The 56,820-nt window shown below is 60.8% G+C and carries 52 protein-coding genes, 2 tRNA genes and 2 riboswitches (2 of these 56 cut by a window edge); of the genes, 31 read left to right on the top strand and 23 right to left on the bottom strand.

Annotation, left to right across the window (positions count from 1 at the left end):
* From ASE26_RS22425 to ASE26_RS22395, 7 genes are all read right to left on the bottom strand, one after another.
* Positions 1-1,685: the 5' portion of a pilus assembly protein gene (locus ASE26_RS22425; RefSeq protein ID WP_057246977.1), read on the bottom strand. Its footprint begins 1,669 nt before the window's first position; the window shows 1,685 of its 3,354 coding nt (coding positions 1-1,685); its start codon is at positions 1,683-1,685; the stop codon falls past the left edge of the window.
* A gap of 27 nt (positions 1,686-1,712) precedes the next feature.
* Positions 1,713-2,279: a hypothetical protein gene (locus ASE26_RS22420; protein ID WP_055924436.1), complete on the bottom strand. Its 567-nt coding sequence runs from the start codon at positions 2,277-2,279 to the stop codon at positions 1,713-1,715.
* The gene (locus tag ASE26_RS22415; protein WP_057246976.1) at positions 2,279-3,301 is read right to left on the bottom strand and encodes a PilW family protein; all 1,023 of its coding nucleotides are present in this window, start codon (positions 3,299-3,301) and stop codon (positions 2,279-2,281) included. The genes ASE26_RS22420 and ASE26_RS22415 overlap by 1 nt, the downstream gene beginning before the upstream one ends.
* Before the next feature lie 11 nt (positions 3,302-3,312).
* Entirely contained in the window at positions 3,313-3,876 is a 564-nt protein-coding gene (locus ASE26_RS22410; protein WP_082507059.1) for a prepilin-type N-terminal cleavage/methylation domain-containing protein, read from the bottom strand.
* Complete coding sequence (locus ASE26_RS22405) at positions 3,870-4,319, bottom strand: GspH/FimT family pseudopilin (RefSeq protein WP_057246975.1); 450 nt, start codon at positions 4,317-4,319, stop codon at positions 3,870-3,872. The genes ASE26_RS22410 and ASE26_RS22405 overlap by 7 nt, the downstream gene beginning before the upstream one ends.
* Positions 4,320-4,323: 4 nt before the next feature.
* Positions 4,324-4,716 carry a type IV pilin protein gene (locus tag ASE26_RS31720; protein WP_200953741.1) on the bottom strand — a complete coding sequence of 131 codons (393 nt, stop codon included), beginning with the start codon at positions 4,714-4,716 and terminating at the stop codon, positions 4,324-4,326.
* A 163-nt stretch (positions 4,717-4,879) separates the two neighbouring features.
* Positions 4,880-6,196 carry a dicarboxylate/amino acid:cation symporter gene (locus ASE26_RS22395; protein ID WP_057246974.1) on the bottom strand — a complete coding sequence of 439 codons (1,317 nt, stop codon included), beginning with the start codon at positions 6,194-6,196 and terminating at the stop codon, positions 4,880-4,882.
* 135 nt (positions 6,197-6,331) lie between these two features.
* On the opposite strand from ASE26_RS22395, the gene ASE26_RS22390 reads away from it, so the two are divergent.
* Positions 6,332-6,868: a gamma carbonic anhydrase family protein gene (locus ASE26_RS22390; RefSeq protein ID WP_057247045.1), complete on the top strand. Its 537-nt coding sequence runs from the start codon at positions 6,332-6,334 to the stop codon at positions 6,866-6,868.
* Here the strand turns inward: ASE26_RS22390 and ASE26_RS22385 are convergent, their stop codons facing one another.
* Complete coding sequence (locus tag ASE26_RS22385; protein WP_057246973.1) at positions 6,869-7,663, bottom strand: 3-hydroxybutyrate dehydrogenase; 795 nt, start codon at positions 7,661-7,663, stop codon at positions 6,869-6,871. It lies immediately after the preceding gene.
* A gap of 73 nt (positions 7,664-7,736) precedes the next feature.
* On the opposite strand from ASE26_RS22385, the gene ASE26_RS22380 reads away from it, so the two are divergent.
* Genes ASE26_RS22380 through ASE26_RS22370 form a run of 3 tightly spaced genes read left to right on the top strand, consistent with a single transcriptional unit; the run spans position 7,737 to position 11,251 of the window.
* On the top strand, positions 7,737-8,618 hold the full coding sequence (locus ASE26_RS22380) for an alpha/beta fold hydrolase (RefSeq protein WP_057246972.1): 882 nt from the start codon (positions 7,737-7,739) through the stop codon (positions 8,616-8,618).
* A gap of 9 nt (positions 8,619-8,627) precedes the next feature.
* Positions 8,628-8,975 (top strand): RidA family protein, encoded by a 348-nt coding sequence (locus ASE26_RS22375; protein WP_055924404.1) that lies wholly within the window; start codon positions 8,628-8,630, stop codon positions 8,973-8,975.
* Between the two features lie 26 nt (positions 8,976-9,001).
* Positions 9,002-11,251: a bifunctional (p)ppGpp synthetase/guanosine-3',5'-bis(diphosphate) 3'-pyrophosphohydrolase gene (locus ASE26_RS22370; RefSeq protein WP_057246971.1), complete on the top strand. Its 2,250-nt coding sequence runs from the start codon at positions 9,002-9,004 to the stop codon at positions 11,249-11,251.
* Positions 11,252-11,322: 71 nt separating this feature from the next.
* Here ASE26_RS22370 and ASE26_RS22365 read toward each other — a convergent pair whose 3' ends face one another.
* The gene (locus tag ASE26_RS22365; protein ID WP_057246970.1) at positions 11,323-12,171 is read right to left on the bottom strand and encodes a LysR family transcriptional regulator; all 849 of its coding nucleotides are present in this window, start codon (positions 12,169-12,171) and stop codon (positions 11,323-11,325) included.
* Between the two features lie 99 nt (positions 12,172-12,270).
* On the opposite strand from ASE26_RS22365, the gene ASE26_RS22360 reads away from it, so the two are divergent.
* Positions 12,271-12,750 carry a lipocalin-like domain-containing protein gene (locus tag ASE26_RS22360; protein WP_082507058.1) on the top strand — a complete coding sequence of 160 codons (480 nt, stop codon included), beginning with the start codon at positions 12,271-12,273 and terminating at the stop codon, positions 12,748-12,750.
* On the opposite strand, the gene pepA is transcribed toward ASE26_RS22360, so the two are convergent.
* Positions 12,727-13,581, bottom strand: coding sequence for a flocculation-associated PEP-CTERM protein PepA (gene pepA / locus ASE26_RS22355; RefSeq protein ID WP_156409994.1), 855 nt, complete (start codon positions 13,579-13,581; stop codon positions 12,727-12,729). The two genes, ASE26_RS22360 and pepA, sit on opposite strands and share 24 nt — an antisense overlap.
* A gap of 120 nt (positions 13,582-13,701) precedes the next feature.
* On the bottom strand, positions 13,702-14,607 hold the full coding sequence (locus ASE26_RS22350; RefSeq protein WP_055924390.1) for a cation diffusion facilitator family transporter: 906 nt from the start codon (positions 14,605-14,607) through the stop codon (positions 13,702-13,704).
* Positions 14,608-14,686: 79 nt separating this feature from the next.
* Between ASE26_RS22350 and ASE26_RS22345 the strand changes: the two genes are divergently transcribed.
* From ASE26_RS22345 to ASE26_RS22290, 12 genes are all read left to right on the top strand, one after another.
* A tRNA-Val gene (locus ASE26_RS22345) sits at positions 14,687-14,763 on the top strand.
* A 34-nt stretch (positions 14,764-14,797) separates the two neighbouring features.
* Positions 14,798-14,874: transfer RNA gene (locus ASE26_RS22340), tRNA-Val, on the top strand.
* A gap of 182 nt (positions 14,875-15,056) precedes the next feature.
* The gene (gene thrS, locus ASE26_RS22335; protein WP_057246968.1) at positions 15,057-16,964 is read left to right on the top strand and encodes a threonine--tRNA ligase; all 1,908 of its coding nucleotides are present in this window, start codon (positions 15,057-15,059) and stop codon (positions 16,962-16,964) included.
* A gap of 49 nt (positions 16,965-17,013) precedes the next feature.
* Positions 17,014-17,538, top strand: coding sequence for a translation initiation factor IF-3 (infC, locus tag ASE26_RS22330; protein WP_082507057.1), 525 nt, complete (start codon positions 17,014-17,016; stop codon positions 17,536-17,538).
* Between the two features lie 149 nt (positions 17,539-17,687).
* On the top strand, positions 17,688-17,885 hold the full coding sequence (gene rpmI, locus ASE26_RS22325) for a 50S ribosomal protein L35 (protein ID WP_028101212.1): 198 nt from the start codon (positions 17,688-17,690) through the stop codon (positions 17,883-17,885).
* A 24-nt stretch (positions 17,886-17,909) separates the two neighbouring features.
* Positions 17,910-18,269: a 50S ribosomal protein L20 gene (gene rplT, locus ASE26_RS22320; RefSeq protein WP_028101213.1), complete on the top strand. Its 360-nt coding sequence runs from the start codon at positions 17,910-17,912 to the stop codon at positions 18,267-18,269.
* A 98-nt stretch (positions 18,270-18,367) separates the two neighbouring features.
* Complete coding sequence (gene pheS / locus ASE26_RS22315; RefSeq protein WP_055924381.1) at positions 18,368-19,384, top strand: phenylalanine--tRNA ligase subunit alpha; 1,017 nt, start codon at positions 18,368-18,370, stop codon at positions 19,382-19,384.
* 22 nt (positions 19,385-19,406) lie between these two features.
* Positions 19,407-21,833 carry a phenylalanine--tRNA ligase subunit beta gene (pheT, locus tag ASE26_RS22310; RefSeq protein ID WP_055924378.1) on the top strand — a complete coding sequence of 809 codons (2,427 nt, stop codon included), beginning with the start codon at positions 19,407-19,409 and terminating at the stop codon, positions 21,831-21,833.
* A gap of 137 nt (positions 21,834-21,970) precedes the next feature.
* The gene (locus tag ASE26_RS22305) at positions 21,971-22,318 is read left to right on the top strand and encodes an integration host factor subunit alpha (RefSeq protein ID WP_055925271.1); all 348 of its coding nucleotides are present in this window, start codon (positions 21,971-21,973) and stop codon (positions 22,316-22,318) included.
* 17 nt (positions 22,319-22,335) lie between these two features.
* Positions 22,336-22,734 (top strand): MerR family transcriptional regulator, encoded by a 399-nt coding sequence (locus tag ASE26_RS22300; RefSeq protein WP_055924375.1) that lies wholly within the window; start codon positions 22,336-22,338, stop codon positions 22,732-22,734.
* A 154-nt stretch (positions 22,735-22,888) separates the two neighbouring features.
* The gene (locus ASE26_RS22295) at positions 22,889-23,521 is read left to right on the top strand and encodes a response regulator transcription factor (protein WP_055924372.1); all 633 of its coding nucleotides are present in this window, start codon (positions 22,889-22,891) and stop codon (positions 23,519-23,521) included.
* A gap of 81 nt (positions 23,522-23,602) precedes the next feature.
* Entirely contained in the window at positions 23,603-25,135 is a 1,533-nt protein-coding gene (locus tag ASE26_RS22290; protein ID WP_057246967.1) for a CHASE3 domain-containing protein, read from the top strand.
* Here the strand turns inward: ASE26_RS22290 and ASE26_RS22285 are convergent.
* Positions 25,038-25,847 carry a Crp/Fnr family transcriptional regulator gene (locus ASE26_RS22285; protein WP_055924366.1) on the bottom strand — a complete coding sequence of 270 codons (810 nt, stop codon included), beginning with the start codon at positions 25,845-25,847 and terminating at the stop codon, positions 25,038-25,040. The genes ASE26_RS22290 and ASE26_RS22285 overlap by 98 nt on opposite strands.
* Positions 25,848-26,155: 308 nt before the next feature.
* Here ASE26_RS22285 and ASE26_RS22280 point away from each other — a divergent pair, with 308 nt between their 5' ends.
* From ASE26_RS22280 to ASE26_RS22235, 10 genes are all read left to right on the top strand, one after another.
* The gene (locus ASE26_RS22280) at positions 26,156-26,827 is read left to right on the top strand and encodes a response regulator transcription factor (RefSeq protein ID WP_055924363.1); all 672 of its coding nucleotides are present in this window, start codon (positions 26,156-26,158) and stop codon (positions 26,825-26,827) included.
* Positions 26,828-26,832: 5 nt separating this feature from the next.
* The gene (locus tag ASE26_RS22275) at positions 26,833-28,173 is read left to right on the top strand and encodes a sensor histidine kinase (RefSeq protein ID WP_055924360.1); all 1,341 of its coding nucleotides are present in this window, start codon (positions 26,833-26,835) and stop codon (positions 28,171-28,173) included.
* A 97-nt stretch (positions 28,174-28,270) separates the two neighbouring features.
* Positions 28,271-28,729 carry a type IV pilin protein gene (locus ASE26_RS22270; protein ID WP_055924357.1) on the top strand — a complete coding sequence of 153 codons (459 nt, stop codon included), beginning with the start codon at positions 28,271-28,273 and terminating at the stop codon, positions 28,727-28,729.
* Positions 28,723-29,319 (top strand): GspH/FimT family pseudopilin, encoded by a 597-nt coding sequence (locus ASE26_RS22265; protein WP_082507056.1) that lies wholly within the window; start codon positions 28,723-28,725, stop codon positions 29,317-29,319. Before ASE26_RS22270 ends, ASE26_RS22265 begins: the two co-directional genes overlap by 7 nt.
* Before the next feature lie 10 nt (positions 29,320-29,329).
* Entirely contained in the window at positions 29,330-29,719 is a 390-nt protein-coding gene (locus ASE26_RS22260) for a prepilin-type N-terminal cleavage/methylation domain-containing protein (protein WP_055924352.1), read from the top strand.
* 15 nt (positions 29,720-29,734) lie between these two features.
* Positions 29,735-30,841, top strand: coding sequence for a PilW family protein (locus ASE26_RS22255; protein WP_057246966.1), 1,107 nt, complete (start codon positions 29,735-29,737; stop codon positions 30,839-30,841).
* Between the two features lie 4 nt (positions 30,842-30,845).
* Entirely contained in the window at positions 30,846-31,481 is a 636-nt protein-coding gene (locus ASE26_RS22250; RefSeq protein ID WP_055924346.1) for a hypothetical protein, read from the top strand.
* Positions 31,482-31,496: 15 nt separating this feature from the next.
* Positions 31,497-35,129 (top strand): pilus assembly protein, encoded by a 3,633-nt coding sequence (locus ASE26_RS22245; protein ID WP_055924343.1) that lies wholly within the window; start codon positions 31,497-31,499, stop codon positions 35,127-35,129.
* A 10-nt stretch (positions 35,130-35,139) separates the two neighbouring features.
* On the top strand, positions 35,140-35,739 hold the full coding sequence (locus tag ASE26_RS22240; protein ID WP_055924340.1) for a hypothetical protein: 600 nt from the start codon (positions 35,140-35,142) through the stop codon (positions 35,737-35,739).
* A gap of 56 nt (positions 35,740-35,795) precedes the next feature.
* Positions 35,796-37,427 carry a peptide chain release factor 3 gene (locus tag ASE26_RS22235; RefSeq protein ID WP_055924337.1) on the top strand — a complete coding sequence of 544 codons (1,632 nt, stop codon included), beginning with the start codon at positions 35,796-35,798 and terminating at the stop codon, positions 37,425-37,427.
* Positions 37,428-37,572: 145 nt separating this feature from the next.
* On the opposite strand, the gene ASE26_RS22230 is transcribed toward ASE26_RS22235, so the two are convergent.
* The 4 genes from ASE26_RS22230 to ASE26_RS30890 form a co-directional block, all read right to left on the bottom strand.
* Complete coding sequence (locus ASE26_RS22230; protein WP_057246965.1) at positions 37,573-39,462, bottom strand: bifunctional diguanylate cyclase/phosphodiesterase; 1,890 nt, start codon at positions 39,460-39,462, stop codon at positions 37,573-37,575.
* Entirely contained in the window at positions 39,459-39,998 is a 540-nt protein-coding gene (locus ASE26_RS22225) for a YfiR family protein (RefSeq protein ID WP_055924332.1), read from the bottom strand. Before ASE26_RS22225 ends, ASE26_RS22230 begins: the two co-directional genes overlap by 4 nt.
* Entirely contained in the window at positions 39,998-41,962 is a 1,965-nt protein-coding gene (locus ASE26_RS22220; RefSeq protein ID WP_082507054.1) for a TonB-dependent siderophore receptor, read from the bottom strand. Before ASE26_RS22220 ends, ASE26_RS22225 begins: the two co-directional genes overlap by 1 nt.
* Positions 41,963-42,059: 97 nt before the next feature.
* Positions 42,060-42,890, bottom strand: a complete 831-nt coding sequence (locus ASE26_RS30890) for a GlxA family transcriptional regulator (protein WP_055924329.1) — start codon at positions 42,888-42,890, stop codon at positions 42,060-42,062.
* A 189-nt stretch (positions 42,891-43,079) separates the two neighbouring features.
* Here ASE26_RS30890 and ASE26_RS22210 point away from each other — a divergent pair, with 189 nt between their 5' ends.
* Positions 43,080-44,018 carry a fatty acid desaturase family protein gene (locus tag ASE26_RS22210; protein WP_055924326.1) on the top strand — a complete coding sequence of 313 codons (939 nt, stop codon included), beginning with the start codon at positions 43,080-43,082 and terminating at the stop codon, positions 44,016-44,018.
* 124 nt (positions 44,019-44,142) lie between these two features.
* On the opposite strand, the gene ASE26_RS30885 is transcribed toward ASE26_RS22210, so the two are convergent.
* Together ASE26_RS30885 and ASE26_RS22200 are read right to left on the bottom strand one after the other, a co-directional pair.
* Positions 44,143-44,598, bottom strand: coding sequence for a hypothetical protein (locus tag ASE26_RS30885; protein ID WP_156397815.1), 456 nt, complete (start codon positions 44,596-44,598; stop codon positions 44,143-44,145).
* Between the two features lie 19 nt (positions 44,599-44,617).
* Positions 44,618-47,851: a winged helix-turn-helix domain-containing protein gene (locus tag ASE26_RS22200; RefSeq protein WP_055924320.1), complete on the bottom strand. Its 3,234-nt coding sequence runs from the start codon at positions 47,849-47,851 to the stop codon at positions 44,618-44,620.
* Positions 47,852-48,039: 188 nt separating this feature from the next.
* Between ASE26_RS22200 and ASE26_RS22195 the strand changes: the two genes are divergently transcribed.
* Entirely contained in the window at positions 48,040-49,380 is a 1,341-nt protein-coding gene (locus ASE26_RS22195; protein WP_156397814.1) for a hypothetical protein, read from the top strand.
* A gap of 3 nt (positions 49,381-49,383) precedes the next feature.
* A complete protein-coding gene (locus tag ASE26_RS22190) occupies positions 49,384-50,907 on the top strand; it encodes a hypothetical protein (RefSeq protein ID WP_055924315.1) in 1,524 nt (507 codons plus the stop codon).
* Here the strand turns inward: ASE26_RS22190 and ASE26_RS22185 are convergent.
* From ASE26_RS22185 to gcvT, 4 genes are all read right to left on the bottom strand, one after another.
* Positions 50,904-51,233, bottom strand: coding sequence for a hypothetical protein (locus ASE26_RS22185; protein ID WP_055924312.1), 330 nt, complete (start codon positions 51,231-51,233; stop codon positions 50,904-50,906). The genes ASE26_RS22190 and ASE26_RS22185 overlap by 4 nt on opposite strands.
* Positions 51,234-51,301: 68 nt before the next feature.
* Positions 51,302-54,181 (bottom strand): aminomethyl-transferring glycine dehydrogenase, encoded by a 2,880-nt coding sequence (gene gcvP, locus ASE26_RS22180; protein ID WP_057246964.1) that lies wholly within the window; start codon positions 54,179-54,181, stop codon positions 51,302-51,304.
* 65 nt (positions 54,182-54,246) lie between these two features.
* Complete coding sequence (gene gcvH, locus ASE26_RS22175; RefSeq protein ID WP_055924307.1) at positions 54,247-54,627, bottom strand: glycine cleavage system protein GcvH; 381 nt, start codon at positions 54,625-54,627, stop codon at positions 54,247-54,249.
* A 47-nt stretch (positions 54,628-54,674) separates the two neighbouring features.
* Entirely contained in the window at positions 54,675-55,793 is a 1,119-nt protein-coding gene (gcvT, locus tag ASE26_RS22170) for a glycine cleavage system aminomethyltransferase GcvT (RefSeq protein ID WP_055924304.1), read from the bottom strand.
* A 49-nt stretch (positions 55,794-55,842) separates the two neighbouring features.
* A riboswitch (glycine riboswitch) is annotated at positions 55,843-55,947 on the bottom strand.
* 27 nt (positions 55,948-55,974) lie between these two features.
* Positions 55,975-56,060: riboswitch (glycine riboswitch) on the bottom strand.
* Between the two features lie 99 nt (positions 56,061-56,159).
* On the opposite strand from gcvT, the gene ASE26_RS22165 reads away from it, so the two are divergent.
* Positions 56,160-56,720 carry an ATP-dependent Clp protease proteolytic subunit gene (locus tag ASE26_RS22165; protein WP_055924301.1) on the top strand — a complete coding sequence of 187 codons (561 nt, stop codon included), beginning with the start codon at positions 56,160-56,162 and terminating at the stop codon, positions 56,718-56,720.
* A gap of 53 nt (positions 56,721-56,773) precedes the next feature.
* On the opposite strand, the gene ASE26_RS30880 is transcribed toward ASE26_RS22165, so the two are convergent.
* Positions 56,774-56,820, bottom strand: partial view of a hypothetical protein gene (locus ASE26_RS30880; protein ID WP_156409992.1) — the end only. Its footprint extends 121 nt past the window's final position; 47 of the gene's 168 nt are visible here — the last part of the coding sequence; its start codon lies off the right edge, out of view — the gene reads right to left on this strand; the stop codon is at positions 56,774-56,776.

Below are 56,820 nucleotides of genomic sequence, written 5' to 3'. Positions count from 1 at the left end.
CCGCCGGCTGTGCGGGTGTACAGGGTGCGGTTGACCGCGTAGCTCGGGGTGCCGGTGGTGCCAGGGTCATTACCATTGCGCAGCATCTGCGCCATTGCGCCTTTCTCAACCGATGGTCCGTCCGGCGCATCGGAGTAGGGCGAAACACCGCTCGGCAAGGCCTTGCAGCCGCTGGAAGGGTCAGGGTTGAGCCCGAGCTTTTCCCAGTACGCACCCTTTTCGACCGTCCAGTAGCTTTGCGCGCAGTCGGTGATGAAGCCGGTGTTGTCATTCACTGCCAGGTTGCCGTTGACGTCGCCCAGCTTGACCTCGGAACCGTCCAGCACCAACTGGTAGCGCTTCAGGTTGCCGAACCAGCGCGGCTTGGCGTCCGGGTCGGGACGGAACATGCCGATGAAGACCTGGTTCTGGTTCTGCGAACGGTTGGTGGCGTTCACCGGCAGCGAAGTCGACGCAAAGGTCGAGTTCACGGCCAGGACCTCGCCAATAATCTGGTTCAGTGCGTCAAGGATGGCCTGTTGGCTCTTGGCGGCAAAATACTTGCCGCCGCCGGCCCGGGCCATGCTCAGCATCAGCTTGGTGTGCTCGATGTTCTGCTGCGCGTTGTACACGTCGATGGTGTAGAACGTTACTTTGGACTTCAAGGTGCTGGCCGGGATCGGCACGCCCTTGTCGTGCATGAAGCGCGCCCATTCGTCGGCATTCCACGGATTGGCATCGGTGGTTTCGCCGCCGGTTGGCACGTTGGTCACGCTGCTGTTGACGCCATTGATTGCATATGATGCGGTGCCGACCGGGCAGATCTTGCTGCCGTCGTTCAGGGGCGAGCCGATCTTGCAGCCGTCGGTGTAGTTGCCGCAGGTGGTTGGCCAAGGCGCCATGTTCAGTTCGTTACCGGCAGCGCTCTGGCTCGAATAGCAGACCGAGGTCTGGCCGATATTGGTAACGCTCTGGACGGTCTCGGTCGAGAAGTTCGGCAGGCCGAGTTGCCTGGTATTGCCGCCCAGGCTCTGCAGCTGGGTGGTGTTGGCGGAATCGTCCTTGGTCGGACCGCTCTGGTCCGGATTGGTGACGAAGATGACGATGGTCTTGGCGCAGCTGGCGTCGTCACTCAGGGGAGACTTGAACGGCACCCAGCGGCTGACATAGCCGTCCGGGTCGGCAATCGAGCCTGGCGTGACGCCTTGCGCGGCGGAATAGCCGGGGCGGCCGCCGAGGTAATTGTAGACGTCATACAGCAGGTTGCCGTACATCGTGCCGGAGTTGCGCTTCTCGATCGGGCTGGTGATGCCGTTGTCGATGGCGTCGAGCCGGTTGTTGAAAGCGTTCTTGGCCGAAGGACTCATCGGCTGCACCTGGAAACGCACGAAGCCGCCATTGTCGTTGGCGTTGCCGTCGGTGACGAACTCGAACAGGCCGACATTGACTTTGGAGTCCAGGGTGGCGATCGCGTTCTTGATGGCGCGTACCTCGGACTGGCCCTGGGTCAGTCCGCCCGGCCATTTCTGCGCCTGGCGCGACCAGTTGGACGTATTGTCCAGCACGATCAGGATGCGTGGATTGATCGAGGTGCCGGCGGAGGCGCCGGTGAAAATATCGATGTCGTCAGCGCCAGCTGGGAGCGACAGGAGGGTGGCGCATGCGCCGAGGCTGGCGGCCGCGGCGATCATAAGCTTTTTTGGCATGGCTGGCTCTCAAAAATAAGCGGGCTACTATTTGCAGGAGGTTTCGACGTTGTCGGTGGAGACGCGCATGGCGACGCCCTGCACCATCTGCACTTCCGATTGAACCTGCTGGTCCTGGCTGGTGGCCGTCATCTCCCAGGTCGAGTCGGCGCACATCGAATCACCTTTGTTGGCTCCGACGATTCCGCTGTCGGCGCTGGAACCGACGCTGCAGCCGCGGTCTTCTTCGACGCCGAAATCGAGTTCGTTGGTCTTGATGGTGCGCACCTTGACGCATTTCGCTGCGCTCAAGGCAGTGACAATATCGACCACGCCGTCGCCATTGAGGTCGAAGCAGCGATGGTTACTGTTCAGGCAAGGCTGGTTCAATGCATCGTTTGGCGTGTCAAAGAAGCGGGTGCTGGACATCGCCTCGTCGAGCACGCTGCGGCTGGCGGCAATGCCTTCATCGCGGTTTTGCATATTGTTGACCACCTGGATGCTGGACTTGCTCAGGTTGAAAGTCGTCATGGCCAGCAAGGTGATCAGCACGAGCATGACCAATGCCACGACCATGGTCATGCCGCTTTGCTGACGGATTGCAGGGTGTTTCATCAGGATTTCCTTCCGGCCACGTTAGGCAGGCCGATCAGTGAGGTGAAGACGTGGCGCTTGTATTTGTCGTTGCTGGCACTGACGACATTCTGCTGGCCGTTCTCGTCCGAGCCGAGTACATAGGATTTGCTGTCAGTGTGTCCCACGGAAGGGCTCAAGGTGCGTGCTAGCAGGTGCAGTTTGACCGACACCACGTTGCCCCACTGCGCATCGTTGACTTTGGTGGTGAAACTGTCGGCCACGCCATCGTCGTTACTGTCAAGACCGTATTCCAGCTGCATATTTTCGATGCCTTCGGCCAGCGGCACGATCTGGACCGACATGACACCGCTCTTGCTGACCACTTCGGCACGCTTGAGGGTCGGGATGCCATCGCCGGCGACACTATTGTTGGCAACAAAGTAGATATGGGTCAGCAGGCGGCGTACCTCGGCCACGCTGCCGCTGTTATAGGCTGTGGTGCAGTTGAACTTGTGCAGGCTGAAGCCGCTGTTTGCCGCCGAGATCTGGTAGTGCTTGGTCTTGTCGTTGGAGCCAAGTTCATAGTCGTTGGCGCATTGCGAGGCCTGGAAGAAGGGGCCGCCGGCAGTGTCGTCTTCGCAATCGGCAGCGCCGACCACACAGGTGTGGGTGTGGCGCACCACCACTGCATCGGTATTGGCCTTGACGTCAGACAGGCAGCCGAGTGAATTGCTGTTGTCATAGCCTTGTACCGCGTAGGCGATCGCGCCGCGCATACTGGTCAGGTCGAGATCGCACGGGTCGGGAAGGGCGGCCGGCGCCGTCAGTTCGATCGGGTCGTATTCAGAGTAATAGCCGGCGTTGCGCAAGTCGCCAGTCATCAGCTGCATGGCATAGCGGCCATTCTCCACCTGGCGGTTGGCGCGTTCGATTTCCATTTGCGCGGCACTGTTGCTCGTGAACAGGGTCGACAAGCCGGCGAGCAGCAGGAGACCGACGGCGACGGCCACCATCAGCTCGACTATGGTAAAGCCTTGCTCGCGACGGCGATAATTCTGCATGGATGGGCTCCTCATTTGCAGTTCAGTTGAGGAATCAGGACCTGGGCGGCAATCAGGCGGCGATAGCTCTCGTCGCCGAATTGATTGAGCCCGCAGCCCAGCGATGGAGCCTGGGTGGCGTGCAAGCCTTGCCAGGTAACGGCTACCTGGACAATGGCGGGCCGGCAAACGCCGGCGCTGGGGTCGGCGACCTGCAGCACGGTGATGCAGCCGCGGGCGCCAATCATGGCGCCGACCTTGGTGCTGCTATCAATTTCCGCAGCACCTTTCAGCAGATTGCTCCACTCGCAAACATCGCGCAGTGCGCCGGCGCCAAGGGCGCTGCAGTCGGCCGGCTGCGTGTCGCCGGTGCCGATGTTGCTGGATTCGTAAGATGCGACATTCACCGGGTTGCCTTGCACGCGGGCGGTCATGTCGTCCAGCAGGATGACGGCCTGCGCCCGCTGGTAAGACTCGATCGAGCCGACGCTGGCTTTGGCCTGGAAGACGGCAATGCCCAGCAGGCCGAATGCCAGGATCACGATCGTGACCAGCACTTCAATCAATGAGATGCCGTGTTGGCGGGGTCTTAGCATGATGTGGGTTTCACGTTCGGGCGGCCGCCGAGGTCAATGTTGATGCAGCTGGCCTTGCCCGTGGAAGAAGTAATCGAAAATTGCGGACTGCTGGTGCCCTTGACGCGGCCGGCGGCGGTGAAGGTCACGCCGCTTGCGGGACCGGTGACGGTGATCGCCTGGCGCGTGGCAAAACTGGCCAGTACCGGCTCGCCGGCATTCGGGCTTGGGATGGTCCAGCCCGTGTTCCAGTTGGCGGCAGGGGAGATCGTCACGTCCTTGTTGCGCTTGATGGCTTCGCTGCGCGCGCGCAGGATGCTGGTGAACAAGTCGCTCGAGGTACTCTTTAAACGCTGGTTGGAGATAAAGTCCTGCATCGCCGGCATGCCGACGGACGCCAGGATGCCGACAATGACGACCACCAGCATCATCTCTGTCAGGCCGAAGCCGGATTGGCGCTTCATGGCATCACCACTTATCGGCTGGCAGCTTGGCGCCAGCCTGGTCGATGCTCAGGTTGCCGTCGCTGGCCTGGCCGCTGCCGGCGACAGGCGTGGCGGTGATGGTGAACTTTGGCGGCGGACCACTGTCGGTCTGGATGGTGATGGTGTACCACTTGGACACGGCTGGCGGCGTCTGCATGTTCAGGCCGGCGACCGAATCTTTGTAGACGCGCGCATCGGCCAGGAATTGCTGTTCGCGCTGCGCCAGGTCGATCAGGTGCTGCTGCGCAGCGGCGCGATTGCCGCGAATGACGTAGCGGGTGTAGTTGGGGATCGCGATTGCAGCGAGGATACCGACGATTACAACGGTGACCATCACTTCAATCAAGGTAAATCCACGGTGGCTGGGGAGTCTCATCCTGGCTTCCGTTATATGCATTATTAGTGAGTTTATTCTAGGGCTCGTGTTTCCGTATGTCAACATTCACGCCGTGACTATTCGTTACATTCTCGCCACAAAGAAAGACAGGCCCCATGCGGTATTGCATGGGGCCTGTTTTGATGATACGGGAGTTGCGGGCTTATTCGGCAGTGGCGGCCAGGGCTTCCGCGGCAACCGGCTGGGCTGGCGCATTCAGCGGGGTTGGATTGGCCAGTTCGCGCTTCAGGGTGTCCATGTCCAGCTCGCCTTCCCATTTGGCGACCACCAGGGTTGCCACGCCGTTGCCGACGAAGTTGGTCAGGGCGCGGCATTCGCTCATGAAGCGGTCGATGCCGAGGATCAGCGCCATGCCTGCCACCGGGATGCTAGGCACCACGGCCAGGGTGGCAGCCAGGGTGATGAAGCCGGCGCCGGTGATGCCGGAGGCGCCTTTCGAGGTCAGCATGGCAACGCCGAGGATGGTCAGTTGCTGCCACAGCGTCAGGTCGGTATTGGTGGCCTGGGCGACGAACAGGGCGGCCATGGTCATGTAGATATTGGTGCCGTCCAGGTTGAAGGAGTAGCCGGTCGGTACCACCAGGCCAACCACTGGCTTGGAGGCGCCCAGTTTTTCCAGCTTGCGCATCAGCGAAGGCAGGGCGCTTTCCGAGGAGGAGGTGCCCAGCACGATCAGCAGTTCTTCCTTGATGTAGGAGATGAAGCGCGCGATCGAGAAGCCGGTGTACTTGGCGATCAGGCCCAGCACGATGAACACGAACAGCAGGCAGGTCAGGTAGAACGAACCCATCAGCTTGGCCAGCGGCAGCAGGGAAGCGATGCCGTATTTGCCGATGGTGAAGGCCATGGCGCCGAAGGCGCCGATCGGGGCGGCCTTCATGATGATGTTGACCATGCCGAAGAAGGCGTGCGATACCTCGTCGATCAGCTTGTGTACCGGGCGGCCGCGCTCGCCGAGCAGGGACAGGGCGAAGCCGAACAGCACGGCAACCAGCAGCACCTGCAGGATGTCGCCCTTGGCGAAGGCATCGAACACGGTGTTAGGGATGATATTCAGCAGGAAGTCGGTGGTGGTCAGCGCCTTGGTCTTTTCCGTGTACTGGGCGATCGACTTGGTGTCCAGCGTGTGCGGGTCGGCATTGAAGCCGGCGCCAGGCTGCATGAAGTTGGCAACGGCCAGGCCGATGACCAGTGCGAAGGTGGAAACGATTTCGAAGTAGAGCAGGGCTTTGCCGCCGACGCGGCCAATCTTCTTCACGTCCTGCATGCCGGCGATGCCGCTCACCACGGTACAGAAGATGACCGGGGCAATGATCATTTTGATCAGTTTGATGAAGCCGTCGCCAAGCGGTTTCATGGCTACAGCGTCGGCCGGCAGGTAGATGCCGAGCATGACGCCGCAGAAGATGGCGAACAGTACCTGGACGTACAGTACTTTATAGAAGGGTTTCTTTTCCATGATGAGGGGGCCTCGTTTGTCTCCGAATATCCTCATCATGGCAAACGGCTTGTCTTGCCGCTATTGTGTCTATCCCCATTGTGGAAAACCACAATGGGGTGGATGCTGCAGCGCCGCACGCCATATAATCCTGGCATGACCCTGCAACCCTACCTCGATACCTTCCCCCAGCTGGCAGACGGCGTGTTCGTCCACCAGTCCGCGCAAATCATCGGCGACGTCAGCATCGGCCGCGATGCTTCGATCTGGTGCAATGCGGTTGTGCGCGGCGACGTCAATCGCATCACGATCGGCGAAGGCAGCAACGTACAGGACTTTGCCATGTGCCACGTATCGCACCGTTCTGCAGCCAAACCGGAAGGGGCGGCCCTGACGATCGGCAAGCACGTCACGATTGCGCATTCGGTGCTGCTGCATGGCTGCACCATCGGCGACGAATGCCTGGTCGGCATGGGTTCGATCATCATGGATGACGTGGTCATCGAAAAGCACGTGATGGTCGGGGCGGGCAGCCTGGTGGCTCCCGGCAAGGTGCTGAAGAGTGGTGGACTGTATGTCGGCCGGCCCGCGATGCGCATCCGCGAGCTGACCGAGCAGGAGATTGCGCATTTCAAGTACTCGGCCGAGCACTATATGCGCCTGAAGAATAACTACCTGGCGCAGCAGGACTGATTACTGAGCGACCCAGCCGCCATCCATATTCCAGGCCACGCCGCGCATCTGCCGGGCGGCATCGGAGCACAGGAAGACCGCCATGGCACCCAGCTCCTCCGGCGTGACGAATTCGCCAGACGGCTGTTTTTCCGCCAGCAGGGCAGCTTTGGCCGCTTCGTTGGACAGGCCGTCCTTTTCGGCGCGGGCATCGACCTGTTTCTGCACCAGCGGCGTCAAGACCCAGCCAGGGCAGATGGCGTTGCAGGTGATGCCGGTCTTGGCGGTTTCCAGCGCCGTGGCCTTGGTAAAGCCGACCAGGCCGTGCTTGGCAGCGACGTAGGCGGACTTGCCGGCCGATGCCACCAGCCCGTGTACGGAAGCGAGGTTGATGATGCGGCCCCAGTTGCGCGCCTTCATGTGCGGCAGTGCCAGGCGGGTGGTGTGGAAGGCCGAAGTCAGGTTGATGGCGATGATGGCATCCCAGCGTTCGGCCGGGAAGTCTTCGATGTTGGCCACGTGCTGGATGCCGGCGTTATTTACCAGCACGTCGACGCCGCCGAATTTGCCGGCAGCATAGGCCATCATGGCCTCGATGTCGGCCGGCTTGCTCATGTCGGCGCCGTGGTAGCCTGCCTGCACGCCGAATTCGGCGGCCAGCGATTCCTGCAGACGGGCGATTTCGCCCGCGTCGCCAAAGCCGTTCAATACGATGTTGGCGCCTTCCGCTGCCAGGCTGCGCGCGATGCCCAGGCCGATGCCGGAAGTAGAGCCGGTTACGAGCGCAGTTTTGCCGCGCAGAGTCGTGCTGACCATTTGGTCCCCTATAATTAGTTAGCCAATGTAGAATGTAGCGCAAAAACCAATAGTACGGGGAGCGAGGAACCGAATGCCAGAAGCTAAAATCAAGTCCGTTCAGTGTTTCTCCATGTCTGGTTTGCACCAGATGGCATACAAGGAATGGGGCGAAGAAGACAACCCGGACGTACTGGTCTGCGTGCACGGCGTTACCCGTGTTTCGGATGATTTTGACAATCTTGCACAGTCGCTGTGCAAGGATTACCGGGTGGTCTGTCCCGATGTGGTGGGCCGCGGCCGTTCCGGCAGCCTGGTCAATCCCCAGCTCTACCGATTGCCGCAATATGTCAGCGATATGGTGACGCTGCTGGCGCGCGTGCTGGCCAATGGCGAGCGCCAGACGGTCGACTGGTTCGGCACATCCATGGGCGGCTTGATCGGCATGGGCCTGGCCTCGCTGCCGGATAATCCGGTCAGCAAGCTGATATTGAACGATATCGGCCCCACATTGGATTCGCTGGCGATCCAGCGCATCGGCGATTACATCGCGCAGGAAGTGCGCTTCCCGACCTTCAAGGCTGGCGCCGAATTCGTGAAGATGGTTTCGACTACGTTCGGCGAACACACGGATGCGGAATGGCATAAGCTGGCCGCCGACGTGCTGCGCCAGGACAGGGACGGCTCGTGGGTGCGCCACTACGACATGGGCCTGGCCTTGCCGTTCCAGTCTGTGACGCCGGAATCGGCCAAGGCCGACGAAGCCATGCTGTGGGCGGCCTACGATGCGATCCGCTGCCCGACCTTGCTGGTGCGCGGCGCCAATTCCGACCTGCTGTCGCGCGAAACTGCGGAAGCCATGACGCAGCGCGGTCCGAAAGCCAGGCTGGTGGAAATCCCGGACGTCGGTCACGCGCCGACCTTCCTGCACGACGACCAGATCGCGATTGCGAAAGATTTTTTGTTGAACCACTAAGAGAGAAGCATGGAAATCAAACGTTTTCACGTAGGTAAGCGCATGTCGGAAATCGCCGTCCATAACGGCACCGTGTACCTGGCCGGCCAGATCGCCGAAAAGGCTGGCGACATCAAGGCGCAGACTGCGGAAGTGCTGGGCCACATCGACCGCCTGCTGGCCGAAGCCGGCAGCGACAAGGCGCACATCCTGCGCGCCCAGATCTACATCACCGACCTGGCCAATTTCGCCGCCATGAATGAAGTGTGGGAAGCCTGGGTTGTGGAAGGCAATACCCCGCCGCGCGCGACTGTCCAGGCGCAACTGGCGAATCCTGAATGGCTCATCGAAATCGTGGTGACTGCCGCCCAGAAGTAAGTTAGAAGTACGTAAAGGTTTCAGCAATGGTTTCAATCGCGGCTCTCAATAGCGCAACGACGGACGCGCTGGTACAAGGCTTGTCCGCCGACGATGGGGCGCGCGTGCTGGCTGCGCTCGACCACGCCAGCCAGGCGTACAGCGGACGTATCACCGGCCACGGGCAGGATGCCCTGGAGTTTGCCGTCGGGGTGGCCAGCACACTGGCCATCCTGCGCACCGATGCGGAAACCCGCATCGCGGCACTGATGTTCGAGCTGACCCTGCTCGACGCCGATACCGCCCCTTTCATCGAGCCGCGCTACGGCCAGGAAGTCAACGACCTGGTGGCTGGCGTGCGCCAATTGATCCGGCTGCGCGAACTGACGCTGGCGTCTTCCGGCAGCGCTGCGCGCACCAAGAATGCGGCGCAGCAGGCTATGGCCCAGGTCGAGTCGCTGCGCAAGATGCTGCTGGCAATGGCCACCGACATGCGCGTGGTGCTGGTGCGCCTGGCATCCTGCTGCACCACCTTGCGTTACTTCTCCGATATCAAGCGCTTTGATGAAGTGACCCGCGCCTACGGCCGCGAAACCCTGGACCTTTACGCTCCGCTGGCCAACCGCCTCGGCATTTGGCAGATCAAGTGGGAGCTGGAAGACCTGTCGTTCCGCTTCATCGAGCCGGATACCTACAAGCGCATTGCGAAGATGCTGGAAGAGAAGCGCATGGCGCGCGAGAGCTTCGTCACGTCTTCCATTGCGCGCCTGCAGTCCGAATTGGCTGCAGCGGGCATCAAGGCCGAAGTCTTCGGCCGGCCCAAGCACATCTATTCCATCTGGAACAAGATGAAGGGCAAGGACCTGGACTTCTCTGAACTGTACGATGTGCGCGCCTTCCGCGTGATCGTCGACGACGTGAAGACCTGCTATACGGTGCTCGGCGTGGTCCACAATATCTGGACCCCGATCCCCAAAGAATTCGACGATTACATTTCCCGTCCCAAGGCAAACGGCTACCAGTCGCTGCACACCGTGGTGACGGCGGACGATGGCCGACCGCTCGAAGTGCAGATCCGCACGCAGGAGATGCACGGCTTCGCGGAATACGGCGTGGCTGCGCACTGGCGCTACAAGGAGGAGGGCGGTTCCAACTTCAAAGGCCAGCAATATGACGAGAAGATCGCCTGGCTGCGCCAGCTGCTGGCCTGGAAAACCGAAGTTGCCGATGCTGTAGTCAATAACGAGGACCAGCAGCGCGAATGGGTCGAGAAACTCAAGTCCGCCACGCTGGACGACCGCATTTTCGTGCTGACGCCGCAGGCGCGCGTGATCGAACTGCCGGTCGGCGCTACGCCGATCGATTTCGCCTACCACCTGCACAGCGACGTGGGCCACCGCTGCCGCGGTGCGCGCGTCGACGGCCAGATGGTGCCGCTGAATACCGCCTTGAAAAGCGGGCAAACTTGCGAAGTTATTACCGCCAAGGGCGCGCCCGGCACGGCTGGCCCGTCGCGCGACTGGCTGAGCCCTGGCTACACGGTTTCGAACCGGACGCGTACCAAGGTACGTGCGTGGTTCCACGCCATCGACGTGCAGGAAACTGTCGCCAACGGCCGTTCCCTGGTCGAGAAATCGCTGCAGCGTGAAGGCAAGACTGCCGTCAACCTGGAAAGCCTGGCGCAAAAGCTGGGCTTTGGCAAAGTGGATGACCTGTTCCTGGCTGTTGGCAAGGATGAGTTCTCGCTTCGCCACGTCGAAGCCGCCTTGCGCGACCCGGCTGAATCGGAAGAGGATTCCACCGACCAGGTGGCGGTGAATAAGAGCCGCATTTCGAGCGTGGAATCGGGCGCCAAATCGGGCGTCTTGGTGGTCGGCACCGATGGCTTGATGACGCAACTGGCCAAATGCTGCAAACCGGCGCCACCCGATCCAATTGTCGGTTTTGTCACGCGCGGCAAAGGTGTGTCGATTCACCGCGCCTCGTGCAAAAACTTTGCCGAAATGCGTTCCAAGGCGCCCGAACGGGTAATCGTGACGGCATGGGGCGCAGCCCGCTCCGATACGGTATTCCCGGTCGATCTGTTTGTATTGGCTGCCGACCGCCAGGGATTATTGCGAGATATATCCGAGATTTTCTCGCGCGAGAAAATCAACGTTACCGGTGTAAATACCCAGTCTGCCAAAGGCCAGGCCCGCATGACATTTACGGTCGAGATCGGAGCTACCAGCCAATTGCAAAAAGCCCTCGCTGCGATCTGCGAAGTCAGCGGCATCCTCGAAGCCCGCCGTGCTTGAGTCGAGGCGACTTGCCTCCCTCTGCGGGCTTGCCTGCAACGTGCCAAGGCTTGGCGCGTTGCAGCCAGAAGCTAGTTCGCTGGGCTGCTGAACAGTTGTGCGATCAGGTCGGCAGTGCGCCGCACGCGAGGCGATTTGCGCACATCATCGTGAATCACCATCCATAGTTCGCGCTGCACCGGGCAGATAATGTCGGGGATTATCAAGCCCGCGGCGAGGTAATCAGGCAGGATTGCAATGCCAGCCGCAAAACGCACTGCCGCCGCAATTGAATTAAGGTCGTTGCTGTAAAAAACATAGGGCCGGCCCGCCGCAAATGCTTCCAGCCACTCCTGCTGCGGTGTTTCTGCGAGGTTTTCGTCGTAGCCGATAAATTCCCATTGGTCCGGGTTATGCGAGGCGAGATATTCAGGCGTGGCGCACAGATAATATTTGACGGTTGCGACGACCCGTACCGCCAGATCGGGCGCTAATGGCCGACGAAAACGGATCGCGATATCTGCCTCGCGCCGCGATAAATCCACGTGGGCCGGTTCGGCACCCAACTCGATTTGAATTCCCGACAGTTGCGCATGCAACCCTGCCAAGCGCGGCGCGATCCAATGGGCTGCAATGGCTGGTGGTGCGGAAATGCGCACCGTGCCAAATCCGTCGGCAGCGCCAGTCGCCAGCCGCAGCAATCCCTGGATTTCCTCCTCCACGCGGCGCGCCTGGGGTAGTAGCTCTGCGCCAGCAGTGGTTAATGACCACCCGCGTGCGAAGCGGTCAAATAGCCGCACGCCCAGTACTTTTTCGAGCGCCTCGATGCGGCGCGAGACGGTTGTGTGCTCAACACCAAGCGAGCGCGCGGCTGCAGACAGCGAGCCAGACTCGATGACGGCAAGGAAGTAGCGAAGATCGTTCCAGTCAGGGGTATCCATCGGTGCAATTATGCACGGGTGGCGCGAGGTTTTTGCAATATTACTGCGCGATCAAGCCAGCTATCCTCTATCGAGTGTCCAACAGAATGGAGGTTTGCAATGAGGAAATTTGTTTTGGCTACGTTGGTGCTTTGTGGCGCGGCGGCGGCCACCGATATGCCCGCTGCCACGGCGGGCCTGGCAGGCTCGTGGGAGCTGATCGGTGCCTATCGGGAGCATCGCGACGGCAGTCGAAGTAACGATTACGGTGCAAAACCGCGCGGCATGCTGAATGTGGCAAGCGACGGGCGATATGCGCTGCAGATCTACCATGCCGAAAGGCCGCCTTTCGAAGGCGACTTTCGCGCGGCCGGGGCGCAAGAGTACAAGCGGCTATTGCTCGCCATGAGCGCCCATTTCGGCAGCATCTCCGTGGAGCAGGACAAGCTGGTGTTCCGCATCACCGCTGCCTCGAATCCACAATGGGATGGATCGGTGCAGCGGCGCGGATACCAGTTGCGGGGTGACGTCCTCGAATGGCGGGTGCCGCCGCGACCTGATGGCGATGTGCCGATCTCAGTTTGGCGACGCTTGCCGTGACAAGCCTTTGCGCAATGTAAGGCGCGGCGACGCCCGCAAGGCCATCAGCCCGAGCCCGAACAAACATAAGGCGCCAGGTTCGGGAATTCCATTGAAATCCTGGATTCCGCTGATGGACGAAATAGCGACAATGCGTGCGTCGGCACAGTTGGCGGTATCGCACAAGATGCCAAGGCTGGTGTTATTGGATGCACTGAAGGCGGCAGAGTAGAACGGAACCGGGTCGATAAAGTATGCCTTACCCTCGTCGGTGAGTGTCCAGCCGAAATTCAGGTTGACGAAGGCGCCACCTAACTCGTTCAGGCCGCCAAGGCCGTGCCGTACCGCATGGCTGGAGTGCGCCAGTTTGTATTGCTGGCCGAACGTATCGACCCAACCATCCGCTGCCAGGGTGGCGGCGTGATAGATGTTGTCGGCGCCCGGATCGGCATACATATCGAAATCGAAATTGGTGATCTGGCAGCCGACGCCATGGCCAAGCAGGGAATTGCAATGGAATGTAGTCTGGAATGTGCCATACAGTCCATAGTCAAGATTGGCTCGGCTTCTTCCTGCAGAGACTGGCATGCCGTTGTCGGAAAAGCTGTCAAAGGTCACATAGCCTTTCGAGACGTAAGTGGCGCCTGCGCCGGCAGCGAGCAAGGGATTGCCGGAATAGCTGATGCGGTGTGATGAAATGCCGTTGATTGCCGTGGCGCGGAACGTCTGGCCGCCGTTGGTCAGGGCGCCGCCATTCGAATTCGGATCGATCAGAAAGGCAGGTGAGGCATTGGCGTTGGCGAGCGCCAGTGCCAGGGTCATGGCTGCCCCAAGTTTTGGAAGATTATGCATTGTGACCTCCGGGAATGATGAGGAATTAGCCGTTCGGCTAATATCCTGATGAGCATCATTTGTGCCCGGAGTGTCCCGCCTGTTACGTCGGCGCGTGCGTCAATTGCGCCGACGTTTTCATTAGAGCTGCGGTTCGGCTTGAAGCGTGATGTGATCGATTCCATGCTTTGCCAGCAGCATGGCTTTGACGTTGTGCAGGATTTGCGGCCATTCCTGCAAGTCGTCGATTTCAAGGTGGCCGATCAAGGCCGGCTGGCCGGGCGACATTTCCCATACGTGCAGATCGTGCACGGAAAGGACGCCCGGGACTTCGGCCAGGTCGGCGCCGATCTGGGCGTAGTCGGCGCTATCGGGCACGCCTTCCATCAAATGGTGGAAGGATTCGCGCAGCACGCCGATGGTCGATTTGAGAATCAGCAGCGACACCAGCAGAGAGAGAATCGGGTCAATCTGCATCCAGCCGGTTGCCATGATCACGCCTCCGGCGATCAGAGCGGCGACGGAGCCAAGCAGGTCGCCCAGCACGTGGACCAGTGCGGCGCGGGTATTCATGCTTTCCTTGTCGCGCGACAGGCTCCACGCGACGAGCACGTTGACCGCAAGGCCGATGGCGGCGACGACCAGCACCGTGCCGCCTTGCACCGGCACTGGCGAAGCGAAGCGTTGGACTGCTTCAAACACAATCCATCCGACGACAACCAGCATTGCCAGCCCATTGACGAAAGCGGCTAGCGCTTCGGCGCGGCCGAAACCGAAAGAGTAGCGCGCGGAAGGGCGGCGCTTGGCAATCAGTTGCGCCAGCAGGGCCAGGCCGAGCGCTGCGGCATCGGTCACCATATGGCCGGCATCGGAAATCAGGGCCAATGAATTGGCCATGAAGCCAGCCACCACTTCGACCACGGCAAAGCCCAAAGTCAGTGCCAATGCGGCTGCCAGCGCTGCCTGGCTGCGGTGTTCGTTGAAGTGGGCGTGCTGCGCGTCGCCATCCAAATGGGCGTGCAGGTGGGTGGAATCGTGGTTTTGCATAGGCTCTGAATATAGCAGCAATGTTTTCTTCGGAAAACACTTGTCACAGAGGGAAGTGCTCTCTATAATGCTGGCTCTCGGGCGGTTAGTTCAGCTGGTTAGAATACTTGGTCGACATCCAAGGGGTCGGGGATTCGAATTCCTCACCGCCCACCAGAATATTTTTATGTAGTACCATTGCAAAAGACACGGGCGGTTAGTTCAGCTGGTTAGAATACTTGGTCGACATCCAAGGGGTCGGGGATTCGAATTCCTCACCGCCCACCAGACATTTTGTAAGAGCGAGAAAGGCACACCGGTTATGACACCGCGAACTACCATCAAGGTTGGTGAGTGACGCTAGTCGATCGGCTTTCTTTTGCTTGTTCAATTGAAGAAAAACGCGGCTAGCCCGCGTTTTTTTTTCGTCCATTTTTTCCAGCATTACCTTTTTCTTCCGGAGATCCATAATGGTTTCAGTCCGACTGCCCGACGGTTCCGTCCGTCAATTCGATGCCCCGCTGACCGTGGCACAAGTTGCGTCCAACATCAGCACCAGCCTGGGCAAGGCGGCCCTGGCCGGCAAGGTTGATGGCAAGGTCGTCGATACTTCCTTCCTGATCGAGAGGGACTCCGACGTCGCCATCGTGACCGAAAAGGATGCGGAAGGCCTGGACGTGATTCGCCACTCGACCGCCCACTTGCTGGCCTACGCCGTCAAGGAGCTGTTCCCTGATGCGCAAGTGACCATCGGCCCGGTCATCGAGAATGGCTTCTACTACGACTTCTCCTACAAGCGTCCGTTCACCCCGGACGACCTGGTGGCGATCGAGAAGAAGATGGCCGAGCTGGCGAAGAAAGACGAGCAGGTGACCCGCAAGGTCCTGCCGCGCGACGAGGCCGTGGCTTACTTCAAGTCCATCAACGAACATTACAAGGCCGAGATCATTGCTTCGATCCCGTCCAATGAAGACGTGTCGCTGTACACCGAGGGGAGCTTCACCGACTTGTGCCGTGGTCCGCACGTGCCGTCGACCGGCAAGCTGAAGGTCTTCAAGCTGATGAAGCTGGCCGGCGCCTACTGGCGCGGCGACAGCAAGAACGAAATGCTGCAGCGCGTGTACGGCACCGCCTGGACCAAGAAGGAAGACCAGGAGCAGTATCTGTTCCAGCTGGAAGAGGCGGAGAAGCGCGACCACCGCAAGCTGGGTAAGCAGCTCGACTTCTTCCACTTCCAGGACGAGGCTCCAGGCCTGGTGTTCTGGCATCCCAAAGGCTGGACCATCTGGCAGCAAGTGGAGCAATACATGCGCCGCAAGTACCAGGAAAACGGCTACCAGGAAGTGAAGGCGCCGCAGATCCTGGACGCTTCGCTGTGGGGCAAGACCGGACACTGGGAAAACTACCGCGAGAACATGTTCGTGACCGAGTCCGAAAACCGTTCCTACGCGCTGAAGCCGATGAATTGCCCGGGCCACGTGCAGATCTTCAACAGCGACCTGCGTTCTTATCGCGACCTGCCGCTGCGTTACGGTGAATTCGGCCAGTGCCACCGCAACGAGCCTTCCGGCGCCCTGCACGGCATCATGCGCGTGCGCGGTTTCACCCAGGATGATGGACACATCTTCTGCACCAACGAGCAGATCGAGCCGGAAGTGGTGTCCTTCCACCAGCAGGCGATGGAGGTTTATAAAGATTTCCATTTCGAGAACATTGACGTCAAGCTGGCGCTGCGTCCGGACAACCGCATCGGCGACGACGAGGTATGGGATAAGGCTGAAGAGGCGCTGCGCTCCGGCCTGCGCGCCTGCGGCGTGACCTGGACCGAGCTGCCAGGCGAGGGTGCTTTCTACGGGCCGAAGATCGAGTACCACCTGAAGGATTCGCTGGGCCGTCCATGGCAGGTTGGCACCATGCAGGTCGACTTCTTCATGCCGGGCCGCCTCGGTGCGGAATATGTTGCGGATGACAACACCCGCAAGACCCCGGTCATGCTGCACCGTGCCATCGTGGGTTCGCTCGAGCGCTTCATCGGCATCCTGATTGAGAACTATGCCGGTGCGCTGCCGATGTGGCTTGCCCCCCAGCAAGTATCGATTCTGAACATCAGCGATGCCCAGGCGGATTACTGCAAAGCGCTTGAAACCAGGCTGCGCAAGCTGGGCTTCCGCGTTGCTGCTGATTTGCGCAACGAGAAGATTACGTATAAAATCCGCGAACATTCCGTCCAAAAAGTGCCTTTCATCCTCGTGGTGGGCGACAAAGAACGGGATGCCAACACCGTGGCCGTGCGTGCCCGGGGCAATATCGATCTGGGCGTCATGTCGATCGAAGCCCTGGTGGAGCGACTGCAGCAAGACGTCGCTACCAAAGCCTGATGCGTGAAACACCGCAACCGGCCGACTAACCAAAATTGAAGGAAACACCATAGCTACTGACAAGTCTTCCCATCGCATCAATGGCGAGATCACCCACCCTGAAATGCGTCTGTCGGGTGTGGAAAATGAACCGCTGGGCATCGTAAGCCTGGCCGAAGCCTTCCGCCTGGCGGAAGAGGCCGATGTCGACCTGGTCGAGATCGCGCCGAACGCGAGTCCCCCAGTCTGCCGGCTGATGGATTACGGTAAGTTCAAGTATTCGGAACAGAAAAAGGCGCACGAAGCCAAGTTGAAGCAGAAGGTGATCTCGGTGAAGGAAGTCAAATTCCGTCCGGGCACCGATGATGGCGACTACAACATCAAGCTGCGTAACCTGACCAAGTTCCTGGAAGAGGGCGACAAGACCAAGATCACCCTGCGTTTCCGCGGCCGTGAAATGGCCCACCAGGACATCGGCATGCGTATGCTGGAGCGTCTGAAGGCTGACCTGGAGGCGGTAGGCCAGGTTGAGCAGTTCCCGAAAATGGAAGGCCGCCAGATGATCATGATCCTGGCGCCGAAGAAAAAGAAGTAATCGGCCTCCGAGGCTAAGAAGGGCAGACTGCGGTCTGCCCTTTGTTTTTCCAGGAGTTATGTTATACTCCTGGGTTCCCGTGAGAGTAGGCACTAAAAGTGCAGCAGAGTTGTTGCCACCTACAATCCGGTCATTATTGGAGCATTCACATGCCAAAAATGAAAACTAAGAGCTCCGCGAAAAAGCGTTTTCGCGTGCGCCCAGGTGGCACCGTTAAGTCGGGCATGGCCTTCAAACGCCACATCCTGACCAAGAAGACCACCAAAAACAAGCGTCAGCTGCGTGGTACCCGTAACATCAATGCGTCGGACGTGACTAGCGTTCTGCGTATGATGCCAACCGCTTAATCTCACATTATTTAAGGAGCTACTATGCCTCGAGTAAAACGTGGGGTTACCGCGCGTGCCCGTCATAAAAAAGTACTGAACCTGGCCAAGGGTTACCGCGGTCGTCGCAGTAAAGTATTCCGTATTGCCAAGCAAGCAGTGATGCGCGCTGGCCAGTACGCATACCGCGACCGTCGTAACAAGAAGCGCGTCTTCCGCGCCCTGTGGATCACCCGTATCAACGCGGCTGCCCGCGAACACGGCGTGACCTACAGCGTGTTCATGAACGGTCTGAAGAAGGCCGCTATTGAACTGGACCGTAAGGTCCTGGCTGATATGGCTGTGATGGACAAGCCTGCATTTGCAGCGATTGTCAACGTCGTCAAAGCCAAGATCGCTGCTTAATTGCCAGTGATGTGTGCCGCCTTCGGGCGGTGCTCATAAGAAGCGGGACATGGCTTAGCTATGTCCCGTTTTTAATTTCCAAAACAGGAAAAAGTCGGATGAACTCGCTTGAACAACTCGTCGTCTCCGCGCAGGCTGACTTCCTCGCCGCCGCAGACGCTGCCGCACTTGAAAACGCCAAAGCCAAATACCTTGGCAAGACTGGCCAGATCACCGAAATGATGAAGGGCCTGGGCAAACTGGACCCTGAAGAGAAGAAGGCGCAGGGCGCCCTGATCAATGCCGCCAAAGTGCAGATCGAGGCCGCGCTGACGGCGCGCCGTGATGCGCTGGCCGAAGCCCAACTGCAGCTGCGCCTGAATGCTGAAGCGATCGACGTATCGCTGCCGGGCCGCGGCCGTTCCCAAGGCGGCATCCATCCCGTGATGCGCACCTGGGAGCGTGTGGAAGAGATCTTCCGCTCGATCGGCTTCGACGTCGCTGCCGGACCTGAGATTGAAACCGACTGGACCAACTTCACCGCACTGAATTCGCCTGAGAACCATCCGGCGCGCTCGATGCAGGACACCTTCTACGTTGAAGGCAACGACAGCACCGGCAAGCCGCTGCTGCTGCGTACCCACACCTCGCCGATGCAGGTGCGCTATGCGCGCAACAACAAGCCGCCGATCAAGGTGATTGCACCTGGCCGCACCTACCGCGTCGACTCCGATGCGACCCATTCGCCGATGTTCCACCAGGTCGAAGGCCTGTGGATCGCGGAAGACATTTCCTTCGCCGACCTGAAGGGCGTGTACCTGAATTTCGTCAAAGCTTTCTTTGAGACGGACGACCTGCAAGTGCGTTTCCGTCCTTCGTATTTCCCGTTCACCGAACCGTCGGCGGAGATCGACATCGCCTTCGGCAGCGGCCCTCTGAAAGGGCGCTGGCTGGAAGTGTCCGGCTCGGGCCAGGTGCATCCGAACGTGGTGCGCAACTTCGGCCTCGATCCAGAGAAGTACATCGGCTTCGCATTCGGCTCCGGCCTTGAGCGCCTGACCATGCTGCGCTATGGCGTGAATGACCTGCGCCTGTTCTACGAAGGCGATTTGCGCTTCCTGAAACAGTTCAACTAAAAGAATACGAAGGCACCCAAACATGCAATTCTCTGAAAACTGGCTGCGCACAATGGTCGATCCGAAGATGACTTCGGATGAACTGGCACACATGCTGACCATGTCCGGCCTCGAAGTGGAAGACATCGATCCTGTCGCGCCGCCATTCACCAACGTGGTGGTGGGCCATGTGCGCGAAACCGCCAAGCACCCGAATGCCGACCGCCTGAATGTCTGCCAGGTGGATGTGGGCACCGGCACGCTGCTGAACATCGTCTGCGGCGCGCCGAACGTGCGTCCGGGCCTGAAAGTGGCATGCGCCATGGCCGGCGCCGTACTGCCGCCGGGCGCCGACGGCAAGCCGTTCGAAATCAAGGTTGGCGAGCTGCGCGGCGTCGAGTCGCAGGGCATGCTGTGCTCCGCGCGCGAACTGAAGCTGTCGGAAGACCACGGCGGCCTGATCGAGCTGCCGGACGACGCGCCGATCGGCCAGAACATCCGCGACTACTTCGCGCTGAACGACCTGAAATTCACCATCAAGCTGACCCCGAACAAGGCGGACTGCCTGTCGGTGCTGGGCGTGGCGCGCGAAGTGGCGGCATTGACCGGCTCGCAACTGAGCCTGCCGCAGAACCGCATCGTGCCGGTCACGCTGGACGAGAAGCTGGCAGTGAAGGTGAGTGCACCCGACCTGTGCGGCCGGTTCGCCGGCCGCGTAATCCGCGGCCTGAACGCCAAAGCCGAAACCCCGGCCTGGATGAAGCAGCGCCTGGAGCGCAGCGGCCAGCGCCCTGTGTCGGCACTGGTGGACATTTCCAACTACGTGATGCTGGAAATGGGCCGTCCTTCGCACGTGTTCGATCTCGACAAGATCCACGGTTCGCTGGACGTCCGCTGGGGCAGGAAGGGCGAGCAGATCAAGCTCCTGAACGGCAACACGATTGAAGTCGATGAGTGGGTTGGCGTAATCGCCGACGACAAGGAACTGGAATCGCTGGCCGGCATCATGGGCGGCGACGCCACCGCCGTGTCGGACGACACTGCCAACATCTACCTGGAAGCAGCATTCTGGTGGCCGAACGCCATCCAGGGCCGTGCCCGCAAGTACAACTTCTCGACCGACGCGGCGCACCGCTTCGAGCGCGGCGTGGACTTCGCCTCGATCCCTGAGCACCTGGAGCGCATCACTGCGCTGCTGCTGGAAGTCTGCGGTACGCCTGACACCATGGTCGGCGCCATCGACGACCAGGTCGTCAACCTGCCGCAGCGCGCGCCAGTGCAAATGCGCACTGCACGTGCGGCGAAGGTGATCGGCGTTGCGCTCAACGACGACATGATCGCCGACATCTTCAAGCGCCTGGGCCTCGAGTTCAAGCTGGCCGACGGGGTATTCAGCGTCACCGCGCCGTCCTACCGCTTCGACATCGAAATCGAGGAAGACCTGATCGAAGAAGTGGCCCGTGTGTACGGATTCGAGAACATCCCGACCCTGCCGCCGGTGGCCGCGGCCGAGATGCTGATCGCCCCCGAAAATACCCGCTCGATCTTCGCCGTGCGCCACCAGCTGGCCGACCTGGGCTTCCAGGAAGTGGTCAACATGAGCTTTGTGGAAGCGCAGTGGGAGCTCGATTTCAACGGCAACGACAGCCCGATCAAGCTGCAGAACCCGATCGCTTCCCAGATGTCCGTCATGCGCTCGTCGCTGATCGGCAGCCTGGTGGCTAATGTGCGCTACAACCTGAACCGCAAACAGCCGCGCGTGCGCCTGTTCGAAGTCGGCGCCATCTTCAAGCGCGACGCCTCGGTGCAGGACGGTCCGCTGACCGTGGCCGGCTACGACCAGCCGCAGCGCGTTGCGGCCATGGCCTACGGCCCGGTCGCCGACGAGCAGTGGGGCCAGAAAGCCCGCGACGTCGACTTCTTCGACGTCAAGGCCGACCTGGAAGCCCTGTTCGCGCCGCGCCAGCTGCGCTTTGCCAAGCTGGCGCACCCAGCCCTCCACCCGGGCCGCGCTGCTTCGGTGGAGCTGGACGGCAAAGTCATCGGCTTCATCGGCGAATTGCATCCGCGCTGGCTGCAAAAGTACGACCTGCCGAAGGCACCGGTCCTGTTTGAAGTCGATGCCGTTGCGCTACAGCAACGCGACGTGCCAGAATATGAAGAGATTTCCAAGTTCCCCGGCACCGCGCGCGACGTGGCCTTGGTGGTGAAGCAAGCCGTTCCAGTGCAGGACCTGCTCGACGCCTTCCATGGCGCCGTAACGGCCCATGCTCAAGGGCGCATTGTGCAAGCCATTGTTTTGTTTGATGAATATCGCGGCCAAGGCCTGGAAAGCGACGAAAAATCGCTTGCTTTCCGCTTTAGCTTGCAAGATACTCAAAACACCCTGCAGGACGATGTCGTGGACGAGTTGATGAAGACGCTGACCGCTCACGTTGTCCTGGCACACGGTGCGAAACTGCGGGCTTGATTTAACAATCCAGTATCACCAGCGAGTCCGGCACTGCCGGACTCATGTACTTTAAAAGGCAGGGCAGCAAAATTAATAACAACGACGTCGATTCCGCCGTACTTGAATCCGCATTGGACGCCGAACTGCACAGCGCCATGCAGAATGCCAAGGTACGCCAGGAAGCTGAAAAAGATTTGCCTACGCTGACCAAGGCGGAACTGGCCGAACTTTTGTTCGAACAGGTGGGCCTGAACAAGCGCGAGGCCAAGGACATGGTCGAGACCTTCTTTGACGAAATCCGCAATGCGCTCGAACGTGGCGAGGCGGTGAAGCTGTCCGGTTTCGGCAACTTCCAGCTGCGCGACAAGCCGCAGCGTCCGGGCCGCAATCCGAAAACCGGCGAGGAAATCCCGATCACGGCACGCCGTGTGGTGACGTTCCACGCCAGCCAAAAGCTGAAAGGCATGGTCGAAGACAGCGCCGGCACGGCGCGCGCATCCTGAACTGCATAGGTGCGTGAATGACCGACCGACCTGGCAAGGCAGACCTGGTAGTGTTGCCGCCGATTCCGGCGAAGCGCTATTTCACCATTGGCGAGGTCAGCGAACTGTGCGGCGTCAAGCCGCATGTGCTGCGCTATTGGGAGCAGGAATTCACCCAGCTGAAACCGGTCAAACGGCGCGGCAACCGCCGCTATTACCAGCATCATGAAGTGCTGCTGATCCGCCGCATCCGCGAGTTGCTGTACGAGCAGGGCTTTACGATCAGCGGTGCCCGCAACAAGCTTGATAGCCGCGCTGCCGATTCGGCGCAAGGCGAGTATGATGAAGCTCCTGGCATGGCACACGAAGCGCCGCCGCTGGACCGGGAAATGCTGCGCAGCGAGCTGCACAGCATCCTCAAGCTACTAAAGTTGTAAGCAGCTGTAGCAAGGGCGCTTAGGCGTCCTTTTTTTCGGTTAGACTCGGCTAAACTGTTAAACCATTGGTGCTACAATATTAACGTTATGATTTTGCTAGTGATACTGCAGACGCTGGCTCCGTTCCCAAGCTAGGAATTCAAGAGGGAAGACAATGATTCGCGTAGCCATCTGTGATGACCACCAGATTGTACGGGCAGGTTTCAAGCAAATCTTTTCGTCGTCGGACGAATTCAGCGTAGTCGCCGAAGGGAGTACCGGGCGCGAGGCGCTCGACATCGCACGCAAGGAAGTGTGCGATGTGCTTTTGCTTGACATCGCCATGCCGGACCAGAGCGGTATCGATACTCTGCGTACCATCCGCCAGGGCCAGCCGGACTTGCCGGTGCTGATCCTGTCCGGCTATCCAGCCCAGCAATATGCGCTCAACCTGTTCAAGATGGGCGCCAACGGGTACCTGAACAAGGAATGCGACCCGGAAGAGCTGATCAATGCCGTGCGCACGGTGCACCAGGGGCGGCGCTATGTCAGTTCGCAAGTGGGTGAACTGCTGGCGCAAAGCTTCGACCGCGATCCGAATACGGCCCTGCATACGGAGCTGTCGGACCGCGAATTCCAGGTGTTCCTGCGCCTGGCACGCGGCGCCACCGTGTCCGACATCGGCACGGCGCTTTCGCTGAGCATCAAGACCGTCAGTACCTACCGCACGCGCATTATGGAGAAGATGGGCTTGCAGTCGAATAGTGACTTGACGTACTACGCAATGAAAAACAACCTGCTGGACTGATACGTCTGGTTACATTTTTGCGGTGCTGCACAATTAGCTTTCCGTGCGGCAGCATCTTGCTGCGGGTCTATAATGGGGAAAATGTACTTCACCATCGAACCAGCGCCGCGGCACCGGCTGCCGCTTTATAAAACGCTCTTGTGCGTCACCTGCGCGCTGATCCTGATTGTCAACGGTTTCAGCCTGTTCCATAACCTGCAATCGCTGAAAGGTGCCAATGAACAGTTGGCCCTGAGCTCGCGCGTGGCCGAGCGCTTGCAGTATCTGAATGTGCTGGTCCTGGATGCCGACAGCAGTGCGCGCGGCTACTTCATTTCCGGCAAGGAGACCTACCTCGGGCCGACGCGCTCGGTGGTGACGGAATCCGAGCATCAATTCCGCGAGCTGGAAAAGCTGCTCGCCAATAACCCTATCCAGTTGAAAAACCTGCAGCAATTGCAGGTGCTGGTGCGCAAGCGCGTGGCCATCCTGACCCAGGCGATCGAAGTCTACAGGCACGGCGGGCTGGACGACATCGTCAATATCGCCAGGGTCAGCGACGAGCGCAGCGGCATGGATGAAATCCGCCTGCAAGTGGTGATCATGGTGCGCGAGCAGGGCGAGGCGATGTCGGCGCGCGCCGCCAGCTTCTACCAGGAATACCAGAAGGCTGTGGTGATGGGGGCCGGCATCAACGCCATCGCGATCGTGGTGCTGGTGATGTTCTACCAGCTGGTAAGGCGCAGCTTCGTGCACCGGGCAGCGGTGGAGCATGCGCTGCAGCTGTCCAATGAAAGCCTGGAATCGATGGTGCAGCAGCGTACCGAACAACTATCGGTGCTGTCGCGCCACCTGATTTCAATCAGCGAAGAAGAAAAGATGCGCCTGTCGCGCGAGCTGCACGACGAGATGGGTGCCAACCTGACTTCGATCAGCATGGATATCGCCGCTGTCGCGCACCAGCTGCAAAAGACCAATCCGGAACTGGCCGCGCAATTGCGCCGGGCGCGCGGTACGCTGGTCGATACGGTGGAGCTGAAGCGCCGCATCATCGAAGATTTGCGCCCAAGCCTGCTGGACAACCTGGGGCTGTGCGCGGCGATCGACAGCTACTGCGAAGACTTCACGCGCATGGCCAATATCCCGTGCGAGACCGAGATTGGCCCCGACATCGATGCAGTGGCCAAGGCGGGCGACAGCAGCCTGTCGATTGCCTTGTTCCGTATCGTGCAGGAATCGCTGACCAATATCCGCAAATATGCCAAGGCCGGCCATGTCAGCGTCTCGCTCAAGCTGCAGCGCGACGACATGCTGGTGCTGCGCATTATCGACGATGGTATCGGGATTGCCGCTCCTACGCTGGCCAAGCCGATGTCGCATGGCTTGCTGGGGATGCGGGAGCGGGCTTTGTTGCTGGGCGGGATTCTGAACATCCGCCGGGGGCGGGGAGACCGGGGAACCTGTATCGAGGTTTATATTCCCCTGAAAGGCCGGGGCAAGCGCACAGTCGGCGCCGTGCCCCCGGCAATGCTGCATCCTAGCAGCACGCTACATCAGCGAGCAGGCGATCATACTCAACCTTCGCCACCTTATAGCATTCGCCCGCATATCGTTCCAGACCTTCACGATCAATGACCGTGATGTTGCCGCGGCGGTAGGTGATCATGCCGTCTTCCTGCAGCTTGCCGGCGGCGGCGGTGATGGATTCGCGGCGTACGCCCAGCATGATCGAAATCATTTCCTGGGTCACCTTCAGTTCGTTGCTGGCGGAACGGTCCAGGCGATCGAGCAGCCAGCGGCAGAGTTTCTGCTCGATCGAGCTGTGGCGGCCGCCGACGGCGTTTTGCGCCATCTGCGCAAACAATGCCGCGTTATAGCGCATCAGCAGCTGGGGCAGGGCGCCGCCCTGGTTGAAAGCGTCGCGCAGGGCTTGCGCTTTCAGGCGGTAGCCGTAGCCGGCGCTTTGCACCACGGCGGTGCTCATGGCGCGTTCACCGGCAAACATCGACACGCCTACCACGCCTTCGTGGCCGACGACGGCGATCTCGGTGGTGGCCCCGTCTTCCATCACGTACAACAGGGACAGGATGGCGGTGGTCGGGAAATACACATATTCGAGCTTGCTGCCGAATTCAAACAATTCCTTGCCGAAGGGCAACTGCACCAGCTCAAGGTGCTCAAACAGGGCTTCCAGTGCTTCACGAGGGAGGGCTGCCAGCAGTTCGTTTTGCTGGGCGCCGCTGTAGCTGACAACAGGCCGGGACGCAACTTTGAACTCGGTCGAACCAATAGGCATTGCTTGCGACAGCGAGTTCCTGGCAGAGATGCTAAGTTGAGTGTTGTTCATTTTATCCTCACAGAACTAAAGTACACGGTATTGCAGTCGGCATTCCTAGACGTGCTGCTTGCCGATCGCGTTGGTAATACTTTAATTTTCTATGTGAGAGATGAACATAAGACCTGTTACCTCCTTCATGTAGGCTGGCAACATGGCAGTTTGTCAGGCTAGTCCTACAACATTGTAATTTTAGCTGGCGCACTGTTGAAAATGGGTACCGGCAGGGCCGCATCGGACCGTGTTGCCCATCAGTTGCCAATTGTTACCTCGTGATGAATCGGGGCATAATGCGCGGTATTCAACTTATTCCAAGCCTCATGCACGTAATCCTGGTAGAAGACGACGCAGTATTGGCCGATGGCGTGCTCCGGGTGTTGTCCGGCCATGGCATGAAGGTGGAGCTGCTGCAAAACGGCAGCGAAGCCGATGCCGTGCTGCAGCGCCCGGGCCCGGTCGACGTGCTGGTGCTCGATATCGGCCTGCCGGGGCTGGACGGCTTTGAAGTAGTGCGCCGCCTGCGCGCCCGCGGCAGCCAGTTGCCCGTCCTGTTGCTGACGGCGCGCGATGCGGTGGAAGACCGCGTGCGCGGCCTGGAACTGGGCGCCGACGATTACCTGGTCAAGCCGTTTGCCACGCCGGAACTGGTGGCGCGCCTGCGGGCGCTGGCGCGGCGCCACGCACCCAAACCCAGCGTGCTGCAAATGGGTTCGCTGGTGCTGGACCTCGGGGCCAAGCGCGCCCGCGTGCGCGATGCGGTGATCGACCTGTCGGTGCGCGAATGGGCAGTGCTGGAATACCTGCTGCAGCATAGTGCGCGCGTGGTCAGCAAACAGCAGATTATCGATGCCATCTTGCCGTGGGGCGAGGATGTGACGCCCAACGCGGTCGAGGTCTACATTTCGCGCATCCGCCAGAAGACCGCCGATGCCGGCATCAGCATCCGCACCATCCGCGGCTTTGGCTATATGCTGGAACCGGCCAATGGGTAAGATCCTTGGATAGCATCCGCCTGCGCCTGCTCAAGTGGCTGATCGGCCCGGTTCTTTTGCTGAACCTGGCCGGCGTGACGCTGAGCTATGCGCTGGCCTGGATCCCGGCCCAGATTGCCTTTGACCAGTCGCTGAGCGACGCCGCCGCCATGCTGGGCGCCCATGTCAGCGAACGTGAAGGGCGGCTGGTGCTGGACTTGCTGCCGGCCGCCGAACGCGTGCTGCGGGAAGACGAATTCGACAAAGTGTATTTTTCCGTGCGCGACAGCCAGGGCCGCCTGGTGGCGGGCGACCGCATGTTGCCGCGACTGCCGGCGCGTGCCGGTGCGCCCGCAGTCGACAGCGTGGTGGAAATGAACCCGGTGCGCATGGTGGCGCTGCCGGTGCTGACCGGCCAGCAGCAGGGCATCGTGGTGGTGGCCAAGACACTGCGCAAGCGCGGCCAGGCCCGTACCGCCATCGTGCGCGCCATGCTGCCGCTGGCGGCCGTGTTCACGCTGGCCTCGGTTGGGCTGGTGTGGTTGTCGGTGACCAGCGGCCTGGCGCCGCTGCATAAGGTAAGGGCCGGAATCCAGGCGCGCAGCGCCGAAGACGTGTCGCCGATCCCGCCGGCCGACGTGCCGCTGGAAGTAATGCCGATGGTGCGCTCTTTCAATGGCCTGCTGGAACGCGTGCGTGAAGGCGCGCAGGCGCAGCAGGACTTCCTGGCCAACGTGGCGCACCAGTTGCGCACGCCGCTGGCCGGCATGCGGACCCAGATCGAACTGCTGGCGGCGCAGCAATGCACGCCTGCCGTGGCCTCGTCGCTGGCGATGATGCAGGCCTCGATCGAGCGAATGATCCGCCAGGTCAACCAGTTGCTGGCGCTGGCGCGTGCCGAGCCCGGCCCCTTGCGCAAGACGCGCATGGAGCGCATGTCGCTCGACCAGTTGCTGGAAGAGTCGATCCAGCATTTCGTGGAGCAGGCGCTGCGCAAGGATATCGACCTTGGCTTCGACTTGCAGCACACCAAAGTCACCGGCGACCGTTTCCTGCTGCGCGACCTGGTCGATAACCTGGTCGACAATGCCATCCGCTACACGCCGCCCCAAGGTACGGTGACGGTCAGCTGCTTCCCGCACCTGGGCGGCGGCATGCTGACGGTGGAAGACTCCGGCCCCGGCATCCCGCCGGCCAAGCGCACCGCCGTCTTCCAGCGCTTCCAGCGGCTCGATGAAAAGACCAATGGCAGTGGCATCGGCCTGGCCATTGTGCGCGATATTGCCACTGCCCATGGCGCCAGCGTGGCCATCGACACCCCTGCCAGTGGGCGGGGCGCACTGTTTTCCGTGTATTTCCCCTCATAAAACTGCTCCTGTCAGGTATTTGTCAGGTTTTCCTCAGGGTAATGCAAGCTTGCTTGTCTAGACTTGCATTATCAAATACCAGTTTTGGAGCAAATACATGGACCAGCACCAGGCCAGCGCATCCCGCCAGATGGGCTTCACGCTGATTGAACTGATGGTGACAGTGGCAATCATTGCCATCCTTGCCGCGGTGGCAATCCCCGCCTATTCGGATTACATCAAGACCGGCCGCCTGCCGCAGGCGACCAATAACCTTTCCGCCATGCGCGCCAAGCTGGAGCAATACTTCCAGGACAACCGCACTTATATTGGCGCCTGCGCCGCCGGCACCATTGCCGCGCTGCCAGCTGCGGATGACTTCACCTATACCTGTCCAACCCTGACCGCCACCACCTATGTCGTGAAGGCCGTGGGCAGCGGCGCGGTCGCCGGTTTCGCCTACACGATCGACGAGTCGAACAACAAGAAGACCGTTGCCTTGCCAACTGGCTGGGGCACGGCCTCCGACTCGGCGCCGATTACCTGCTGGGTGCGCAAAAAGGGTGGCGCATGTTAAGCCGTCGCCAACAGGGCATGACGCTGATCGAGGTGATGGTCAGCGTTGCCATCCTCGCAGGCCTGCTGGCGATGGGCATTCCGGCGTTCTCCAGCTGGATCCAGGACACGCATAACCGCACTGCCGCCGAATCGATCCTGAACGGCTTGCAGACTGCGCGCGCCGAAGCGGTGCGGCGCAATACGGTGGTGCGCTTCAGCCTGACCGACGTGGACGGCAAGGTAAGCTGGACTGTCGGCTGCCCGACCGTGACTGCCAATTGCCCTGCTGACATCCAGAGCCGTCCGGCTGCTGAAAGCGGCGCGATGGCCAAAGTGACCGTCAGCGCCGACCCGATTCCGGTGCCGGCGCCCGCCGGCTATTTCACGGCCCTGATCACGGACGCGGGCGCACTGCCGGCCGAAGTCAATTTCGATGGACTGGGCCGTGTGTTGACGCCGCCGGCGGGATCCCTGTTCAACCGCGCCGACGTGACCAGCACGGCCAACGCCAGCGCGCGCCGCTATGTGGTGGTGGTGTCAAGCGGCGGCCAGATTCGCATGTGCGACCCGAAGATCGCGTTTGCCACCGACCCTCGCGGCTGCAGCTAAGGAGAAATTCATGAAATCTCAACGCACATTGCGCAAGCAAAGCGGCATAGCGCTGGTAGAGGCCCTGGTTGCCATCGTCATCTTTGCATTCGGCGTGCTGGCCATTGTCGGCTTGCAGTCGGCTTCCGTGCGCCAGGTAAGCGACGCCAAGTACCGCATCGACGCGGCCAATCTCGTCAGCCAGTCGCTGGGCGCGATTTGGGTGGATCGCGAGAACGTCCAGGCGTATGTCGTCAGGGACCAGGCAGTCAGCACTTTGCCGAACGGGAAACTGACCATCGCGGTGTCGGGGCCATGGAACGCTGCGGCAGGCGTTACGGTCACGGTGTCCGTCAGTTGGAAAGCGCCGGGCGAAAGCCAGGCTCACACACAGACCAGCGTGCAGTTTATCGCCGGTTAAAAAAGGAATAATCCAATGCACGACAAGCAAAACGGTTTCGGCCTGGTCGAGATCATGGTGGGCCTGGGCGTCGGCATGCTGGCCATGGTGGTCGTAATGCAGGTGTTCAGCCAGGCGGAAGGGCAAAAGCGCACCGCCACCGGCGGCGCCGATGCGCAGAGCAACGGCGCGATTGCCCTGTCCATGATCGAACGCGATGGCAAGATGGCAGGCTGGGGCATGGCCAATTCGATGTTCTCCGGCTGCAATACGACCTACAGCTACTGCGACGGCGACATCAGCTGCGGCGGTACGGCCGGCCCGCTCACTGGCTTATCGATGGCGCCAGCCGTGATCACCGATGGCGGCGACAACCCCGACAGCTTCCTGGTGCAGTACTTCGCCAACCCAAAGGAAGGTTCGTTCCGCTACCCGTCCAGCACGGAACTGCGCAGCAATATGCCGCAGCCATCGGCCGAACTCAATGTCGGCAACACGGCAGGCTGCCGTGAGGGCGACATGATCCTGGTGCAGCAGAACGGTAAGTGCACGCTGATGCAGGCGACCCAGATCCAGGACGAGGCCCTGAAAATCCAGCACAATCCCGGCGCCAGCGGACATTACAATCCACCGGCCGCCTACCAGACTGCCAACAACTGGCCTGCCTACACGAAGACGGCAAAACTGTCCTGTTTCGGCGCGCCGCCGGGCGGCGCCTTGTACCAGCGCTCCTATAGCGTGAATAACCTGCACCAGTTGCTGCGTTCCGATAATTCGGCCAACCCGGCAATCGTGAACGATGTGGTGGAGCCGGAAATCGTCGACATGCAGCTTCAGTACGGGATCGCGCTTGCCGACCCGAAAAAGGTCGATTCCTGGGTCTCGGCCACCGGTACCTGGGCCCATCCAACGCCGGCGCAATTCCTGCTCGTCAAAGCGGTGCGCGTCGCCCTGGTGGCGCGCAGTGTGCAGTACGAGAAGCCGGCTGCCGGTGCGCAATGCACCACTACGACCGATACCATGGTCGCTAACTGGTCAAGCTGGGCAACCTTCAAGACCACCAGCTATCCGGCCGACTGGAAGTGCTACCGCTACAAAGTGTTCGAGACGATTGTGCCGTTGCGCAATGTCATTTGGGGATAAGACCATGAACCACAACAAACAAGCCGGCGCAGTCCGGCAAGCATGGCAGCAGGGCGTGATCCTGCCTGTCACCCTGATTGTGCTGGTGGCCATGACGCTGGCCGGCATTGCATTGCTGCGCTCGGTCGATACCACGGCCGTGATCGCCGGCAACCTGGCCTTCAAGCAAAGCGCCACCGCCAGCGGCGACGCCGGTGTGGAAGCGGCAATTACCTGGTTGACCCAGAATGCGCCAACCGGCTTGCTGGACCAGGATTTGCCAGCGAGCGGCTACTATGCAACGCGCCAGGACGCCCTGGACCTGACCGGCAACAAACGCGATCCGGAACCCACTGCGGCCGACGACCTGGACTGGGATGACGGCGGCGCTGTCACCAAGCTGCAGAAGGACGCGGCCGGCAACGACGTGGCCTATGTCATCCACCGCATGTGCGATGCCGCCGGTGCGCTCGATGCCCGGACCTGCTCCACGCAGCAGGTGTTCATGAAGGGCAAGAACGACGGCGCGGAAGCCCAGATGGGCGGCTATCACGAAGGCGAAATCGACAATTCGTCGATCCGCGCTTTCTACCGCATTACGGCACGGGTAACCGGGCCGAGGAATACCACCAGCTACGTTCAGGCTGTGGTCTCAATCTAACGCAGGAGATATCAAATGGACTGGACCAATGTCCCACAGCCAGGCCTGCGTGCCTCGCTTGCCGCGCTCGGGCTGGGCCTGATGCTGGCCATGCAGCCGGCCGCTGCCGCCCCCACCGAACTGGCGGATATTCCGCTGGCCAACGCCACCACCGCGCCTATTTTGCCCAACATTATGTTGGACCTCGACAATTCGGGCAGTATGGCGTGGAGCTATATGCCCGATTACGTGCGCTACACCTCGCTTGGCAACTTCGGCACCATGTGCCGCGGGCCGAACAGCAGCAATACGCTGGTCGTGTGCGAACCCGGTGACGCGCCATTCTTTGCCAGCGCCTTCAACGGCCTGTACTACAACCCGGCGATCCGGTATTCGTGGCCGACCAAGGCCGACGGCAGCTTATTGCCCGACCATAACGGCAAGACCGCCTATGGCTCGCCCTGGAGTACCGTGGCCAGCGATGGTTACGGCGTGCAGGCGATCGACGAGACCAGTGCCGAACAGCCAAGCGCCAACCCCTGCAAAGGGGTGGTCTCGGGCGGCAACTGCCCGCGCCTGTCGAGAACCGCCACGGTAAATCTGGTGACAGGGTATCCGGAGCGCATGTGGTGCAAGAGCTCCAATGACGTGCCGCCGAGCACCAATTGCAGATCGGAGGTGGTGGGTGGCAACTATTCCTATCCGGACGGCACATACAGGAACCTGGTTTCGGTGGATGGCGCACCTTACTACTACAATGTGAGCGTTGAGTGGTGCAACACAGCGGATAGCACGCCGAACCAGAATTTCGGCAAGGCCGGCACCTGCCAGGCCAAGAAGACCGCCACCTACAAGTACGTGCGCTACTTCAACTGGTCGCGCGTCGACATCAAGCCGGGCACGGTGTTTCCGACCAAGGCTTCCGGTCGCAGCGATTGCGCCGGCGCCACCTGCACGTATGCCGAGGAAATGTCGAATTTCGCCAACTGGTTTGCGTGGTACCGCACCCGTACCCAGATGACCAAGAGCGCGATTGGACAGGCATTCAAGGACGTGCGCGGCACCCCGGTGTCCACCGATCCTGATGACTCTGCCTATCTGCACGCCCGTATTGGCTTGACCACGATTAACAACCCGATCGCACTGAATATCGAGAACTTCGACACAACCCAGAAGGAATCGTTTTACACCAACCTGTACAGCTTCGATCCGCTGGGCGGTACCCCACTGCGCAATTCGCTCGATTCGCTGGGCAAGATGTACATGGGCACGAGCACCACCTACAGGGATCCGGTGCAGTATTCCTGCCAGAAGAACTTCACCATCCTGGCAACGGATGGCTATTGGAACGACGGCTATAGCGGAGTAGGCGACACCGATGGCGCCGCGGGCGTGTCACTGCCATCGCGCGATGCCCTGAAGACCGGCAACACGCTGGCGGACGTGGCGTATTACTACTACCACACCGACCTGCGTTCATCATGCACGACGAAAGATGTGTGTACCGACAACGTTGCGCCATCGGGCGCGAATGCGGACGTGGACGACGTGGCGCAGCATCAGCACATGACCACGTTCACCATCGGCCTCGGGGTAGATGGTACGCTGACATACGATCCGAACTACAAGACCAATAGCTCGGGCGACTACTTCAACATCAAGCAGGGCGTCACCAGGTGGCCGGCGCCAAGCAGCAACTCGCCCGAGACTATTGACGACTTGTGGCACAGCGCAGTCAACGGCCGCGGCACCTACTTCAGCACGCGTGACCCGGAAGCGCTGGAAGGCGGCCTGCGCCGCGCGCTGCGCAGCATCGACAGCGTGACCGGCAACGGCGCGGCGGCGGCAACCAGCGCCCTGCAGCCTACCGCAGGCGACAACTTCATTTACGTGGCAACTTACCGCACCGTGAAATGGGACGGCGACGTCAGCGGCTATTCCATCAACCTGTCCACTGGCGCAGTATCGACCACGCCGCTGTGGCAGGCGGAACCGCTGCTGCGCAACAAGATCGCTGCGGCGGGCAATTCCGACAGCCGCGTTATTTACACTGCCAACGGCACCACCCGCACCCTGTTCGCCAGCGGCACCGGCGGCCTGACTGCCGCGCAGCTTGCGCTGTTCGACACCAGCCGGCTGAGCCAGGCGAGCGAATGGTCGGCTACGCAGCGCACGGCTGCCACCCCGGCTTCTCTGGTGAATTACCTGCGCGGCCAGGACCGCAATGAAGACCAGGATCGCACCGTCGCGTACGGCGCCTATGAGCGCCTGTACCGCGACCGCGAAAAAGCCCTGGGCGACATCGTGCACTCGCAGCCGATCTATGTGAAGGCGCCGCCGTACAATTTCAGCGATGACGGCTACCTGGAATACAAGGCTGCCAATGTGGATCGCCAGCCGACCCTGTATGCGGCCTCCAACGACGGCATGCTGCATGCGTTCGATGGCGAAACCGGCGAGGAACGCTGGGCCTATGTGCCGCCGGCGGTGCTGCCGGACATGTGGCGCCTGGCCGATGCCAACTACGGCAGCCAGCACCGCTACTACCTGGACGGTCCGTTGACCATGAGCGATGCCAAGATCAACGGCAGCTGGAAAACCATCCTGATCGGCGCCATGGGCAAGGGCGGCCGCGGCTACTATGCGGTCGATGTAACCGACCCGGCGGACCCGCGTCCGCTGTGGAACTATACCGCCAACGACAATCCGCGCATGGGCTACAGCTTCGGCACGGCCTTCATTACCAAGATGGCCAACGGCACCTGGGTCGCCGTGCTGGCTTCGGGCTACAACAACGTGCCGGAAGGGACGAAATATGCCGGCGCCGATGGCCGCGGTTATATCTTCATCCTCGACCTGGCCAGCGGCACGCTGCTGAAAACCATTTCGACCGGCGTCGGCAGCACTGCCAACCCGAGCGGCCTGGCGCGTATCAATGTGCGCTCGCCTGACTTCACCACGAATAACACCGCCATCGGTGCTTATGGGGGCGACCTGACCGGCGTCATGTGGCGCTTCAACCTGGAAGCCGGCACGGCGACGAAGCTGGCGGAATTTGCGGACAAGCCAATCATGGTTGCGCCGGCAATGGGTGAAATCCAGGACAAGTTTGCCGTGTTCTACGGTACTGGCCGCTACCTGGGCCAGGGCGACCTGGACGACACTGGCACCCAGACCATCTTCGGCATCAAGGACGATGGCAGCACCACGGTCACTGCCAGCAGCCCACTGGTTTCGCAGACGGTGACGACGTCGGGCACCACCCGCAGCATCACCAACGCCGCAGTTGAGTGGAACACCAAGATGGGCTGGCGTGTCGACTTGCCGGACACCGGCGAGCGCGTCACGATTGCGCCGCAGCTGTTCCTGGGCACGCTGGTGTTTTCCTCCACGGTGCCGTCGGTGTCGGCCTGCCAGCCAGGCGGTTATGGCTGGCTGTACCAGATCGACTACAGGACTGGCGGCAACGTCCAGACCAACATCCCGGCCGGCCTGAAGTACGCAACGCCGATCGTTGGCACCAGTGTGGTCAAGCTGCCATCCGGCACGCCGCTGATTTATCCGGTGGGTGCGTCGAAAGGCATCGGGGTGCCGGCTGTCATGCGCCTCGGGCCGCCTGGTGACAATGACGCCAAGGTCCGCGTCCTGTGGCGCGAGATCTCGGACTGACCGGCCTGTGATGGTGAGCCGTCTCCGCCCCTGGCTGGCGCTGGCCGTATCGGCGCTGGTGCACGTCGGCCTGGCGCTGTTCCTGGTGGGCCATGCAAGCCGCGTCGCCAGGGAAGGCGGCAACGCGGCGCAGCCAGGTCCGGCCATGATGGTGCGCCTGGTCGGTGCCGTGCGGCCGGCAGCGCAAGACAGGGTGACGCTGGCCGCGGCGGATCTGACGGCGGCGGTGCCGGCCAGCAGGCCGGCACCAGCTGCCGAGCTGCGGCCTCAGGCGGAAGCGGGCGGGAACGACGGCGTCGAAGTGCAAGAGAGGCATTACTTCGGCGCCAGCGCCATGACGCAGCAGCCGGAAGTAGCGGAAGGCCTGGTTGGCGGCAAACTGCTGGTAGTGCCGGGCATTACCCCGCAAGCGGTAGACCTGCAAGTCTGGATCAGCGATGAAGGCGCCGTCGAACGCGTCGCCCTGGATTCGCCAATGTCCGAGAAAGAAAAGCAGATGCTGCTGGCGGCTTTCGCCAGCGTTCGCTTCCAACCCGGCCGTATCGGGCGTATTGCCGTGCGCGGCCACGTGGCGCTGCAAGTGATGCTCGATTACGCCCTCCGGATGTGAGGGGAGTGGTGGTAAAATAGCGGGTTTTCCGTCTGCGCCAACCGCTGGCTGCCATCATGTCTGACGATATCCAAATTCAATCTTCGAGCAAGACCCCCGCGCTGATTGCGCGCGAAGTCGCTCGCCGCCGTACTTTCGGCATTATTTCCCACCCGGATGCGGGTAAAACCACGCTGACCGAGAAGCTGCTGCTGTTCTCGGGCGCGATCCAGATGGCCGGTACCGTCAAGGCGCGCAAGAGCGGCCGCCACGCCACCTCCGACTGGATGGAAATCGAGAAGCAGCGCGGCATTTCCGTGGCTTCCTCGGTGATGCAGTTTGAATTCCGCGACCACATTATCAACCTGCTCGACACCCCCGGGCACCAGGACTTCTCGGAGGACACCTATCGCGTGCTGACCGCGGTCGACTCGGGCCTGATGGTGATCGACGCCGCCAAGGGTGTGGAAGCGCAGACCATCAAGCTGCTGGACGTCTGCCGCATGCGTCATACGCCGATCGTCACCTTCATGAACAAGCTGGACCGCGAATGCCGCGATCCGCTGGAGCTGCTGGATGAAGTTGAGTCTGTGCTGAAGATCCAGTGCGCGCCGGTGACCTGGCCGATCGGCATGGGCAAGAACTTCCGCGGCGTGTACCACCTGATCAACGACGAGATCCTGCTGTTCCGCGCTGGCGAAGAGAGCTTGCAGGGTTTCGAGGTCATCAAGGGCATCGACAATCCGCGCCTGCAGGAGATGTTCCCGATGGAGATGGACCAGCTGCGCATGGAGGTGGAACTGGTGCACGGCGCCTCCCATCCATTCAGCCTGGAAGACTTCCTGGCTGGCAAGCAGACCCCGGTCTTCTTCGGTTCCGCGATCAACAACTTCGGCGTGCGCGAGATCCTGTCCGCGCTGGTCGACTGGGCGCCTGCGCCGGAATCGCGCGACGCTTCGGTGCGCACCGTGCAGCCGACCGAAGAGAAGTTCTCCGGCTTCGTGTTCAAGATCCAGGCCAATATGGACCCGGCGCACCGCGACCGTATTGCTTTCCTGCGCGTTTGCTCGGGCAAATTCGAGCGCGGCATGAAGGTCAAGCACCTGCGCCTGAACCGCGAGGTGAAAGTGTCGTCCGTGGTGACGTTCATGGCGTCTTCGCGCGAACAGGTGGAAGAGGCTTACGCGGGCGATATCATCGGCCTGCCGAACCACGGCAATATGCAGATCGGCGACTCCTTCTCGGAAGGCGAGATGCTGCAGTTCACCGGCATCCCTTACTTCGCGCCGGACTTCTTCCGCCAGGTGCGTATCCGTAACCCGCTGAAGATCAAGCAACTGCAGAAGGGTTTGCAGCAGTTGGGCGAAGAGGGCGCGGTGCAGGTGTTCAAGCCAGTGCTGGGCGGTGAAGTGGTGCTGGGCGCGGTCGGCGTGCTGCAGTTCGAAGTGGTGGCTTCCCGCCTGTTGAACGAATACGGCGTGGATGCGGTGTTCGAAGGCACTTCGATTTCGACTGCGCGCTGGGTTTCCTGCGACGACAAGAAGATGCTGGCCGACTTCGAGGCGGCACTGGGCCATAACGTGGCTTATGACGCTGCGGGCAATATGGCTTACCTGGCGACTTCCGGCGTCAACCTGCGCCTGACCCAGGAGCGTTGGCCGAAGCTGACCTTCCACGCAACGCGCGAACACGCGACCAAGCTGGACTAAAACCGGTAAGGCGGGGTCTGACCCGCAGCCGTTTGTTGGGTTTGAGGCCTTTGACTCTCGACGAAAATCAACGGCCTAAAACCAACCCCTAGCGGTTGAGTTGACAGGGCTGACCCTGCGGGTCAGACCCTGGTTTACCGGTTTCCTAAGCCGCCCACAGGCGGCGTTCGCGCAGCAACGCCTCCAGTTGCTCCGCCGGCATAGGCCGCGCAAAGTAATACCCCTGCATCACATCACACCCCGCATCCGACAGGAAGGCCACCTGTTCCTCGGTCTCCACACCCTCCGCCACCACCGTCATATTCAGCGAATGCGCCATCGCAATGATCGCCTTCGCAATCGCCGCGCCATCGCCCGGCACTGCATTGACAAAGCTGCGGTCGATCTTGAGCTGGTCGATCGGGAAGCGTTTCAGGTAAGCCATTGACGAATACCCGGTCCCGAAATCGTCGATCGAGAGATGGATGCCGGCCGCCTGTATCTTGTGCAGCAAGGCGATATTGGCGTTCACGTTCTCCATCAACACGCCTTCGGTGATCTCCAGCTCCAGCAAGCGAGGCGGCAGGCCGGTCTCCATCAACAAGGCCTGCACCTCGTACATCAGCTGTGCATCCTTGGTCTGGCAAGCAGACACATTGACCGCGACGTGCTCGATGTCCTCCATCAAGCCTGCTTTGCGCCAAGCGGCGGCCTGCCGGATCGCCATTTGCAGCACCCAGCGGCCCAAGGGCACGATCACGCCGCTTTCTTCCGCCACCGGAATGAACTCCGCCGGGCTCACCATGCCGCCCAAAGCCGCGCAATGCCAGCGCACCAGCACCTCCATGCCGCACATGCGGCCAGTGCGCACGTCGATCTGCGGCTGGTAATGCAAGGACAGCTCGTTGTTCTGCAAGGCCTTGCGCAGGTTGGCCTCCAGCGCCAGGCGCTTGCTGGCTCTATGCGCCATCTCCTCGTGGAAGACTTCGTAGGCATTCTTGCCCTTGTTCTTGGCGTGGTACATCGCGATGTCGGCGCAGCGCACCACCGCCGCCGCATTCGGGGCATCCTTCGGATACACGCTGACGCCGATGCTGGCGCTGACAAACAGTTGATGGGTCTCGACCATGAAAGGATCCGCCAGCGCGCGCAGGATCTTGCGGGCCACCTGGTCCGGTTCCAATTCATCGTCGGCCGGTTCAACGATCACCACGAATTCGTCGCCGCCGATGCGGCAGATGATGTCGGTGCTGCGTAGCATCTGCCCAAGTCGCTCGGCAACCTGGCGCAACAGCATGTCGCCAATATCATGGCCCAGGGTGTCGTTGACGACCTTGAAGTTGTCGAGGTCCAGCAGCAGCAGGCTGACGCTGGTCTCCTGGCGGTCCGCGCGCTTCAGGGCATGGGCCAGCCGGTCGTTGAACGCATTGCGGTTTGGCAGGCAGGTGACGGGATCGATATGCGCCAGCACGTGCAGGTTCTGCTCCGCCTGCGCTACCGCGACCCGCATGCGCCGCACCAGCAGCCATGCCAGTGCAAACGAACCCAGGGTGGCAAATGCAGTGAAAGTGGCGAAGGCCAGCGAACGCCGGTATAACGGCAGCAGGGTGGCTCGGATCGAAACGCTGCCGATAAGCTTGTGGTCGACTGTGATTGGCTCCTGCACTTCGATGTAGTCCATGCCGTATTCGTGCAGGGATTCGCCGGCCTCGCTGATCGGCAGCTCCGGCACTGGCGCGGCATTGCGGCGGAACTGCGCCAGCGGCGTGCTGCCGACAATGATGTTCGCGCTTTGCACGCTGGGCGAGGCGGACAGGCCGTTGAGAATTTCCTCCGCTGCGCGGGCGTCGCTGAAAAGCAGGGCGGCCGTGCTGTTGTTGCCAACAATGCGGGCTTGCACCTGCAGGTCGCGCAGCAAGGTGCTGCGCAGGGCCATAAACTGGAACACCACCATCAGCATGCCGGCCAGGCATAGTGCGGCGCCCGCCGCCAGCATGGTGGAACGGACTACCTTGCTGCCGATTGGCAACAGCGCGGTTTTGGCGCGCGACTTCATTGCACACTCCTTGCCAGCCGCAATAGCTTGGAACTGAGGGTCAGCCGCGCCTGGCGTACGGGCACCATGTCCACGTCGAAGCCCACGCGGCGATTATCGATACCAAAGGAAATCATGGCGCCGTTGGCGCCAATGATCCGGTCATCGGCGATGGTCAGCACGCTGCTGGTTGCCAGGTCATGCTTCAGCAGCGCCCACCGTTCGCGGTCCTGCGCGTCCAGCACCAATAAATGGCAGGTCGCCAGTTGCGCTCCGCCAGGCGTGGCCGGCAGCGTGCGCACCAAAACGCGATGCCCGTTGACCTGTTTCTCCTGCAAGCCGCTCAGTGCCGTCAGCAAGGCGTTGCCCTGGAAGACGCACAGGCGCAGCGGTGCATTGGCGGGCAGGGTGTCCGCAGGCCATTCGGTGAACAGCGCAAAGTTGAACAGTATGGCTGCTTTCAGTTCCGCCTCGTCCGCGCCAGCAGGAAGCTGGGCGCGCGCCTGCTCGCCTCCTATCACCAGCAGGAGCAGGAGGGCGAAAAGGTGGCGCATCATCAGTAGGCCGCCTTCAGCTTGAAGTAGACGCGGCGTCCATCCTGTTCCATGGAGCGTTGCCGGTAGCCCAGCGAAACAGGATCGGCGTAGTGGCGGTCGAACAGGTTTTGCACGCCGAACGAAGCGTCGAGGTGGCGCGTAAGACCGACGGAAAAGAGGTTCAGGTTGGCCAGCACAAAGCCGCCTGCCTCGCCGCCGCCAATCAGGCCGCGCGCGCTGACATACTGGCCTTCCACGCCTGCGTGCCAGGCGCCGGATAGGTGCCCAGTGGTATTCAGCTTTGCCAGCCAGCGCGGTGAATTGACTTCGCCGGCGGCGTTGCTCACCTGCTGCCGCGCCAGGCTGGCGCGCATCCTGGCCCCGTTGTTCCAGGAGCGTTCATATTCCATCTCCAGTCCGCGGGCGCGGTTGCGGCCGACATTGCGGAAGATCGGCAAGCCCAGCTCCTCGTCATCGACTTCGGTGATCAAGCCAGACGCCTGATTCGCATAGACGGTCAGCGTAAAGCGCGCGTTCGGGCCAAGCTGGCGCACCAGAGACAGCTCGTGGCTGCGAATTCTCTCGCGGCCGAGGTTTGGATTTGCCAGTTGGCCGCCTTGCCCGTCGATGCCGTAGAACAGCTCATAGCTGTTCGGGGCGCGGAAGGCGCTGCCGTAGATGGCCTTGAGCGTTGTCTCGCGCGCCACTTCGGCAATCAGCGCCAGGCGCGGGCTGAACACGCCGCCGGTGCTGGATTCCCTGTCATAACGCACTCCGGCGTTCAGCAGCAGGCCTTCTGCCAGCGTGATTTCGTCTTGCGCATAGATGCCCAGGCGTTTGCCGTATGCCACGTCGTCGAGGTAGACGATGCGCGGTTCGATATCGTAGTTCTGCAGCGTCAGTTTGCTGTTGTACTGGTATTCGGCGCCGACGACCAGTTTCTGCGTGGCCGTCAATTGCAGGAACAGGCTGGCTTCCGCGCCCCACCAGCGGGCGCGAGTCTGGTCAAGGTTGATCGAGCCGAATGGTTCGTTGTTGACGAAGAGTCCTTCGTAATGATAATCGCCGTGGAAGATGCGGCCTGTCAATTCGCCGTGCATCGGCAGCACCTGGCTGCGATAGCCAACTTCCGCCAGGCGCAGGCGATCCAGCGTCTGGCCGCCGGGGACGTTGAACGGTTGCCCGTAGGAGGCCGTGGCCATGCCCTTGGTGCGGGCGCCGTCCAGCAGCGTCATCGACCATTCGCCAAACTGTGCGCGTGCGAAGAGGTGGGTAATGCGTTCCCAGTCAAGCCCTTGCGCCGTGCCCTGGAATTCTGGGAAGTACAAATCGCGGCCATCGCTCAGGCCCCGGCTGGCCGACAACAGCAATTCTGCATCGCCATCGCGCCAGCCATAAGTTGCGCTGCCGGAGCGCGTGCCGGCCTGGCCCGCCTCCAGCATGGCGCGCGGTCCTTCCAGGTCCGCAGCGCGGCGCGTAATGACGTTGATCACGCCGAAAAATGCGTTGGCGCCGTAAATCGATGATCCCGGGCCTGGAACGAATTCGATGCGGTCCACCAGCTCCAGGTCGAGCGGAAATTCGCCGCCAAGCTGGGCCTGGTCGAATACCGGATCGTTGATGCGTGTGCCGTCAATCTGTAGCAGGAAGCGCGTGTTCAGGTCGCCCGAACGCAGGAAGCCGCGCGCGCCCAGGTAGCTGTAGCTGCGATCGTTGCTGGTGTACAGGCCGCGAATGCTGCGCAAGGCGTCTGCGAGCGTGCGCCATCCGTAGGCGCGAATATCGGCCGAAGTAAGGATGGTTACATTCGAAGGCGCTTGTGTCGCTTTCTGGTTAAAGCGCGAGGCGCTATACACCTCCATCGACATCAATTGCTCAAGCGGCAAAGTAGTCAAGTCGGCATCTTGCGCGCAAGCGTTCGCCGCCGCGAGCAGCAAGACTGCCAGCGGCCTGTAGAGGAGGCCTTGCAGTGCTGTGATTCTCATCCCGATGGTTTGTTTTTATCGTGTGTTCACATGGTGGCATTGCCCTGCGGGAATGTACAGCCCAGCAGGCCTGGCCGGCACCTTTAAACAACAACCGTTAGCTGTCGATCAACGCCCGCCACGTACTTGGCGCCTGGCCTGCGACCTGCTTGAAAGCGCGCCGGAAAACCACTTCATCGCTGAAACCGGTTTCAATCGCGACACGCCGCAAACTCACGTTAGGTTTTGCCAACATGCGCTTGGCCTGCGCGATGCGGCACTGAAGAATGTACTGCACCGGGGTGACCCCGAGCGCCGCGCTGAAACGCCGCGCCAGGTTGCGCTGGCTCATGGCGATGTGGCGCGCCACGTCATCGGGCGTGATGCCGGCGCAGCTATGTTGTTCGATATACCTTTGCGCCACCAGCATGCGTGCATCGCCATGTTCCTGCTGGCCGCCGGCGACGCCGATGCCCGCCAACTGGCGCGCCGAGTTCGCATAGCGAGCGAATTTCAAAGCCGCCGTCTCGCCATGGAAGCGGCTTACCAGATGCGCGCATGCATCGATGGTGGGCGTAATGCTGGCTGCTGTAATCAGCCTGCCATCGATAACGAGCGCTGCCTGCGGTGACAGGCGCACTGCCGGCCGCGTTGCTGCGATCGCGCGCCGGTCGGCCAGGTTGCAGGTGGCGTCGCGTCGATCGAGAAGGCCGGTCTCCGCCAGTATCCGCACGCCGCTTGCAGACGCCAGGATGCAGCCGCCGGCATCGTAATGCCTGGTGATCCAACGCAGCAGGGCAGGGCTTGCGGGCACGTCCCCGTAGAAGGAGGGCAGCACCAGTATGCCGGCCGGGAGGGCGTTGCGCAGGCTGCGTTCGGGTAGCAGAGCCGGCCCAGTAAAGGAACGCACCGGTTGCATGGTCGGTCCAACCAGCGATACCTCGAACATTGCTGCCGCTCGCAAATCAGGCTCACGAGCATTCAAAGTGCCAGCAACCGCCAACAACTCGCGAATCAGCATGACGCCGCCCGCCCAGCAATTGTGGTCAATGTAAATGCTTGTCGTGATGGCTGAAAAAGTATGTGACATGGCGAATAATGTACCATGCGTCCGACATGCCGGGGCTAGGATGGCTGCATGAACATCCTCTCCTACATTGACAAGCAAGAGCTCCGTGCCTTCACCACGGCCGACAACTGGCGCGCCACCGGCGTCGTGATCGTCAACGTGGCGCTGGTCGCCGCAGGCTTCGCGCTCCCTGCGCTGTGGCATCACCCGGTTGCATGGATCCTTGCCAGTGTGCTGCTCACAGGCCGCGCGCTTGGCTTCGCGATCCTGACGCACGATGCCGCACACGAAAACTTCTTCACCTCGCGCGGCGTGAACCAGTGGATGGGGAAATGGATTTTCGGCGCTTTACCGAATGTGCCTTACGCCGCTTACCGGCGCGGTCACCTTGATCACCACCGCAGGGCAGGCACCGGTGATGACCCGGACCTGGCCTTCGTCACCAGCTATCCCGCGACGCGGGCCAGCCTTCTGCGCAAACTGCTGCGCGACATCTCCGGAGTCAATGGTGTGAAAGGGATCGCCTACCAGTTCCGGCCAACCGATCGTGGCGCGCTGTATCCGGTGTTCGTGATGCACGGGATGATTTTCACCGTACTGTGGGCGCTGGGAGTGCCCCAAGTCTATGGTTGCTGGTGGCTGGGGCAGTTGTTCGTCTTCCCGCTACTGGTCCGCCTGCGCGTGATGGGGGAGCATGGCGGCGTCCCCGACCACATGGACCGCGACCCGCGCCGGAATACAGCCACCACTTTAGCTGGCCCGCTTGCGCGCTTGCTGGTCGCGCCCAATTTCGTCAACTACCACGTCGAACATCACATGGCCGCAACCGTACCTGGCTACAAACTGCCAGCGCTGCATAAGGTGCTACGTGAACGTGGTTACTTCGAAGGCACCTCGTGCCTCGCCACATCGTATTGGGCCGTAATCCTCCGCTGTACTGCCACAAATGGAAACGCGGCGGTACGCCGCATTAGCGGCGCCCGCGGCGCCTTGGACAATATGCGCTGATGAACTTTGACTTAAACCGAACTACTTTCAATAGTCGGGGAATCGTCTTTTCGAACATTAATGTAGACGCCGACGGGTCAATATGACCGCTGCCGGCGACTGTCAGAATATCTTCGTCATAAAGTTATTCGCCAGGGTCGTTACCGACTTCTGGCTCGCGCATTACCGTTGGCGCGGGCGAATCGTGAGATTCAAACTCGCCTGGATCGTTCTCTACTTCAGGGTCCACATCGAACTCTACCGCATCGGAATCCTTGAAGCGGATTGTCAGACTTAAGACTTCTCTAAAAGTATTGGCATCTGTCAACACCATTACTTTTCCGCTTTGGCTAATGGTGGGTGGACTGATTTGCTCGGGCTTCTTGCCAGTAACTTTAACCGATTTGAACTTCACGCCTGACGGGGTTGGCGTCACGAGTTCATAGCTCAAAATAGTATCGGGTTGGGTCGCTTTGATCTTTTCCGGGGTAAAGGTTGTAATGTATTTTACTTTTTTCGACGTTGGGTCGATCTCAGGAGTCGCAACAACTTGGACCTGAATAACCGGTGCCGTAGCCGGTGAGTTTTGGATTTTTGTCATGGGAGTCCCTTTTCTTTGTTTATTGCGACGATATGATTCGAAGATAGCGCTCGTCACGGTACGCTATTTGATTTAATTTCTCCCTGTCTTCGGCAAGCTCTTCGCGGTTTCCCAAGCATTGGTTGGCGATCGCCGATGGAACGATGAAATGAAAATCGCGAAGATCGCCATTCGAAGATTTCAAAGTGCTCAGCGCCTTACGGCAGTCGTCTTGAGACTCCGATGTTTTCCAGCCACGAGCGTGTGCTTGCCCAAGCAGCGCAAGAACGTAGTTTTCAAGTAGCAGCGCATCAGATTTGTTTTTTCCAAGCAGGCCCTCAAGTTCGGTTATTGCTGCGCTGAAACGGTTCGTTGCATCGGGAGCTTGCTTGGCCGCAAGCAACACCTCGCCCTTGAGCGCGTTGATTCTTCCTTTGAGTGCTCCTGCTCGGGCCATTTGCGGTTCATTGCTATGGATGCTTGAAATGCTCTTGAGTAGCGTATCCAGGCTAGACATTGTAGGGTTGAGTTCGCCCGCAATTAGCCCTTCGCGAATGATTCGCAACTGGTTTTCCGCCAAAGTGTAAAACCAGTCTTGGTTGCTTGGATCTTGTTGAACCAGATGGGTGAGAAGCACATTTGCTTCCTGATACTTCTTGATTCCCTGGACTGAATGGCCCATCGCCACGCTAAGTTCACCTTGAAAGCGTAACGTGTTACTAAGCCTTAACCGCCAAGTTGCATCGTTCGGAGACTGTGCAAGCAATTCCTGAAGCAATTGCACAGACTGAGCATACAGCTCGTATGCCTTGGTGAGGTGTCCGAGCCTAACCTCCACCGCCGCGAGTCCGACAATGCTGTTGGCTAAACCACCCGAAAGCTCGGCGTTTTTTCGCCTTTTCAGTGCCTTTTCTTTGAGTTGCACAGAAGTGGAAAAATACGACGCAGCGCTTTCCAAGTTGCCTTGACGTAGCGCAAGGGTTCCAAGATTGCTGTGGCTGTAAGCTAGCTCGATTATTGCATCGACGTTTTCAGGCGCGATCGCAAGCCACCGTTCGCTTACCGTTCTGTATTCGTTGAAATAGCGTTCGGCGTTTCCGAAATCTCTTTGCTTCAGGTGAACCAACCCGAGCCAATAAGCATTCGTGCCTAAGCTTTTGAGATGTGCTTCCTGATTTCGGTCCGACAAACCCTGTGATTGCAAGAGCTCGCGTGCAGTTAACAATGCCTCTTTAGCTTTCGCAGGCGTCGCCCGTGAGAGGTTTACCTCCGCGATGACTTGTAACGCTTTTGCGCGTTGTGCCACGGATTCTGGAGTCGTTGCAGAATGTTTGGTAGTTGTAAGGTACTGAAGCGCCCTTGAACTAACGTCATCCAACAGCTCCAGTCTTCCTAGCGGCCTTACTTTCTCGACGAAGTCGCCAAGCATATACCCCATTAATCCTTCTGCTTCAATTCGGTGCTCTTCAGACTCACGTTGTGAATTTCGCGCGCTAATTCCAAGAACTGCGGAGAGGATGGCCAGCAGGACAATAATTGAAATCACTGTGATATTGATGCGTTCACGGATCTTTGCGCGCGCAATGGATTGCCGAATGAAATCGAGCTCAAGTGGTGCAAGCGCAAAATCTTGTAAGTGCAAAAGTTCTGCAGCTTGGTGCGTTTGCATACCTTGGGGTATGAGAAGGTCTGAACGGCGCTCTGCATGTTGCCATCGCTCGGCCTGCCCATGTAATCGAGTTCGTAGTTGCAGTGCTTGACGGTGACCATCGATCCACGCAGATACTCGCGGCCAGCGACGCAGTAAGGCTTCATGGGCTACGCCAAAGCTTGGAACTTCGCCAGCCAATTCACTTACGAAGAGGCGTGCCTCAACCATCACTCGCACCAGTTCACGCTCATCTTCGGTGCGTAGCATAGAAAGCGGGCTGCGACGAGAGGTGACCGAGGCCTGATCCTCGCCAATATTTACCAACAACGAGAGAACGCGAGGCAGCGCGCCCAGCTGTACTTCGGTTAGGCCACTAACCACTTGTTCGGCCCGGACTCCGACTGCGCCGTCGATCCCACCGAGTTCTTGATACACGGAAAACTGTAGTTGCCCATTCTCATTTCGTTGCCGATACAGCTCGTTTAAACAGTATTGAAGTAGCGGTAAAGTGTCAGGGTTCCCACGGGCAGCATCACAAAGTACATCGTCAAGGCTGGCTCCGGTCGCTTCGTCTTTTTCGAAAGTCAGGCTGGCCGCCAACGCTGGTTGACGAACGATCTGAGCAAAATCCGCGCCGTCCGGTGCCAGTACGTCGAAATGGCCGCCGCGTGATTTCAGCGCAAGCAAAATTGGCTGCGCCATCACCTCGGGATAGAAGTCGTTTCGGCAGGCCATCAGCATCAGCAGGCAATTCGATTTCGCGAGGCATTCGATAACTTCCATGAAGCGGTCGGCTTCACCGGGTTGCGCACGGAAGACTGCTTCGAGCCGGTCGATGAATACCCCGACCGAAGCGCGGGGACATGCGCGTGCTTGTAACTCGGCGGCCACGGCGTCAGGATCGGAAACCAAGCGCTGGCCCAGGCTGTCGGCGCTGGCCCCGGGGAAAAGCGGCTCGCCGTTAATGTCGGCGTCGATCAAGGCGCCAGCCAGCGCCTGGAACAGGGTACCGCTGCCAAGGTCGGCGCAGTCGAGGTAGACAGTGCTGGATAGCCCGACCGGTTCGTCGGAGCGGATGGCGCCGGCCATTAACTGTGGCAGCAGCCCAGCGCGGACCAGCGAAGTCTTTCCGGAGCCGGAAGGTCCGAGTACCAGTGCCATGGGGCAACCATGGGCGGCTTGGGTCAGAACCAGCTCACGCAGCTGGGCAGTCGCTTGCACGCGGCCGAAGAAAATGGCTGCGTGGTTTTCCTGAAATGACTCAAGGCCACGGAATGGTGAACCGCCTTCCCAGGTTGTAGAGGGCGGGGCGGCGAAGGTGATGACGGGCGCGATGGCGCGATAGCCGCGCTTGCGGATCGTTTCAATATAGCGCGGTTCGGTGCTCGAATCGCCAAAGGCGCGGCGCAATTGGGTGATGGCCTTGTGGACCGGATTATCGCCCAGTTCATTGCTTCCCCAGCAAGCCTGCAGGATCTCTTCCGCCGGAATTACCGCCCCCGGATGGCGGCAAAGATAGCGCAACACCGCCATCACGCGCGGTTCGAGTTGCGTCTTGGCATCCCCATTGCTGACGAGATTGGCTTCTGGACTGACTAACCAGTCGCCGAATTGAAACTCCATGGCCTGTTCAACCTTCTTCTTATCTGTCTCTTATAAATCAATGACTTAGAAACCTTCCGGAGCAATTCTTCCGGTCCGGAAGGTTTCCTTCCGGCCTTCGGAAGATTTCCGGAAGGCGAGGGAAGGCTTTTTTTCTTACATTGCAGTCATTGCCAAACGGCCAAATCTTAACATTCTTAAAAGCAAAAATGGTCACAACTAAAGCGGTATTTTTTGAAATCGGGGCTGACACCACGACTTCAGTGCAACAGCTCTCCGCCAGCTGGTTCACCTCTGGAAAGTTGCTGGAAAGCACGATTGACGCCATGCGCGCCGCCGGGGAGTTTCCTAATGAGATACGTTACGGCAGCATGGAAGTGGGCAGCCTGGCGCTTGGCGGGGAAGGCGAGGATAAGGTTGAGCTGCGTCCGGTCGAGATCCGTTATGACTCCTCGGCACCAAACACTGCCCATCTGACACTGACCCTTTCGTCCGGGAATTTGCGCTTTTACAACGCCTATGGCCGGCGCGAGATCCTGCGTCAGTCGGTCGCTGGCTGGCGCCTGGAGTTCACTGCTGCGGTCAATGAATATGGCGGCCTGGTGCTGCAAGCGGCCCTGTGTGATGTAGATAAATCTCACATGCCGTGCGACAACGGCCCGCTGAAGGAATTCTTTATCACTGCAGTTGGCAACTGGTTGCGCACCCTGGCGCCGGCCGTGCTCAACAAAACGGCAATGCGCCGCGCGGTGATCGAACGCGACAGCTTCCTGCGCCAATACATTTACCCAATGGTGGTGGAGAAGCTGCAGCGTCGCCTGGACTCCTTGCCAGACTATGTCGCCTCGCGCGAGGGAGTGGCTCAGGTCAATTCGCAGGACTGCCAGAACGAGAAATCCGGCGTCGAGGCGTCACTCAGGAATGGCTTGCGCGCCCGCTTCATCCGTAATAGCAATGGCTGGATCTATCGCGACCACGTGCTGCTGAACTGGCAGGAGGCCAACCGTACCTTGCATGACCGCGAGTCGGAGCAGGACTTGCAATGCATGGTGACCATGGGCCGCCAAGCCGGCCCGGACGGCGTGCCGCGCCCGACCATCGATATCAGCAGCGTGCTGGGCCGCTATGAATGGGACAGCGTGAAGCAGGAATTGCCGCTGTCGCGCCAGCGCAGCTATATGGGCAAGGCCTGGGCGCGTGCCACCCTGCAATGGTCGCTGCGCTTGCAGTGGCTGGTGGAGAACGGCCGGGTAGGCGTTGCCGCGCTGGCGCGCAAGGGTGTGCCGGCCACCGATGCCGGGACCACGGGCATTTACGTGGTGTCGGACCCGCTGCCGCACTTGCTGAATGTGCAGCGCATGAACCTGTGGTGGGAAGGCAATGCCGCCAGCCTGGCCGCGGTTCAACAGGATATTGCCGGTTTCCTGGCAACGGCTACCGGCGACATGTTTGCCGCCGTTGCCGAGGGACTGGCCCCAGGGCGCAAGCTGGGTTGCCGTGACTTGCGCATCAACGAGTCTGGTGACATAGAAATCGAACTGGGGGAATGAAGCATGTCTGTGCTGATGACATCTGCGCCTGTGGCGCAGGTCCGGAAATGGGGTGGCGCCAATGCATCGGGCGCCCTGAGTTTTGCTGCCGCGCGCGTGGCGCGCATTGTGCTGCAACGGGAGCCGATGGCGAGCGAAGCGCTGTCGTGGACTACTTTGTATAGTTGCCAGGGCGAGGCCGTGCGCGGCCGCGCCGAGTTGGCGCTGCAATTGCTGGCGCGCCCGGAACTGGCGGAGCTGGATGTGAAGGAACGCCTGCTGCGGGCCTATAACGCGGTGTTCGACCGCTACGATGCGTCGCAGCCGGCTGACATGGCGTACTGGCGCAGCCAGGTGACGTCCGGCCGCGACCTGCCGGCACTGGTGCGGCAGGAGCTGGTGCCGCTATACGAATCGGGCTATCGTTCCAGCCCTTGCGCAGCGCCCGCCATGGCGCGTTCACCGCTGTTCGTGGTGCGCGACGCCTCCGGCTTGCCGCTGGTGTTCACGGTCGGAGCCAATCGTTCGCTGTATATGTTCCGTCGCACGCCATTCGGGCGCTGGTCGCAGACGGACCTGAGCGGCATGTTGCCCTTGAACAAACCGGGCAAGGTGCAGGCGCTGGACGTGCAGCAGTCGCCCGATGGCACGATCGCACTGGCGCTGGCGGTCGCGCCCTGGGCCAGCGGCGGCGGGCCGACTTTGCATGTGGCGGTCGGCATCCCTAACCACCTCGACGAAGCTGCCTGGGTGGAGACGATGCGCGGCATGGCGCCGCGCCATGTGCCGGAAGTGGAGCACGATGTAACGCGCATTTCGTTTGGCTTGCTGCAATCGGGTGCGGTCCCGATGGTGCTGGTGACGGCAGCGAACACCTGGTATTTCAACGCTGCGGTCGAAGGTCCGCTGACAGCATGGGAGGAGCAGGATGGCGCGGATTCGCTGGCGACGGCAATCGGCAGCTATCGCGTTCCGGGCGCCTGGCGCTTGAACGATACGCCTTGCGGCCGCACGCTGCGCTTCAATAGCTTTGCGCGCGCCGCGTCGTGGGGTATTGCGATCGACTACCAGGGCTTGCCGCGCCGTGCGACCAACCTGCACCTGGCACCGTCCAACGTTCCGAACGTGCCGGATGTGTTTGTGGCAGGCGAGAGCATCGTGGTCTATCGCGGCGGGCAGTCGGTCCCGCAACCGGTTGCCAATATCGGCGGTGCTTGCGTGGTGTGGAGCGAAGCGAGCCCGATTGGCGAGCACCTGGCTTACGGCGACGGTGCTGGCGGGCTGTGGCTCGTGTGCCGGAAGCAGGGCGGCCACTGGGGCATGCCGGTACCGATTGCCACCACGCTGGTGATGGCAGCCCTGATAGCGGCGCCGAACCACGGCGGGGTGCATGCAATCGGCATCACGCCCGGTGGCGCTCTGGCCTGGCTGCGGTTTAATTCCGATGGCGCCCAGGTTGGAGCGGAAGAAATTACCCAGGCCGCAGTCTGGGATGACGAAGCGCAGGATGTGCAGCGCGCTGCGCGGGTGGCGCGCAGCGTAGCTTAAGGCTTGTCGCGCACCAGGAGTGCGTCGGCGATGCTGGCGATCCAGCAAGCGAGCAGGATCCAGCCTGCAATGGAGGCGCCGGGTACGATGCTGGCTTTGGTCAGGCGCTGGGTAATGGCGATGGGGTCGGGCGCCAGGACGCCGCTCAGGGCTTCATCCATCAGCACCGAGGTGGCTTTCCACAGGCCGTACATCAGCCAGGAGAACGCCGCCAGCGCCGGCAGCATGAAGACCAGGCCGCGGACAGTGCGTTTCTGCACGAGCAGTTGGCCAAGGCCGGGGAAGCCAAGTCCTGAAAACAGGGCTGCTTTATTAGATTGCTTCATTCAGATTCCATTAAAAAAACGCCGGCACCTCACGGTACCGGCGTTTGGCGTTTCAGGCAAGCGTTCGCTTATGCGTAGTCGCTGACCGGGATGCAGGCGCAGAACAGGTTACGGTCGCCGTACACGTTGTCGGCGCGGCCGACTGGCGGCCAGTACTTCTGCTTGCGCAGCGATGGTACCGGGTAGGCTGCCACTTCGCGGCTGTACTTGCGGTCCCACTTGTCGGACAGCAGCACTTCCGCCGTGTGCGGGGCAAACTTCAGCGGGTTGTCCAGCTTGTCGAACTCGCCCGATTCCACTTTGGCGATTTCGGCGCGGATGGCGACCATGGCGTCGATGAAGCGGTCCAGTTCAACCTTGGACTCGGATTCGGTCGGCTCGATCATCAGCGTGCCTGGAACAGGGAAGCTCATGGTCGGCGCGTGGAAGCCGAAGTCCATCAGGCGCTTGGCCACGTCTTCGTTGCTGATGCCGGTGGCGTCAGTCAGCGGACGCAGGTCCAGGATGCACTCGTGCGCTACCAGGCCGTCGTGGCCCGAGTACAGGACCGGGAAGTGCGGCGCCAGGCGGCGTGCAACGTAGTTGGCGTTCAGGATCGCGGTTTCTGTTGCGGCGGTCAGGCCTTCACCGCCCATCATGGCGATGTACATCCAGGAGATAGGCAGGATCGATGCGGAGCCGAACGGTGCGGCCGAAATCGAGCCGATGCCGTCTTCGCTGCGCACGTAGCCGTTGGAGCGCTGGTTAGGCAGGAACTTGGCCAGGTGTGCGCCAACGCCGATCGGGCCGACGCCTGGGCCGCCACCGCCGTGCGGGATGCAGAAGGTCTTGTGCAGGTTCAGGTGCGATACGTCGCCGCCGAACGCGCCTGGGCCGGCTACGCCAACCAGTGCGTTCATGTTGGCGCCGTCAACATACACCTGGCCGCCGTGCGAGTGGATGATTTCGCACAGTTCGGTGATGCCGTCTTCGAACACGCCGTGGGTGGAAGGATAGGTCACCATCACGCATGCCAGGTTCTTGGAATGCTGTTCCGCCTTGGCTTTCAGGTCGGCCAGGTCGACGTTGCCCTTGTCGTCGCAGGCAGTAACGACAACCTGCATGCCCACCATGGCGGCCGATGCAGGGTTGGTGCCGTGTGCCGAGGATGGGATCAGGCAGATGTTGCGGTGGCCTTCGCCACGGGACTCGTGGTACTTCTTGATCACCAGCAGGCCGGCGTATTCGCCTTGCGAGCCGGCGTTAGGCTGCAGCGAGACAGCGGCGTAGCCGGTCACGGCGCACAGCATTTCTTCCAGCTGGGCGATCATTTCTCGGTAGCCGACGGTCTGGTCGTTTGGCGCGAATGGGTGGATGGTCGAGAACTCCGGCCAGGTCACCGGGATCATTTCGCTGGTGGCGTTCAGCTTCATGGTGCAGGAACCCAGCGGGATCATAGTGCGGTCCAGCGCCAGGTCCTTGTCGGCCAGGGAGCGCAGGTAGCGCAGCATTTCGGTTTCGCTGTGGTAGCGGTTGAAGGTCGGGTGCTCCAGGTACGCGGAGGTACGCACCAGCGCTTCAGGGAAGCTGGTGCCGACCGCTGCCTCCACTGCGTCGAAGTCAGGGGCAGCCTTGCCGCCGCTGAACACGTTCCACAGTGCGGCCAGGGTGTCGCGGTCGCAGGTTTCGTCGAGCGATACGCCGACGTGCTTGGCGTCGATCTTGCGCAGGTTGATGCCGGCGGCAACAGCGGCGGCGTGCAGCGCGTCGGCCTTGTCGGTGGCGACGGTCAGGGTGTCGAAGAAGGATTCGTTGACCGAGTAGCCCAGGGACTTCAGGTTGGCAGCCAGGATGCCGGCGTAGCGGTGGGTGCGTTCGGCGATCTGCTTCAGGCCATTAGGGCCGTGGTAGACGGCGTACATGGAAGCCATCACGGCCAGCAGCACCTGTGCGGTACAGATGTTGGAGGTCGCTTTTTCGCGGCGGATGTGCTGTTCGCGGGTCTGCAGGGCCAGGCGGTAAGCCTTATTGCCGTTCTGGTCCACGGTCACGCCCACCAGGCGGCCCGGCATGGAGCGCTTGTACTCGTCGCGGGTCGCCATGTAGCCGGCGTGCGGGCCGCCAAAGCCCAGCGGTACGCCGAAGCGCTGCGAGTTGCCGACTACCACGTCGGCGCCCCATTCGCCCGGAGGGGTCAGCATGGTCAGGGCCAGCAGGTCGGCGGCAACGATCACCATGGCGCCGGAAGCTTTAACGGTTTCAACGGCGGCGCGGTAGTCGCGCACAACGCCGTTCACGCCCGGGTACTGCAGCAGCACGCCGAAGGCGTCGGTGACGCCGGCCAGTTCGGACGGGTCGAAGGTCTTGACGGTGATGCCCAGCGGCTCGGCGCGGGTCTGCACCACTTCCAGGGTCTGCGGCAGCACGTCGTTGGCGACGTAGAAGGTGTTCGACTTGGACTTGCCGACGCGCTGGATCAGGGTCATGGCTTCGGCAGCGGCGGTGCCTTCGTCCAGCATGGACGAGTTGGCGATGGCCATGCCGGTCAGGTCGATCAGCACCTGCTGGAAGTTCAGGATCGCTTCCAGGCGGCCCTGGGAGATCTCTGGCTGGTACGGGGTGTAGGCGGTATACCAGGCCGGATTTTCGAAGATGTTACGCAATACCACGCCCGGGGTGTGGGCGTTGTAGTAGCCCTGGCCGATCAGGGATTTCAGCACCTTGTTCTTGGAGGCGATGCCTCTCAGCTTGGCCAGCGCTTCGTTTTCCGGCAGCGGCTGGATGAATTGGCCAAGGGGCAGGGCGCTCTTGTTGCGGATGCCTGGCGGGACGATGGCGTCGATCAGGGCGGCGCGGCTTGCGTAGCCGAGCACGTCCAGCATCTGCTGCTGTTCTGCGGCTTCCGGGCCGATGTGGCGGGCGATGAAAGCATCGCGGGCTTCAAGTTGGGTCAGGCTGGTGCGGGTCATGGTGGGAAATCTCTTGGCCAGAATGTGAAAAGGGCCCGCACACAGCGGGCCCGATAATGCAGTAATTAGTGCGCTACGTTGCCGTAAGCAGTTGCGTCCAGCAGGCCGTTGATGGCGCCGGCATCGCTAGGCTTGATCTTGAACAGCCAGTTCGCGTAAGCGTCGGCGTTGATCGATTCAGGTGCGCCGACCACGGCGTCGTTTACGGCAACCACTTCGCCCGAAACCGGGGCGTAGATGTCGGAAGCGGCTTTCACCGATTCCACCACGGCAGCGTCGTCGCCGGCGGTGAAGGATGCGCCTACTTTTGGCAGCTCGACGAACACGATGTCGCCCAGGGCATCTTGCGCGAATTCGGTGATGCCGACGGTCACGGTGCCGTCTGCTTCAGCGCGTACCCACTCGTGGGACTCGGTGTACTTCAGGTCTGCTGGAATGTTGCTCATATTGGCTCCAAGGCTAAGGTTATTGTTTGGTTCTGCAGAATTCTGGCTCAAGCAACCAGGATTTTACCGTTACGGACGAAAGGCAGCTTCACGACGGTGGCGGCCAGCTTCTTGTCGCGGATTTCCACGTGCACGGTGTCGCCCACGGTCACGCCCATCGGCACGCGCGCCAGCGCGATTGCCTGCTGCATGGTCGGGGAGAAGGTGCCGGAAGTGATTTCGCCAGCTTCGCCGTTGGCGGCGATGACTTTCTGGTGGGCGCGCAGCACGCCGCCTTTTTCGCGCAGGATCAGGCCGACGAACTGGGCGTTCTGGCCCTTGGCTTGCAGGGCTGCCTTGCCGATGAAGTCGCGCTCGGAGACCAGGTCGATGGTCCATGCCAGGCCGGCGTCCAGCGGGTTCACGGTTTCGTCCATGTCCTGGCCGTACAGGTTCATGCCGGCTTCCAGGCGCAGGGTGTCGCGCGCGCCCAGGCCTGCCGGCTTGACGCCGGCGGCATTCAGGGCGTGCCACAGGTTTTCAGCCTGTTCTGCCGCCACGCCGATTTCAAAACCGTCTTCACCGGTGTAGCCGGTGCGGGCCACCATGGCTTCGCCGAAGGCGGTGCCTGGCACCAGGGCCACGTTGAACGGCTTCATTTCTGCGGTAGCCGCTTTGGCTTGCGGAATAACTTCCCATACCTTGGCGCGGGCGTTCGGGCCCTGCACGGCGATCAGGGCCATGGCGTTGGCGCCGTCGCGGCGTTGGGTGATGGCCAGGCCGGCGCCGGTGGCTGCGTTCTGCTTCTCCATCCAGGCGATGTCTTTTTCCGCGGTGCCGGCGTTGACCACCAGGCGGAACCATTCTTCGTTGATGAAGTAGATGATCAGGTCGTCGATGACGGTGCCTTCCGGGGTCAGCATGCAGGAGTAGAGGGCTTTGCCCGATACCTGCAGCTTGTCGACGTTGTTGGCGACCAGGCCGCGCAGGAAGGAACGTACGTTGGCACCCTTGATGTCAACCACGCACATGTGGGCCACGTCGAACATGCCGACGTCGCTGCGCACGGCGTGGTGCTCTTCGATCTGGGAGCCGTAGTTGACCGGCATGTCCCAGCCGCCGAAGTCGACCATGCGGGCGCCAAGGGCACGATGAGCGTTGTTGAGTGGGGTTGCTTTGAGCGTCATTGATACCTCAGGGCAGAGAATAGGGGTTAATAAACGTAAACATGAATACGCCTACCCCTCTGTCCTTGGTACCTGAGAGATAACGGGAAGGTATTCCCGCACGCCCCTTCGGTGGGCCCCGCGCCATGGCGGGCCGCTCTCCAGAGTTTTAGCCCCACCCGCCAGCTTGCTGGCGGGGTTGGCCCCCTGACCGGTCCTTTTGCCTGAGAGTTTCTGGGTAATGCCCCTTCGGCGCCAGCGTACGCTGGTCTCTCCCGATCAAGACTTGCGACTATATGACAGGAGGACAATAAAGTCAATCTTGACGCCCCTTTGGAACCGCCTGCGCTAGAATGGCCGGACATCCATTTACAGAGTGGAGCGACCATGAGCGAAGAAAAGCAAAAGCGCGATACGGAGGCCTGGTTCACCCTGTCCGGCGACGTGAACAGCGATATGGTGCACCGCATGTTCGACGCGGTGGCGGACATGACGGAGGACGGCATTGAAATCGCGCACATCCTGATCCAGTCCAACGGCGGCTACGTCAGCGACGGCCTGTGCCTGCACAATTACCTGCGCAACTTGCCCATCAAGATCATCACTTATAACGGCGGCGCGGTAGCTTCAATTGCCGTGATCCTGTTCCTGTCCGGCGAGGAGCGCTATGCCAGCGAAACAGCGCGTTTCATGGTGCATAAGTCCCACGCCAGCGCGCCGCATGGCGCCCGGCCGGATGCGCTGCGCATCATTGTCGAGGGCTTGCAGGCTGATGATGCGCGCACCGAGGCGATCCTGCGCAAGCACGTGCAGCTGACCGACGAACATTGGAATATCCACGCCTATTCCGACCTGCACCTGACCGCCCCGGAGGCTGCCAAAGTGGGCCTGGTAAACGCGGTCGCCGACTTCAAGCCGCCCAAAGGCAAGCGCGTGACGAATATCTGAAACGACAAGGGCCTGGAAGCATGCTTCCAGGCCCCTCGTGCGCCGCGGCTCATCTAGCGATTGCCGCTGCGGCTGGCCGGTGTTTTCTTGTCCGTCTTGC

It is taken from the genome of Duganella sp. Root198D2 (assembly GCF_001428585.1).
Taxonomy (GTDB): domain Bacteria; phylum Pseudomonadota; class Gammaproteobacteria; order Burkholderiales; family Burkholderiaceae_D; genus Rugamonas.
This window is presented reverse-complemented; position numbering and strand designations above follow the sequence as displayed.

Bases quoted from the DNA above. Each gene is read 5' to 3' on its own strand.
- ASE26_RS22270 (WP_055924357.1), top strand. From the start codon at position 28,271: ATGGACCAGCACCAGGCCAGCGCATCCCGCCAGATGGGCTTCACGCTG.
- rplT (WP_028101213.1), top strand. From the start codon at position 17,910: ATGCCTCGAGTAAAACGTGGGGTTACCGCGCGTGCCCGTCATAAAAAA.
- ASE26_RS31720 (WP_200953741.1), bottom strand. From the start codon at position 4,716: ATGAGACTCCCCAGCCACCGTGGATTTACCTTGATTGAAGTGATGGTC.
- ASE26_RS22300 (WP_055924375.1), top strand. From the start codon at position 22,336: ATGACCGACCGACCTGGCAAGGCAGACCTGGTAGTGTTGCCGCCGATT.
- ASE26_RS22240 (WP_055924340.1), top strand. From the start codon at position 35,140: ATGGTGAGCCGTCTCCGCCCCTGGCTGGCGCTGGCCGTATCGGCGCTG.
- ASE26_RS22230 (WP_057246965.1), bottom strand. From the start codon at position 39,462: ATGAAGTCGCGCGCCAAAACCGCGCTGTTGCCAATCGGCAGCAAGGTA.
- ASE26_RS22290 (WP_057246967.1), top strand. From the start codon at position 23,603: ATGTACTTCACCATCGAACCAGCGCCGCGGCACCGGCTGCCGCTTTAT.
- ASE26_RS30890 (WP_055924329.1), bottom strand. From the start codon at position 42,890: ATGTTCGAGGTATCGCTGGTTGGACCGACCATGCAACCGGTGCGTTCC.
- ASE26_RS30885 (WP_156397815.1), bottom strand. From the start codon at position 44,598: ATGACAAAAATCCAAAACTCACCGGCTACGGCACCGGTTATTCAGGTC.
- ASE26_RS22260 (WP_055924352.1), top strand. From the start codon at position 29,330: ATGAAATCTCAACGCACATTGCGCAAGCAAAGCGGCATAGCGCTGGTA.
- ASE26_RS22365 (WP_057246970.1), bottom strand. From the start codon at position 12,171: ATGGATACCCCTGACTGGAACGATCTTCGCTACTTCCTTGCCGTCATC.
- pheS (WP_055924381.1), top strand. From the start codon at position 18,368: ATGAACTCGCTTGAACAACTCGTCGTCTCCGCGCAGGCTGACTTCCTC.
- ASE26_RS22405 (WP_057246975.1), bottom strand. From the start codon at position 4,319: ATGAAGCGCCAATCCGGCTTCGGCCTGACAGAGATGATGCTGGTGGTC.
- gcvP (WP_057246964.1), bottom strand. From the start codon at position 54,181: ATGACCCGCACCAGCCTGACCCAACTTGAAGCCCGCGATGCTTTCATC.
- ASE26_RS22185 (WP_055924312.1), bottom strand. From the start codon at position 51,233: ATGAAGCAATCTAATAAAGCAGCCCTGTTTTCAGGACTTGGCTTCCCC.
- ASE26_RS22390 (WP_057247045.1), top strand. From the start codon at position 6,332: ATGACCCTGCAACCCTACCTCGATACCTTCCCCCAGCTGGCAGACGGC.
- ASE26_RS22210 (WP_055924326.1), top strand. From the start codon at position 43,080: ATGAACATCCTCTCCTACATTGACAAGCAAGAGCTCCGTGCCTTCACC.
- ASE26_RS22220 (WP_082507054.1), bottom strand. From the start codon at position 41,962: ATGAGAATCACAGCACTGCAAGGCCTCCTCTACAGGCCGCTGGCAGTC.
- ASE26_RS22360 (WP_082507058.1), top strand. From the start codon at position 12,271: ATGAGGAAATTTGTTTTGGCTACGTTGGTGCTTTGTGGCGCGGCGGCG.
- ASE26_RS22305 (WP_055925271.1), top strand. From the start codon at position 21,971: ATGCAGAATGCCAAGGTACGCCAGGAAGCTGAAAAAGATTTGCCTACG.
- ASE26_RS22295 (WP_055924372.1), top strand. From the start codon at position 22,889: ATGATTCGCGTAGCCATCTGTGATGACCACCAGATTGTACGGGCAGGT.
- ASE26_RS22245 (WP_055924343.1), top strand. From the start codon at position 31,497: ATGGACTGGACCAATGTCCCACAGCCAGGCCTGCGTGCCTCGCTTGCC.
- ASE26_RS22415 (WP_057246976.1), bottom strand. From the start codon at position 3,301: ATGCAGAATTATCGCCGTCGCGAGCAAGGCTTTACCATAGTCGAGCTG.
- gcvH (WP_055924307.1), bottom strand. From the start codon at position 54,627: ATGAGCAACATTCCAGCAGACCTGAAGTACACCGAGTCCCACGAGTGG.
- ASE26_RS22420 (WP_055924436.1), bottom strand. From the start codon at position 2,279: ATGAAACACCCTGCAATCCGTCAGCAAAGCGGCATGACCATGGTCGTG.
- ASE26_RS22280 (WP_055924363.1), top strand. From the start codon at position 26,156: ATGCACGTAATCCTGGTAGAAGACGACGCAGTATTGGCCGATGGCGTG.
- ASE26_RS22250 (WP_055924346.1), top strand. From the start codon at position 30,846: ATGAACCACAACAAACAAGCCGGCGCAGTCCGGCAAGCATGGCAGCAG.
- gcvT (WP_055924304.1), bottom strand. From the start codon at position 55,793: ATGACGCTCAAAGCAACCCCACTCAACAACGCTCATCGTGCCCTTGGC.
- ASE26_RS22190 (WP_055924315.1), top strand. From the start codon at position 49,384: ATGTCTGTGCTGATGACATCTGCGCCTGTGGCGCAGGTCCGGAAATGG.
- thrS (WP_057246968.1), top strand. From the start codon at position 15,057: ATGGTTTCAGTCCGACTGCCCGACGGTTCCGTCCGTCAATTCGATGCC.
- ASE26_RS22265 (WP_082507056.1), top strand. From the start codon at position 28,723: ATGTTAAGCCGTCGCCAACAGGGCATGACGCTGATCGAGGTGATGGTC.
- pheT (WP_055924378.1), top strand. From the start codon at position 19,407: ATGCAATTCTCTGAAAACTGGCTGCGCACAATGGTCGATCCGAAGATG.
- rpmI (WP_028101212.1), top strand. From the start codon at position 17,688: ATGCCAAAAATGAAAACTAAGAGCTCCGCGAAAAAGCGTTTTCGCGTG.
- ASE26_RS22380 (WP_057246972.1), top strand. From the start codon at position 7,737: ATGCCAGAAGCTAAAATCAAGTCCGTTCAGTGTTTCTCCATGTCTGGT.
- ASE26_RS22200 (WP_055924320.1), bottom strand. From the start codon at position 47,851: ATGGAGTTTCAATTCGGCGACTGGTTAGTCAGTCCAGAAGCCAATCTC.
- ASE26_RS22255 (WP_057246966.1), top strand. From the start codon at position 29,735: ATGCACGACAAGCAAAACGGTTTCGGCCTGGTCGAGATCATGGTGGGC.
- ASE26_RS22350 (WP_055924390.1), bottom strand. From the start codon at position 14,607: ATGCAAAACCACGATTCCACCCACCTGCACGCCCATTTGGATGGCGAC.
- ASE26_RS22375 (WP_055924404.1), top strand. From the start codon at position 8,628: ATGGAAATCAAACGTTTTCACGTAGGTAAGCGCATGTCGGAAATCGCC.
- ASE26_RS22195 (WP_156397814.1), top strand. From the start codon at position 48,040: ATGGTCACAACTAAAGCGGTATTTTTTGAAATCGGGGCTGACACCACG.
- ASE26_RS22225 (WP_055924332.1), bottom strand. From the start codon at position 39,998: ATGATGCGCCACCTTTTCGCCCTCCTGCTCCTGCTGGTGATAGGAGGC.
- ASE26_RS22410 (WP_082507059.1), bottom strand. From the start codon at position 3,876: ATGCTAAGACCCCGCCAACACGGCATCTCATTGATTGAAGTGCTGGTC.
- pepA (WP_156409994.1), bottom strand. From the start codon at position 13,581: ATGCATAATCTTCCAAAACTTGGGGCAGCCATGACCCTGGCACTGGCG.
- ASE26_RS22285 (WP_055924366.1), bottom strand. From the start codon at position 25,847: ATGAACAACACTCAACTTAGCATCTCTGCCAGGAACTCGCTGTCGCAA.
- ASE26_RS22395 (WP_057246974.1), bottom strand. From the start codon at position 6,196: ATGGAAAAGAAACCCTTCTATAAAGTACTGTACGTCCAGGTACTGTTC.
- ASE26_RS22165 (WP_055924301.1), top strand. From the start codon at position 56,160: ATGAGCGAAGAAAAGCAAAAGCGCGATACGGAGGCCTGGTTCACCCTG.
- ASE26_RS22370 (WP_057246971.1), top strand. From the start codon at position 9,002: ATGGTTTCAATCGCGGCTCTCAATAGCGCAACGACGGACGCGCTGGTA.
- ASE26_RS22235 (WP_055924337.1), top strand. From the start codon at position 35,796: ATGTCTGACGATATCCAAATTCAATCTTCGAGCAAGACCCCCGCGCTG.
- ASE26_RS22385 (WP_057246973.1), bottom strand. From the start codon at position 7,663: ATGGTCAGCACGACTCTGCGCGGCAAAACTGCGCTCGTAACCGGCTCT.